Here is a 49,182-nt window from a genome sequence, read left to right as displayed (position 1 = left end):
TGGTGGGGGTGCCGGCGGGGAAATGAACGGGGGTAAATTTCCTTGGTGAACTCCGTTTCGTCCGGAAGGTGATTAGTTTGTGTCCTCTTCTCACCCTATTGTGGGTCGCTGACGTTCCGTACCACGAGAGGACATCGCATGTCTCAGAAAGACGATAACTCGGCTGTGCCGCCCGAATCCGAGGACACCGGCCCCGCCACCGGTGCCGTGACCTTCGAGGACTCCGGCAAGGAGACCCCGGTCGACGCCTCGGACGCCGTGGAAAGCGCCGCAGACGGTGACGAGATCCGCGGTAAGCGGGGCGTGGAGCGTGCCGAGAACCGGAAGAAGTTCATCGGACTGGGTGTCGGCCTCCTCCTCGCGGTGATCATCTACTTCATCTTCCCGTCCAACGGTGCCGACCTCGTCAACGACGCGTCCCCCGACGCCGAGACCCCCTACGAGCTCGACCCGATCCGGATCACCGCCGCGATCATGGTGCTCATGGGTGCCTGGTGGATGACCGGTGCCCTTCCGCTGGCCGCGACCGCCATGGTCCCGCTCGTGGCCTTCCCGATCCTCCAGGTTGCGCCGATCGCCGATGTGTCGTCGCCCTACGCTGAACCGACGATCTTCCTGTTCATGGGTGGATTCATCCTTGCTCTCGGTATCCAGCGCTGGGGCCTGCACCGCCGGCTGGCCCTCATGGTGGTCCTCGCCGTGGGTACGAAGCCGAAGCAGCTGGTGCTCGGCTTCATGATCGCGACCGGCTTCATGTCGATGTGGGTCTCGAACACCGCCACCGCCGTGGTCATGCTGCCGATCGGTATCTCCGTGCTGGCGCTGACCGCGGACAAGGTCGGTGGACACGACAAGCAGAAGAAGTTCGCCACCGCCCTGATGCTGGCCATCGCCTACTCGGCGTCCATCGGCTCCCTGGGCACAATCATCGGTACCCCGCCGAACGCCTTCCTCGCCGCCTACATGTCCGGCACCCACGGCGTCGAGATCGGCTTCGGCAAGTGGATGATGGTCGGCGTCCCGCTCGCCGTGGTCTTCACCGTCATCGCCTGGCTGGTGCTGGTCACCGTCTTCAAGCCGGAGATGAAGGAGATCCCCGGTGGTCGTGAGCTCATCAAGAAGGAGATCGACGACATGGGCAAGATGTCCCGTGCGGAGATCACCGCCGGAATCATCTTCCTCATCACGGCCATCGCCTGGATCACCATCCCGCTGCTCGCCGAGTACACCAGCTGGTGGACGATCAGCATCCCGGATGCGGCGATCGCCATGACCGCAGCACTGCTCATGTACATCGTCCCGGTCAACAATCGCGGCACACGCGTCATGGACTGGGAGCACTCCAAGGCGATCCCGTGGGATGTCCTGATCCTGTTCGGTGGCGGCCTGTCGCTGTCTGCCATGGTCACCGCGTCCGGTCTGTCGTTGTGGATCGGTGAGATGGTCAAGGGCATGGACGCCCTGCCGACCGTACTGCTGGTCTTCGCCATTGCCGCGGTCGTCCTGGCGCTGACCGAGTTCACCTCGAACACCGCCACCGCCGCGACGTTCATCCCGATCATGGGCGGTGTCGCCATCGGTATCGGCCTCACCGGTGACGGCATCATCAACGTCCTCATCCTGGTGATCCCGACCGCCCTGGCCGCCACCTGTGCCTTCATGCTGCCGGTGGCGACCCCGCCGAATGCCATCGCCTACGGCTCCGGTTACGTCAAGGCCGGCGACATGCTCAAGGGTGGTCTGTGGCTCAACCTCGTGGCCGTCTTCCTCATCACGATCACGGTGTTCGCCCTGGCTGTTCCTGTCTTCGGGCTGACGTTCGGCTGATGACGACCATGTGAGACCGGACAATGCCCGGGCTGAAAGTTTGCACCACCTGATGTGCAGCTGAAAGCCCGGGCTTGTTAGCGTCACCCGTGTGCTGAATACGAGATCCCCTGAACCGGAGAAACCCAACCCGGGGAAGGGGACTCCGCAGAGTGACGGCGCCACCGCAGCCGCCGCAGCGCGCACGACCTACGGTCGGCTCGGCTGGGTGGACGCCGCCAAGGGGCTCTGCATCCTCCTCGTCGTCGCCGGTCACGCGATCATCAACCTCAACAACAACGGCTACGCCACCGGCATCTGGGAGGAGATCAACCTCGTCATCGGCCCGGTGCGGATGCCGTTGTTCTTCCTCCTGTCCGGCCTCTTCGCTGCCAAGGCACTGTCCGAGAACTGGCGGGAGTTCGCCGACCGGCGTATCTGGGTGATGCTCTGGCTGCTCGTCCTGTGGGTGCCGATCCGGGAGATCTGGCTTGCGATGATCCCCCGCACCACGCTGGACCACAGCGGCGACATCGCCGCCCCGGCCGGGTTCGACCCGGAGAACTGGGGCCCCATGGTGGGCCGGATGCTCGAGGCTGTCCAAGGTCCGCCGAGCTACCTCTGGTTCCTCTACGCACTGGCACTGTTCGCCGTGCTGTCGAAGGCGACCCGACGCGTCCACCCCGTCATCCAGATCCTCGTCGCCGGTGCGGTCGCGATGTGCACCCCGGAACTCGACCTCGGATGGCCGTGGAACGACATCCTCCACACCTACGTCTTCTACCTGGTGGGCATGTACGCCGCCCCGTGGATCCACCGGCTGGCGCGCCTGCGCTCACTACCGGTCATCCTCGGGGCGACCGCCGTGTACACGGCCGTGGGACTGTGGATCTACAACAACAACGACCATTTCAACCTGGGGCTCAACGGACCGGTGAAGGTCTTCCTGGCGTCCGTCGGCATCATCGCGGTGATCTCCGCGGTGTCGGCGCTGGAAGGGTCGCCGCTGCTGCGTCCGCTCATCGCGGTCGGCTCCCGCACCCTGCCGGTCTTCATCATGCACATCATGGTGCTCGCGACCGTGACTTTCGTCGCCGACCTCGTGCTGTCGGGTGATCCCGGCCTGCCGCTGCAGCCGCTGATCCTGGCCGCCATTGTGGTGACGTTCTGCCTCGGCCTGCACAGACTGCTCACGTCCTGCGGTTTCGCGTGGCTGTTCCGGCGTCCGGCGTGGACGCGTCGGTGGTACCTCCGTTCGCTGGAGAAGAACACCTGATGGCTGACCGGATCATCGTCGCGTCCCCCGGTTGCCCGGAAGCCGTACCGCTGGTCGCCGCGCTCGGCGGGGAGTACGAGACCCGCTACGCCGACTAGGACGGCTTCGACAAGGACCAGGACGCGCATGAGGAGATCGACTTTTCCCTCCTCTCGTCTTCACCGCCCCCACCGGCACACTGCTGCTGGTCCGGCGGGACGGGCAGACCGTCGCCGGCGGTGGATTCTTGTACCTCGATGAGGAGACCGCCGAGATCAAGCGCGTCTGGACCTTCCCGGACCACCGGCGCCAGGGCCTGTCCCGAACCGTCATGACCGCCCTGGAGGACACCGCGTCCTGTCAACGGGCTGCGGTGGCAGCCACCCACCGGTGGCGTGACCCCCGGAGACGCGCTTGACGGGCCTGCACTGAGCAGGTCCGCCGATGGTGCCCCCGGCAGGATTCGAACCCGCGACCAGCCGGGTAGAAACCGGATGCTCTTATCCACTGAGCTACGGAGGCGCGAGACGACATATTAGCGGACGGGCACAGCGATCACCGAAGCAGGCCGACCGAAGTGCCGACGAGCGCTTCCGAATCGGAATCGGCAGATCACGCTAGTAATGTCAGGGATCATGTCCGACACGTCCGACGCTGTCACCACGTCCCCCCGCCGCATCGGGTCCCCGGTCGGCCTCTACATCGGAGCGGCGCTGCTCGCCGGTGTCGTCGCTGCGGTGATCGGGGCTGCTTTCCTGGGCCAGTCACTGGCCGCTCTCGGCCTCCCCGACCCCGGATCGGCCACGACCTGGGGACTGCCGCTGGTCCGCGGTATCGGCACCCTCGCCGCCTGTATCGGTATCGGCGGATTCCTCATGAGTGCGCTCGGTACTCCGCCCCGCAAGGACGGCTACCTGGATGTCGACGGTTTCCGGGCGTCCCGCACCGGCACCTGGGGCATGGCCGCCTGGGCGGTCTGCGCCCTGCTGATGATCCCGCTCTACCTCTCCGACGCCTCTGGCGCGCCTCTGTCCGAGACTCTGAAGCCTGACTTGTGGGGCACCGCGATCGACCAGGTCGCGACTGCCGGAGCGATGCGGTGGATCGCGATCCTCGCCGGTCTCGCCGCCGTACTCTCGCTGTTCAGCCGTAAGTGGATCTGGCAGCCGGTGTTCCTGGCCCTGTCGGTGATCTCCCTGGTCCCCATCGCCCTGGAAGGCCACTCGGCGTCCGGCGGCGACCACGACTACGGTGTGAACTCCCTGCTCTGGCACATCGTCCTCGGCGCCCTGTGGATCGGTGGTCTCGCCGCGCTGGTCGCCCACGCCGCCCGCCGTGGTCCCCACCTGCCTGAGCTGGTGAAGCGCTACTCCTGGCTGGCGATGGTGTGCATCATCGGTGTGACGGCGTCCGGCCTGATCAACGCCGCGATCCGCCTGTCCTTCTCCGAATGGTTCACGACCGACTACGGCCGCGTCATCACGCTCAAGGCCGTGCTCACCGTGATCCTCGCGGTGATCGGCTGGGCGCACCGCCGGTACACCATCCCGCAGCTTGAGGCGTCCACAGGCACGAAGGACGCCTGGTGGAAGCGTCCCTTTGTCCGCCTGGCGATCGTGGAGGTCCTCATCATGGCCGCCACCGTCGGTGTAGCTATCTCGCTGTCCCGTATCCCGCCGCCGGTGGAGTTCACCGCCGACATCTCTCCTGCGGAACTGACCCTCGGGTTCGACCTCACCGAGCCGTTCTCCGCGGCGGCCGTGTTCACCCACTGGCGTTTCGACCTGATCTTCGGTACAGGCGCACTGCTCCTGCAGGCCGTGTACCTGTGGGCGTGGCGCGTCCTGCGCAAGCGTGGTGTGGAGTGGCCGGTCAGCCGCCTGATCTGGTGGACGCTCGGCAACCTCACGCTGCTCTTCGTCACCTGCTCGGGGCTAGGGCTGTACTCCATGGCGATGTTCGCCCCGCACATGCTGCAGCACATGATGCTGACCATGCTGATCCCGGTGTTCTGGGTGCTCGGCGGGCCGATGACGCTGCTGCTGCGCGCGCTGCCGCCGGCCGGGAAGAACGGCATCCAGGGCCCGCGCGAATGGCTGGTCGTGTTCATCAACAACCCGGTCTCGCGGTTCCTCACCAACCCGGTCGTCGCCGCCGTGCAGTTCGTCATCGGGTTCTACGCCCTGTATCTCTCCGACATGTTCGAGTGGATGGCGCAGGAGCATGCCGGCCACGTTTTCATGAACATCCACTTCCTCATCTCCGGCTACCTGTTCTACTGGGTGGCCATCGGGGTGGACGCCGCCCCGCGTCAGCTCAGTCCCTTCATGAAACTGCTGATGACGCTGGCGGCGATGGCCTTCCACGCCTGGTTCGGCATCGCGATGATGCAGATGTCTGAGCCGCTTGCCGAGGCGTACTACCTGTCGCTGCAGCTGCCGTTCCCGGTCGATCTCATGGAGCAGCAGCACACCGGTGGTGCGATCGCCTGGGGACTCTCGGAGATCCCGCTGGTGCTGGTCAGCATCATGCACGGCGCGCAGTGGGCGAAGCAGGACAAGAAGGAGCAGAAGCGGTTCGACCGTAAGGCCGACCGCGACGGGGACGCCGAGCTTGAGGCCTACAATGCGATGCTCGCCGGGCTGAAGACAGGCGAGAACTCCGCCCAGGCGGAGTACTACGGTGCGGAGTACCAGGGTGACGAGGTCCAGGGCTTCATGCACTCCGATAGGGCGAAGCGGGAGTACCGGCAGAAACACCGGGAGTAAGGCGTCCTCCTTTTTGCGGGAAGCCGCAGGTGAGTGGAGGTTGTGGACAACTCTCTTCTGATTCGGGTCGAGTTGTCCACAGATTCTGGACCGGTAATCGACAGATCCTGAGCTGTGGGGGACCATCTGCGGGCACCGGGGGAGACGAGGTGGGGAACACCCTGCCGACCACCGGGAGTCGTCCGGCCGGAGCCGTGGCGCAGGTCCCGGGGCCGCGTCCCCGGGAGAGGGGGCTGATTATGGCCACACAACAGATGTCCGTGACGATGACGGGATTCGCGGCGTCGAACCCGGTCAGGAACTCGTCGATCATGAAGCTCGTGACGTTCCGCATGGCGTCCACCCCGCGGTGGAACACCAACGGCGAGTGGAAGGACGGCGGGACGCTGTTCATCGATGTCCAGTGCTGGGGGCGCCTCGGCGACCACGTGATGTCGTCCGTGGTGAGGGGCGCGCCGCTCGTCATCGCCGGACGCATGACCTCGTATTCCTTCAAGTCGGAGAACGGGCAGAAGCGGGCGGACGGCGAGCCCTTCACCGAGACCCTCTGGCGGGTCACGGCGTCCAACGTCGGGCTGGACCTCAGCCATTCGCCGTCGACGTGGTCGCTGCGAGACAAGGTGAAGGACGCCGCGGACGGCGACGCGAAGAACCCCGCCCCGGGCGAGAGCACGGGTGGGTTCGCCACCGGCCTCTCCGAACTGTCCGGTCCGGCTGCGGGCCCGACCTCCGGGCTCGGGGACGCGCAGGACGCCCGGCCGACTGCTGAGCCTGGTGTGCTGGGGACTCCGACAATCCCGACCCGCCGGCGGACCAGGGCGACGGGGAGCGGGAGCTGTCCTCCGTCGGCCATGAAACCCCGTTCTGACCGTCGCTCATCGAAATATCCGGGCAGGAATCCCGTGAACTGCTGAGTTCGCCGGATCCGTGCTCGGATATTTCGATGGAGTGGCACCCTGCCCCTACCTCGCAACGGAAGAGCCATGAACTCCGGAAGATTCTCCTCACGGGCAGACCTGCTGGCGTCGATGTCGGATGCGCAGGTGAACACAGCGGTGCGGAACGGCCGCCTCCACCGACTGGCCCACAACATCTACAGCATTGCGGAGCCGACCGACGAGCTCCGGCTGCAGGCCCTGCACGACATCCGCGGGTGGGTGTACACGGGCCGGACGGCGATCGACCTCTACCAGGGACGACCGGTGAACTGGCCGGTCGAGGCGCGGCATGCGGGCTCCGGGCGTCGGACCGCTGAGGCACACCTCAGGTCCGGCATCCCGGAACGGCTTCGTACCGGAAACGGACTGTCGCTGGTCAGCCCCCTCCAGGCGGTGATGGACGCGGCGTCCCCCGAAGAGTACGCCGGATTCCTCACCGACGCGTACCAGAGGATCGGCGCGCATGAGGCGCTGGAACGGGACCTGGCGTCGCTGGTCACAGGGCGGTCGGCGGCGCGGGAACTGCTGGCGGTCACGCCGACCGGAACGATGAGCAAGCTGGAGCAGGACGCCTTCCGCATCATCAGTGACGCCCTGACGGACCTGCCGGTCACCGTGCTGACCAACCGGATGGTCGGCAACTACTGCTTTGACGTCGTCATTCCCGAGGCGAAGGTCGCGATCGAGATCGACAGTTTCACCTACCACGCCCTCGGTGGGCAGGGGACGACCGAGCGTAGTTTCGTCAAGCAGGTGTGGAAGGACAACGAGACCGCGGACCTGGGGTGGATGGTCCGGCACTACACGCAGTTCTGCATCCGCGGCGCCGCGGACCGGGTGGCAGAGGACGTCCGAAACTGCGTCCTCCCGCGGATGTGCCGCGTCGGCGTCAGCCTGCCGGACACCACCGACGTCGGGCAGGACGCCGTGTTCACCTGGCACCCGGTCTTCCGACCCGAGCCGTGGTGCCCACCACAACCTGGCAGGGATCCGGCGGACTGACGAGTTCGCGCGATGCGTGCCGGGTTCAGGTGGGGTGGGAGGGGTGGGAGAGGGAGGAAGTTGAGGAGAGGAGAGCGGGACGTGGAGGGACGCCAGCCCCGCAGTGCGACGGCAGGGGTGTCCCCGCACAAGTCCTGTAGGGTGATGGGCTGACTGCAAAACACCCGCGAGATTCACTTGAAGGGGAACAATGGGCGAGTTCATCTACACGATGAAGAACGTACGTAGGGCTCACGGCGACAAGGTTGTCCTGGACAACGTCACCATGAGCTTCTACCCGGGAGCGAAGATCGGCGTCGTCGGACCCAACGGTGCCGGTAAGTCCTCGCTGCTGAAGATCATGGCCGGCCTCGACCACCCGTCGAACGGTGAGGCCTTCCTCGATCCGGGCGCCACCGTCGGCATCCTGCTGCAGGAGCCGCCGCTCAACGAGGAGAAGACCGTCCGCGGCAACGTCGAGGAAGGCCTCGGCGAGATCATGGACGTCAAGCGCCGGTACGAGGAGATCGCCGAGGAGATGGCGACCAACTACACCGACGAGCTCATGGAGGAGATGACCGTCCTCCAGGAGAAGATCGACGCCGCCGACGCCTGGGAGCTGGACTCCAAGATCGAGCAGGCGATGGACGCCCTGCGCTGCCCGCCGTCCGACGAGCAGGTCACCCACCTCTCCGGTGGTGAGCGTCGCCGCGTCGCCATGGCGAAGCTGCTGCTCAGCGAGCCCGACCTGCTGCTCCTCGATGAGCCGACCAACCACCTGGACGCCGAGAGTGTCCTGTGGCTGGAGAACCACCTGAAGAACTACAAGGGTGCCGTCCTCGCCGTGACCCACGACCGCTACTTCCTGGACCACGTGGCCCAGTGGATCTGTGAGGTCGACCGCGGCAAGCTGTTCCCCTACGAGGGCAACTACTCCACCTACCTGGAGACCAAGGCCCAGCGCCTCGAGGTCGCAGGCAAGAAGGACCAGAAGCTCCAGAAGCGCCTCAAGGAGGAGCTCGCCTGGGTCCGTTCCGGCGCCAAGGCCCGCCAGGCCAAGAACAAGGCCCGTCTGCAGCGCTACGAGGAGATGGCCGCCGAGGCCGAGCAGTACAAGAAGCTCGACTTCGAGGAGATCCAGATCCCGACCCCGCCGCGTCTGGGTAACCAGGTCGTGGATGTCAAGAACCTCACCAAGGGCTTCGACGGCCGCGTCCTGATCAAGGACCTGTCGTTCACCCTGCCGCGCAACGGCATCGTCGGCGTCATCGGCCCGAACGGTGTCGGTAAGTCGACGCTGTTCAAGACCATCGTCGGTCTCGAGCAGCCGGACGCCGGTGAGGTGCAGGTCGGCAAGACCGTGCAGCTGAGCTACGTCGACCAGAACCGCGAGAACATCGACCCGGAGAAGACCGTGTGGGAGGTCGTCTCCGACGGCCTCGACTACATCATCGTCGGTCAGAACGAGATGCCCTCGCGTGCGTACCTCTCAGCCTTCGGGTTCAAGGGTGCCGACCAGCAGAAGCCGTCCAAGGTGCTCTCCGGTGGTGAGCGCAACCGCCTGAACCTGGCGCTGACGCTGAAGCAGGGCGGTAATCTGATCCTGCTCGATGAGCCGACCAACGACCTCGACGTCGAGACGCTCGGTTCGCTGGAGAACGCCCTGCAGAAGTTCCCGGGCTGCGCCGTGGTGATCTCCCACGACCGCTGGTTCCTGGACCGCACCTGTACCCACATCCTCGCGTGGGAGGGCAATATCGCCGAGGGGCAGTGGTTCTGGTTCGAGGGCAACTTCGAGGACTACGAGAAGAACAAGGTCGAGCGACTCGGTCCAGATGCCGCCCGACCTGCACGGGTAACGCATCGCCGTCTCTCACGTTAGACTGTTTGTATAAACAAAACAGGCTAAAGGAGATTTGATGCCCTTCGTCGACAATGAGGCGACCGGGACCCGGTTCCACAGCACACGGGTGAACCTCCGGTGGTCGGACTTCGACCAGTTCCAGCACGTGAACAATGCCGCGTACCTGGAGTTCTCGCAGGACGCCCGGATCGACTTTGTCCGGGACGTCCTCACCGAGATGGACATCTCGGTCCCGGCGTTCATCGTCCGGTGGGCGTCCGTCGACTACCGTAAGGCCCTGTCGTCGAGCGAGACGCAGGTCGTCGTCGAGTCCTTCATGTACGAGATCGGCGAGAAGTCCTTCAAGATGCGGCAGAACATCCGCAACGCCCAGCACAGGATCGTCGCAGTGGTGGACACGGTCAATGTCGGCGTGGACATCCTCTCCGGCAAGACCCGGCCGTGGAACGAAGGTGACATCGAGGTCATCAAGATGTTCATGATCCCGGTCGAGGAGGAGGACCATTCTCCGGCCGCCGAAGCGAAGAAGGATGCTGAGGCGGACACGGGTCTCTGATCCCGACCCCGCGTGAGCGGTACGCTGGGATGCTGTGACTTCTTCGCTGTTCTCCCTGTCCGGCGGCTCTCCGGCCCCGGTCACGCTCACGCTGACCCGCCCGGGCCGCACTCAGGCGTCCACCCTGCGGCGCGTTGCCGCAGTGGTGACGCGCGTCCTGCGGATGGATTCCGGTGCGATGGTCCGGCTCGTCTCCCGGGGGGAGGACGCCACGGACCTGCTCATCGCCACCCCGTTGGGGTGCGTGGTCGCCCAGCGTATCCACGCCACCGTCTCGGAGGACGGCGCGGTGGTCTCCGCTGACCCGTTGCCGGCGCTGCTGGGGGACGCCGCGTCCGTCGACGATGAGGCTGCCATCGACCTGTCCGGCCGGATGGACATGCTCTGGGCAGGGACGCCACCCCCGGAATCCGGGTGGTCCCTGGTGGACACGATCCCGGGTGCCGACGTCCGTGAGGTCTTCGAGCAGCTCCAGTCGGAGGCGGAGGCGCACTCCGGTCCGGCGGGTCTGCCGCCGTCACTGCTGGACCAGCCGTTGCTGCGGCTGACGAGCAGGGGGCAGACGGGCATCATCGAGATCCCCGGCAGTGTCGTCGCCGCGATGGGTTCACTGGGGTTGGTGAAGGAGCCACCGGCCCAGTTGACCGACCATGACCTCATCCGGGTGAGCGTGACGGGGTCGTGGATCCGGATCGACGCGATCTTCGGCACCGCGTACCTGCCGCGTCCGGGTGGGCTGGCGCGGATTCCGACGCCCCGCTGACGGGTTCGCTGACCAGATCACTGCTCAGAGCATGTCGGCGATGAGCTTCACCGACATCACGACGATGAGCATCAGCAGGGCGATGCGCACGAAGCCGGTGCCGCGGTCCAGCACGATCTTGGCCCCGACCTGCGCGCCGAGGACATTGAAGACCGCCAGCACGATACCCAGCAGCCACAGGACGTGACCACCGGCGGCGAAGACCAGCAGGCCGCCGATGTTCGTGGCGGTGTTCACCAGCTTCGTCATCGCCAGCGACTGGATGAGCGTCCGGGACATCAGTGCGGTGAACACGATGACCAGGAACATCCCGGTTCCCGGGCCGAAGAAACCGTCGTAGGCGCCGATCAGGGCGATGAGCCCGAGCCCCAGGGCGAGTCGACCACGGGTAAGGCGGGGTGTGGCGTCCTCCCCGGAGGACGCCGTATCGCGTCCGAAGGAGGGACGAAGCGCGACGAAGACACCGACCGCCAGCATGAGGACGACCACCACGGGACGCAGCACGTCGCTGCTCACGGCGGACGCCATGAGGGCGCCAGCGGCGGAACACAGGCCGGCCAGGGGAGCGCAGAGCCGCACGGCCCGCCAGTCGATCCGCACGGTGCGCACCATGCGCAGCCCGGCACTCGCGGTACCGAAGACGGCGGTGAACTTGTTCGTCCCCAGGGCGACCTGGGCGGGCAGGCCCGGGGCGCAGGCGAGGATCAGGGGGATGAGGACCAGTCCGCCGCCACCGATGACGGCGTCCACCCCGCCGGCCAGCACGGCACCGAGCACGAGGATGAGCAGGCCGACAGGGGAGAGGTCGGAGCCTGGTGCGACCAGGTCGAGGAGGTCGGACACCTCAGGCCCGGTTGATGAGCATGTCGGCGACGCGCACCATGTGGTCCCACACGGCCTCGCGGGCCGGACCGGGCAGTTCGGTGTCACTGACGGTGCCCAGGGCGTCCGCCATGATCGTCAGCCAGTGCTCGCGGGCCTCGGGGGTCACCGCGAAGTGCATGTGCCGCATCCGCAGACGGGGGTGTCCGCGCTGCTCGTTGAAGGTCTGCGGCCCTCCCCAGTACTGCACGAGGAACCAGCGCAGCCGGTCCTCGGCGCCCTCGAGATCATCGGCGGGGTACATCGGCCCGAGCACGGGGTCGCCGGGGATGCGCTGGTAGAACTCGTGGACGATCTTCCGGAACGTGTCCTCGCCGACCATGTCGTAGAGACTCTTCGTCGGCTGCACCTGCGGCTGCCCGGCGGACTGCGGAGTCTGTGCAGGCTGCCGGGGCTGGCGGCGGGGTTCGCCGGGGACCGGGGAGATGGGGATCGTCATGACTCCCAGCCTAACCGGCGTCCTGTGTCGCGTCCTACCGGTGTCCTACAGGGCGTCGAAGGCACGGGCCGCGGCGGCCCGCTCGGCGCGGGAGACACCCTCGGCGAGGACGCGGCGCAGCCCCGCAGGGGTTGCACCGTCGTCGGCGAGCGCCTTGACGTCGGCCAGGACTGTGGGTCCGGACCAGGAGGGGAAGAGCCCCTCACAGTTGCGCAGTGCCATCTCGGAGGAGAGCGAGTTCCACATGTCCACGACCCGGTCGACGTACTCGGTGCCGAAGGGGGCGAGCAGGTCGTCCTGGCCGACGTGGCCGAAGCCGGCGATGCGGTAGCGCAGACCGAGGTTGGACTGCTCGGCGCCGTGCTGGGTGAGCACGTCCCAGTTGTCCCGCTTGACGGTGGAGACCGGCAGGGCGGTGCGGGCCCGCAGCGCGTTCATCGCGCCGGAGGAGGTGGGGTCCTCGGACTCCTCGATGGCGATGAGTGCCTCGGACTCCTCCTCATTGAGCACACCGGCGGTGCCGACGAGGGCGGTGAGCAGTCGCCAACGCAGATCGTGGTCGACGGTGAACCCGGGCAGCAGGGAGTCGGCGGAGACGCCGTCCTCCAGGCCCAGCAGGCCGCGGATCCACTCGGTGGACGCCTCGGTCTGCGCGGAGTTGGTGTACGCACGGACGAAGGCGAGGCGCGCCTGGCCGTCGGTTGCCTCGGCGCCGGCGCGGAAGGCGCCGAGCAGGGTGCGGCGTCCTTCCTCCTTCCAGTCGTCGGCGACGTAGTTCTCGACCGCCGAGATCGCCTGGGCGAGGACCTGCTCGAGGACGCCGAGCTGGTCCTCGGCGGCGGCGCCCCGGGCGACGAGGGCCACGAAGTCGCGGGCCTTCATCTGTGCGTTGCGGGTGGCCTGCCAGGCCGCGGACCAGATGAGGACGCGGGCCATCGGGTCGGTGATGCGGGCGATGTTGGACACGGCGAAAGCCAGGGAATCGGCGTCGAGGTCGACGAAGCCGTAGGCGAGGTCGTCGTCATTGACGATGACGAGGTCCGCCACCGGGTCGCCGACGAGGTCGGGCACCTCGGTGCGCTCACCGTCGACATCGAGCTCGACGCGGCGGCGCAGTTCGACGGTGGGGGCGGTGCCGGCGTCGTCGAGCTCTCCGACGAGGTCGTAGAGGCCCACGGCGAGGCGGTGGGTGCGGGTCTCCCCGGCACCGGGCTGTGCACCGGACTGGGTGACGGCGAAGGAGGTGTAGAGCGAGCCCGGGGCACCTTCGCCCTCGGTGGTGAAGTCCGTGCCGAGGGTGTTGATGCCGGTGGTCTTCAGCCACTGGTTCGCCCAGTCGGACAGGTCGCGGCCGGAGGCCTTCTCCAGCGCTCCGAGGAGGTCGTCGAAGGTGGCGTTGGCGAAGGCGTGGTTGACGAAGTGGGCGCGGATGCCGGCGAAGAAGGGCTCCAGGCCGACGTAGGCGGCGAGCTGCTTGAGTACCGAGGCGCCCTTGGCGTAGGTGATGCCGTCGAAGTTGGCGTCCACCTCGACGAGGTCGTTGGCGCCGGAGAACACCGGGTGGGTGCTCGGCAGCTGGTCCTGGCCGTAGGCCCAGGACTTCTCCTTGGAGTTGAAGGTCACCCAGGCGGTGGTGTGCTCGGTGGCGTGGGTCTGGGCCATGGCCGAGGACCAGGTGGCGAAGGACTCGTTGAGCCACAGGTCATCCCACCACTGCATGGTCACCAGGTCGCCGAACCACATGTGGGCGAGTTCGTGGAGGATCGTGTCCGCGCGGCGTTCGTACTCGTAGTGGGACGCGGCGGAGCGGAAGACGTACTCGTCACGGATGGTGACGCAGCCGGCGTTCTCCATTGCACCCATGTTGTACTCGGGGCAGAAGATCTGGTCGTACTTGTGGAACGGGTAGGCGACACCGAAGTTCGCGGCGTAGTAGTCGAAGCCGGACTTGGTGACGTCGAAGATGACGTCGGCGTCGAGGTACTCGGCGAGGGACTTTCGGACGAAGATGCCCAGCGGGATGGTGACGTCCTCGGCGGGGACCAGGCGGGTGTCGGTGACACCCTCGGTCTCCGGGGTGGGCAGAGGACGCCCGGTCCACTCGTCGGTGACGTGCTCCCACGGGCCGACGCAGAAGGCGATGAGGTAGGTCGAGAGCGGGTAGTCGACCGTGGCGGTGTGCACGGCGACGCCGTCGACGTCGGCGCCGAGTTCACCGGAGACGCCGACGGTGTTGTTGGTGACGACGGTCCAGTTGTCCGGGGTCTTCACGGCGACCTCGTAGGTGGCCTTGATGTCCGGCTGGTCGAAGCAGGCGAAGACCCGCTTGGCGTCCGCCGCCTCGAACTGGGTGTACATGTACACCTCGTTGTCGGCGGGGTCGGTGAAGCGGTGGAGGCCTTCGCCGGTGGTGGAGTACACGGCGTCCGCGGTGACGGTGAGGTCGTGGTGGCCGACGGTGAGGTCGAGCTGGAGGCCCTTCTCCTCGTCGTATGCACCGGCGTCCGTGAGTGGGACGGCGGTGGAGGTGATGTCGGTGCCGTCGAGGACCACCGAGGTGACGGTGTCTGCCCGCAGGTCGAGGAAGGTGGAGCCGTCGGCGGAGGCGGCGAAGGTGATCGCCGTCGTCGACGGGAAGGTGCGGTGTGCGGAGTCGCCGCCGGAGGTGAGGTCGAGGTCGATGACGTAGTGGACGTCACTGATCAGTGCCGAGCGCTCAGCGGCCTCGGCGCGGGTGAGGTTGGTTGAACTCATGGAAGCCGAGTCTAACCGTCGGGTGGTACACCCGCGCGGCACTGCCTCGTCCCGCGTAGGATCGGCGCACATGAGCACACCAGTCACCATGTACTTTGATGCGACCTGTCCCTTTGCCTGGGTCACCAGCCGGTGGCTCAAGGAGGTGGAGAAGGTCCGCGACATCGACCTCAGCTACTCGCCGATGAGCCTGGCGGTCCTCAATGAAGGACGCGATGAGCTGCCCGAGGACTACCGCAACGCGATGGAGGCGGCCTGGGGTCCGGCCCTGGTCGCCGCTGCGCTGCAGCTCAAGGACCCGTCGAAGGTGGACGCCTACTACACGGCGATCGGCACGCTGATCCACGACAAGGGCGAGGGCCACAAGCAGGGGGCCGGCGCGTATGACGGGCTGATCGCGTCTGCGCTGTCCGAGGCGGGGGCGGACGCCTCCTACCTGGACTACGCCCACAAGCGTGGTTCTGAGGACGGCTCGGTCGAGGCCGATCTGCGCGCGTTCCAGGACAAGGCGATGGAGAAGGTCGGCAATGACGTCGGCACCCCGGTCGTCGAGCTGGGCGGGCACGCCTTCTTCGGGCCGGTCATCACGCGCGTGCCGAAGGGCGAGGAGGCCGGCGCGCTGTTCGACGCGGCCGTGACCCTCGGCAGCTACGAGCACTTCTTCGAACTCAAGCGCTCCCGCACCGAGGACCCGGACGCCACGGCGTAGGTGGTCGCCGGGGCTCCCGGGGAAGTGGGGGGTACCGGGGCAGTCCATGGCGGCGTCTTTCAGGGGAAAGGGAAGGGGCCCGGCACCGGGGCTCGGTCCGCTGACCTCCCGTGCCAAGGTGTACATGAAGTGAATGAACCTGCAGGTGACAGTGTCGGGTCCGGGAACGAACGCTCCGGGTCGGGGATCGGAAGTTCCGGGAGGCGGTTCCCATAAGTTTCACTGGTGACATGACTTCACTTAGGATACTGTTTGCCGTAGTGCGCCGGAGAGTTCCGGGGAACGCACCACATTTCCTTCATCAGATCCCCAAGGAGAAAACACATGGGCTCTCTCGACAGCATCACTGACTTCACCGACCTCATTCACATCCTCGTTGGCCTGCTCAAGGGTGACGCTTCAGTCCTGAGCACCGATGGATCCATCGCCGGCAGCTTCGGCGGCGAGGGTCTCGGATCCTCGACCGGGGAGTAGCGCCATGGGTGATCTCCTGTCGCTGCTCGGTGAACTCAAGGACATCCTCACAGCCGTCCTGGCCGGAAACGGTGGAGAGGTGCTGAGCACTGAAGGGTCGCTCGCCGGCAGCTCCGGCGCCGGTGAGGTCGCCGGTAGCGGCCTTGGATCGGTGATGGGTTCGCTCGGTATCGACGAAGACACTGTCGGTGAGATCCCCACCAACTGGTGGAACTGATCGCGGCCGGTTCCTGATCAGCGCCGCGGCCCCGGGGTTTCCTCCGGGGTCGTTCTGTATCGGGGGCGGGAACCTGACCACTGCATTGGGTTCCCGCCCTTATGGCATTCCCCCGGAACCTTTCCGATACACTCACTGACATGCGTATCTACCTCGGCGCCGATCACGCCGGATTCGACATGAAGAACCTCATCGCCGACCATCTCAAGGCCAAGGACGGCATCGAGGTCATCGACTGCGGTGCCCACACCTACGACGCCGAGGACGACTACCCCGCCTACTGCATCGAGGCAGCTAAGCGGACCGTCGCCGACGAAGGCTCCCTGGGCATCGTGCTCGGCGGCTCCGGCAACGGCGAGCAGATCGCCGCGAACAAGGTCCCCGGCGCCCGCTGTGCCCTGGCCTGGTCCGTGGAGACCGCCAAGCTCGCCCGTGAGCACAACAACGCCCAGCTCATCGGTCTCGGTGGCCGGATGCACTCCGAAGAGGACGCCCTGGCCATCGTCGATGCCTTCATCGCCCAGGCATGGTCCGAGGCCGAGCGTCACCAGCGCCGCATCGACATCCTCGCCGAGTACGAGAGGACCGGCGTGGCCCCCGCCCTCCCGGAGGCCTGATTCTTCTCTGACTCCCACGACCCCCCCTGTCAGCCTTCGCGGCGACGGGGGTTTCTCTTTTCTGCCCACTCAGACACCTCATCGGCGTCCCACAGCGTCAGGCCGTGGACCTTCGTGACCGGCTCGGGAGCGCGTCCCCGGGTCGCATAGCTCGTGAAAGTTCCCCTGGCGGTTCCGGAGAAGTCGGCGCACTGCTGAGCGGTCCACAGTTCGTGGCCGGTGTCCGCGTCCATTATTTTCGGTCTCATACATTCAGAGTCTACTGAAAATCCGCCGGTCAGCCGCAAGTGCGGTCGGACCTCAATGCGTCTATGGTCGGGTCCATGGCACGTACTTATGCAGAACAGCTCGTCGACGCCCTCGAAGCACAGGGCGTCCGACGCATCTTCGGTCTTGTCGGCGACAGCCTCAACCCCATCGTTGACGCCGTCAAGCGCAGCAGCATCGAATGGTTCCACGTCCGCAACGAGGAAGCCGCCGCCTTCGCCGCGGGTGCGGAGTCTCTCGTCACCGGCCAACTGGCGGTCTGTGCAGGCTCCTGCGGTCCGGGAAACACCCACCTCATCCAGGGTCTCTATGACGCACACCGTAACGGCGGGAAGGTCCTGGCCATCGCCAGCCACATTCCGTCCCAGTTCATCGGCTCCCACTACTTCCAGGAGACCCATCCCGAGGCCATCTTCCAGGAGTGCTCCGGCTACTGCGAGATGGTGAACTCCGCCGCCCAGGGCGCGACCGTCCTCCATCACGCCATCCAGTCGACGATGGCCGGAAACGGCGTCTCCGTCCTCGTCATCCCCGGCGACATCGCCGGCGACCGGGCCGTCGGATCCCCGCAGCTGAACTCGGAGATCTCCGTCGAGAAGCCGGTCGTCCACCCTGCCGCCGGCGAGCTCAAGGCTCTGGCCGAGGCGATCAACAAGGCCGACAAGGTCACCATCTTCGGTGGCGCGGGCTGCGCCGGTGCCCGCGACCAGGTCTTCGCGCTCGCCGGCCACATCAAGGCCCCGGTCGGTCACGCCTACGGGGGCAAGGAGTTCCTCCACTACGACAACCCCTATGACGTCGGCATGTCAGGCCTGCTCGGTTACGGCGCCTGTTCCGAGGCTTTCGAGGACGCCGACCTCCTCATCCTGCTGGGCACGGACTTCCCCTACACGGAGTTCCTGCCCCGGGACACCGACACCGCCCAGATCGACATCAAGGGCCGCAACATCGGACGCCGCACCACCGTGAAGTACCCGGTCACCGGTGACGTCGCCGCCACCATCGACGATCTGCTCCCGCTGCTCGACGAGAAGACCGACGTGTCCTTCCTCGAGCGGATGCTGAAGCGCCAGGCGTCCAACCTGGAACACGTGGTCGCGGCGTACACGAAGAACATCGAGAAGCACACCCCGATCCACCCGGAGTACCTCACCTACGTCCTCGACGAGCTCGCCGACGAGGACGCCGTGTTCACCGCCGACACCGGCATGTGCAACGTGTGGCATGCGCGGTACATCACGCCCAACGGGAAGCGGCAGCTCCAGGCGTCCTTCCGGCACGGGACGATGGCGAACGCCCTGCCGCAGGCGATCGGTGCCTCCGCCGCGAGTGAGGGGAAGCGTCAGGTCGTCGCGATGTGCGGCGACGGCGGGCTCGGCATGCTCATGGGCGAGCTGCTCACCGTCAAACTGCACCAGGTGCCGCTGAAGGCGATCGTCTACAACAATTCCACCCTCGGCATGGTGAAGCTGGAGATGCTGGTCAAGGGTCTGCCGGACTTCGGTACCGACCATGAGAAGGTGAACTACGCCGACATTGCCGAGGCCTGCGGCATCAAGTCCTTCCGCATCGAGGACCCGAAGGATGTCCGTCGCGTCCTGGCTGAGGCGCTGGCCTACGACGGCCCGGTGCTCGTCGACGTGGTCACCGACCCGAACGCGCTGTCCATCCCGCCGGAGATCTCGCTGGAACAGGTCGCCGGATTCACCCGGGCCGCCACCAGGACCGTGCTCGAAGGTGGCGTGGGCAAGATGCTGAACCTGGCGAAGTCCAACCTGCGCAACATTCCGCGTCCCTCCGGCTTCAAGGGCCTGTAGGGCACAACCATGACGCCACAGGTGCCCCGGGTTTGCATCCTGAGGGCACCGGTGGTGTATGGTCAGTGACGGATTCCCGGTAGCCGGGAGACCGCAGGGGAATGTCGTATAGTGGCTAATACCTCAGCCTTCCAAGCTGAAGACGCGGGTTCGATTCCCGTCATTCCCTCCACGTGAGACCCCGACCGGACGGTCGGGGTCCATGTTGTTTCGTGGGTAGGGGAGCGGTATCCACGGTAGTGTTCCGCTGCGTGAATCTCTACCTCCGACTTCTCACCACCGTGCTCCGCGGCCGGTTCCTGCCGCGTCTGAGCCCCTGGGACACCAACGTCAAGCCGATGCGCGTCCTGCCGAACGACCTGGACCTGCTGGGCCACATGAACAACGGCCGCTACCCGACGGTGCTCGACCTCGGACGCATCGAGCAGATGTACCGCAGCCGGATCCGTCAGGAGACGCAGGCACACGGCGCGTACTTCGTCGTTGCCGCACTCACCATCAACTACCGCCGGTCCCTGCTGCCGTGGCAGCGCTACGAGATCCGCACCCGCTTCCTCGGCGCGACGAAGTACGGCACCTTCGTCGAGCAGGTCTTCGTCGGTGTCGGTCAGCACGAGGGCGAGGTCTACGCCCACGCCGTGGTCCAGCTGCGTGCCTTGAAGAAGAAGGGAGGCTCGCTGTCGGACGCCGAACTGGCCGAGATCTTCGGCCCCGCCCCTGACGGCCGCGTCGTGCCCGAGTGGGTCATCCGGTGGGCGGAGGACAACCGCGAGGCGGCGAAGGTCGCACGGTAACAGCACCCCACCGTTGCCCTGCTCATCCGGCACCCCGTAACATCTGGCAGGTGGTACCGCCGGTGTGACCGGGGGTGCCGGAGATCCGGGATATGGCGCAGTTTGGTAGCGCACTCGCTTTGGGAGCGAGGGGTCGTGGGTTCAAATCCCGCTATCCCGACGGATGCCGTCGCGATGGTCGCCGCGTGCACGGCTCACACCGCAGGATCCTGTCAGGAAACTGCGGTGACGGACCCCGGCGACCGCCGTCGACGGTCGCACGATAAAATCGGTCACGACCGATGCCGGTGGCCGTGATGTACAGGCCGACCCGGATGCCGCACAACGGTGCGGCGAGGGTCAGGGAACCGGACGCCACCGCGTCCCCGGATCCCGCCGGACGATGAACAACACCAGACAAGAACACACAGGAGTGTGCACCCGTGAAGAGCTCCGTTGAATCGCTGAGCGCAACCCGCGTCAAGCTCACCGTCGAGGTCCCCTTCGACGAACTGAAGCCCGAGTTCGACAACGCCTTCAAGAACCTGGCGCAGCAGGTTTCGCTGCCCGGTTTCCGAAAGGGCAAGGTCCCCGCGAAGATCCTGGAGGCCCGCCTGGGCCGCCCGGCGATCCTCAACGAGGTGCTCAACGACATGCTGCCGAGCCGTTACGGCGAGGCTGTGCAGGAGCATGACCTCAAGGTCCTCGGCCAGCCGGACATCGACATCGCCGAGCTCGAGGACAACGACCACGTCACCTTCACCGCCGAGGTCGACGTCCGCCCGGAGATCGAGGTCCCCGACTTCGCCGGCATCTCCGTCGAGATCGACGCCGTCGAGGCCGACGCCGAGGCCGTAGACCACGAGCTCGGCCACCTGCAGGCCCGCTTCGGCACCCTGAAGCCGGTCGATCGCGCCGTCGCCGACGGTGACTTCATCTCCATCGACATGGCCGCCACCATCGACGGCGAGGCTGTCGACGAGGCCACCACCGAGGGCCTGTCCTACGAGGTCGGCTCCGGCTCCCTCGTCGAGGGTCTCGACGAGGCCGTCATCGGCCTGTCCGAGGGCGATACCAAGGAGTTCACCTCCAAGCTGGTTGCCGGTGAGCACGCCGACGAGGACGCCGAGGTCTCCGTGACCGTCAAGTCCGTCAAGGAGCGCGAGCTCCCGGAGCTGGACGACGACTTCGCCCAGCTCGCCTCCGAGTTCGACACCGTCGAGGAGCTCCGCGAATCCCTCAAGGGCCAGGTCGAGGAGCAGCTCAAGGGCCAGCAGGCCACCGACATCCGCGACAAGGTCCTCGCCGCCGCTCTCGGGCAGACCGAGGTCCCGCTGCCGGAGTCCGTGGTCCAGGAGCAGGTCGACGGCCAGATGCAGCAGCTGCTGAGCCAGTTCGGTGGTGACGAGAAGGTCCTCGAGCAGATGCTCGCCGCCCAGGACATCACCCGCGACAAGTTCGAGGAGGACGCCCGCGAGGCCGCCGAGGATTCGGTCCGCACCCAGCTCTTCCTCGACTCCCTGGCGGACATCGAGAAGCCGGAGGTCTCCCAGCAGGAGCTCACCGACCACATCATGTTCACCGCGCAGCGCTACGGCATGGACCCGAACCAGTTCGTCATGCAGCTGCAGCAGTCCGGTCAGATCGCCAACCTCTTCGCCGACGTCCGTCGCGGCAAGGCCCTGGCCCTGAACATCTGCAAGGTCACCGTCACCGACTCCAAGGGCACCTCGGTGGACCCGAAGGAGTTCTTCGGTGAGGAGGCCGGCGAGGCTGAGGTCGAGGTCGAGGCCACCGACGCCGAGTAGTACCCGCTGAATCACCCGTACCGGGCGATTCACGCCGGGTGTCCACGCAGAGGACGCCGTACCTGTTGGTGCGGCGTCCTTCTGTATGTCCCTGTATGTCCGGTGGGACGCCGGGGCGGGCCGTGAGGCCGTACACGATCATGACGGATCGGGCGGTTGCGTTGTCTGCTGAGAGGGGATCCGTCACGATCGTGTACGGCGACCCACGGCCCCGGGGCCACCCGTGCGCTGACAGCGAACAGGGCCGGGGGACGCGGGCGCACCTCCGGTGCGTTGACTACTGTGGAGCCCAGTTACTCCACAAATCACACCCCGGTCACCCGTGTGGGCCTCCGGGGTAACACCTTGAGCGAGGAGCCTCAGTGAGCATGAACGATATGTCGGCCGGACAGGCGCTGCGTACCGCGCAGATGAGCGCCGCGTCGGGGATGAACCTCAATGACTCTGTCTTCGAGCGCCTGCTGCGCGAGCGGATCATCTTCCTGGGAACCCAGGTCGACGATGAGATCGCCAACAAGCTCTGCGCGCAGATCCTGCTGCTCAGTGCGGAGGACCCGGAGAAGGACATCAAGCTGTACATCAACTCCCCGGGTGGTTCGGTGACCGCCGGTATGGCCATCTTCGACACGATGCAGTACTCGACCTGCGATGTCGCCACATACGGCATGGGTCTGGCTGCGTCGATGGGACAGTTCCTGCTGTCTGCCGGGGCCCAGGGCAAGCGTTACGCGCTGCCGCACGCCCGGATCATGATGCACCAGCCGTCGGCCGGCGTCGGCGGTACCGCCGCGGACATCGCCATCCAGGCGGAACAGTTCGCGCAGACCAAGAAGGAGATGGCCGAGCTCATCGCCGAGCACACCGGCCAGCCTCTGGAGCAGATCCAGAAGGACTCGGACCGCGACCGCTGGTTCACCGCCCGGCAGGCGCTGGAGTACGGCTTCGTGGACCACGTCATCGGCGCTGCCGCGAAGGAGAAGTAGGAAGATGGGAATCGAGAACATGACAGGTTTCACGCACGCCAGCGAACTGACCGGTGTAGCTTCCGGGGGCCGGCTCCCGCAGTCCCGCTACATCCTCCCCTCCTTCGTCGAGCATTCCTCGTTCGGAGCCAAGGAGTCCAACCCCTACAACAAGCTCTTCGAGGAGCGCATCATCTTCCTGGGCACCCAGGTCGATGACGCCTCCGCGAACGACATCATGGCTCAGCTTCTGGTCCTCGAGGGTCTCGACCCTGACCGGGACATCACCATGTACATCAACTCCCCGGGCGGTTCCTTCACCTCTCTGATGGCGATCTACGACACGATGCAGTACGTCCGCCCGGACATCGTCACCGTCTGTCTCGGTCAGGCCGCGTCCGCCGCCGCCGTGCTGCTCGCCGCCGGTACCCCCGGTAAGCGCGCCGCGTTGCCGAACTCGCGTGTCCTGATCCACCAGCCGGCGACCCAGGGTACCCAGGGGCAGGTCTCCGACCTGGAGATCCAGGCCAACGAGATCGAGCGCATGCGCCGCCTCATGGAGGAGACGCTGTCCCGCCACACCGGTCAGACCGCCGAGCAGGTCCGGATCGACACCGACCGCGACAAGTTCCTCACCGCCGACGAGGCGAAGGAGTACGGCATCATCGACCAGGTCTTCGAGTACCGGAAGCTCTCGGCACAGAAGTAGTATCTCCGGAAATACAATAACCCGTACGCTACCCCCTTTTCCTTGACCCGGATTCACCGGGAAAGAAAAGGTGCAGCGTACGGGTTGTTTTTTTTGATGTAGGAGTTCGCACAACGAACGCTTTGGCGTGGAGCGCACACGATCGTAGAGTGAGAGCCACATCACTTGTCGTCGTCACCTGTAGTCGATCAGCGCAGAGAAGGTACCGGACATGATCCCCATCAGCAACGCCACCGTCGACGGGTCCTTTGCCCCGCTGCATTTCCCGGAGTACCGCACCACGGTGCTGCGGAACCCGAGCAACGACCTGCTCATGGTGCCGCAGCGGCTCGGCGAGCTCAGCGGCCCGGTCTTCGGCGCCGCCGATCTGCGCGGTGAAGACAACGACCTGACCAAGGTCAACGGGGGAGAGGCCATCGGTCAGCGCATCTTCGTCCACGGCCGCGTCACCGGCGAGGACGGTCGCCCCGTCCCCGAAACCCTCATCGAGGTCTGGCAGGCCAACTCCGCCGGCCGCTACCGCCACAAGAACGATTCCTGGCCCGCCCCGCTCGACCCCCACTTCAACGGTGTCGGCCGTACCCTGACGGACAAGGACGGCAACTACAGCTTCTACACCGTCCAGCCCGGCTGCTACCCGTGGGGCAACCACCACAACGCCTGGCGTCCGGCCCACATCCACTTCTCCCTGTTCGGCCGCCAGTTCACCGAGCGTCTCGTCACCCAGATGTACTTCCCCAGTGACCCGATGTTCTTCCAGGACCCCATCTACAACTCGGTCCCCGCCGGCGCCCGCGAGCGCATGATCTCGGTCTTCGACTACGACGAGACCCGTGAGAACTACGCCATGGGCTTCAGGTTCGACATCGCCCTGCGCGGCCGCAACGCCACCCCCTTCGAGTAGAGGAGACAGAACCATGATCGACAGCGACCCCAACGGCCCCTTCCGCTACCCTGTCTCCGACATCCGGGACCAGGATGAGGCGACCCCGGGCATCATGCCCTCCCAGACCGTCGGCCCCTACGTCCACATCGGCCTGACCTGGCCGGGTGCCGAGAACATGGTCGAGGAAGGCACCGACGGCGCGGTCGAGGTGACCTTCCAGGTCACCGACGGTGCCGGGCACCTCATCAAGGACGCCATGATCGAGATCTGGCAGGCCGGATCCGACGGCGTCTACCCCTCGCCGCTGGATCCCCGTGCCGGTGAGGACGCCGGACGTGAGGGCTTCCGGGGCCTCGGCCGCGGCATGTGCGACAGCGAGACCGGTCTGGTCACCTTCCGTACCGTCCGCCCGGGTGCCGTACCTGCCCCGGACGGTGGCACCGAGGCCCCGCATCTGAAGGTCGGCGTCTTCGCCCGCGGCATGCTCGAGCGCCTCTACACCCGGCTGTACTTCCCGGAGCAGTCCGAGGCCAATGACGCCGATCCTGTGCTCAACGCTGTTCCCGTGGAGCGCCGCGACCTGCTCGTGGCGTCCACCGTCGACGGCGATGCCGACAGCTACCGGATGGACATCGTCATGCAGCACGAGGACGCCACCCGCGAAACCCCCTTCTTCGCCCTGTGAGCCGGTCCATGGACCTCAGCCGATCCACCTACGGGGACCACGCGGCCGGGCGCACCGACGCTGCCGTACTGGTCTCCGATGACGCCTTCCTTGCCCGGATGGTCGATGTCGAGGTGGCCCTCACCCTGGCCGCCGGCGACGCCGGTGCGGTCGAGGGGACCACCGCGGCACAGGTCGCCGAGCTCCTCGCCGGTGCCACCATGGACGCCGCGGAGATCGGCGAGGCCGCCGTCTCCGGCGGTAATCCGGCGATCCCGCTGGTCAGGCAGCTCAAGGCCGTGGTCAACGACGCCGGCCTGCCGGTCGCCGCCGTGCACGTCGGCGCCACCAGCCAGGACATCATCGACACCGCCCTGGTGCTCTGCCTGCGAGATGCCCTCGGTGTCACTCTGGCGACCCTCGACGTTCTCACCGGCACCCTCGCCGACCTCGCCGCCCGCGAGCGAAGCACCGCGACCATCGGCCGGACGCTGGGTCAGCAGGCCGTCCCGACGACCTTCGGCCTCACCGCCGCCGGGTGGCTCCAGCAGCTGGACGCAGCGATGACCGACCTCACCCGCGCCGTCGGTCTACTGCCCGTGCAGTACGCCGGGGCGGCGGGCAACCTCGCGGCGTCCTCCCCGGCGGGCCTGCGGATCCACCGGGCGCTCGCAGAGCGGCTGGGCCTGCCCGTGACCCCCGTGGTCTGGCACACCGACCGCACCCCGGTAGCCCGACTCGGCAGCACGCTGGCGCTGGTCGCCGGAACAGTCCGCAAGATCGCCGGTGACGTGGTCTTCCTCTCCGCCACCGAGATCGGGGAACTTCGCGAGGCCGCCCCGGGCGGGTCCTCGGCCATGCCGCACAAGGCCAACCCGGCCGGTGCGGTCGCCGCCGACGGTTACGCCCGCCGCGCCGTCGGCTACGCCGGCACGCTGTTCGAGGCCATGGACGGCCGCATGCAGCGCGCCGCCGGCGCCTGGCACGCCGAATGGCAGACTGTCCGTGATCTCGCCGTCGTCACCGACAACGCGGTCACCCGACTGGCCGCCAGCCTCGACGGCATCACCGTCGACCGGGAAGCCATGGCCCGCAACCTGCAGTTCACCGGGGGAGCGGTGCTCGCCGAGGCACTGTCCGGCATCGTCGGACGCGCCGCGGTGGACTCCGCCGTCGCCGAGGGACGGCTGGGCGGCCTCATCGAGGACGCCCGCCGCGACCACGGTTTCAGCCCCGACCCCGCCGACCACACCGGCCACGCCGCCGAGATGGTCGACCTCATCCTCGCAGACCATTCGCGCAGACCACAGGAGCAGCAATGACCGACGACGCCTACGAGACCGGACGCCGCGCCGCCCACGACACCGGCATGGCGAACCGCCGTGCCGTGCTCGGCGACGCCCACGTCGACCGCTCGATCGCCAAGACCACCCCGGTCACCGCGAAGTTCCAGGACTTCATCACCCGCACCGCCTGGGGTGATGTGTGGGAGCGTCCCGGACTCGACCACACGCAGCGTCGGCTGTTGACGATCGGCGTCCTCACCGCGGTGGGCAACCACGGCGAACTGGACATGCATATCCGCGCGGCCCTGCGCGCCGGTGTCTCCGCGGACACGATCGGCGAAGTCATGCTGCATACCGCCCTGTACGCGGGTGTCCCGAACTCCAACCACGGTTTCGCGCTGCTCGACGCCGCCGTCGCCGAAGCCGCCGAATCCGCCGAATCCGCCGAATCCGCCGAATCCGCTGAAACACAGAAAGAAGGGAAGAAATGATGGCCAGCGTGAACCACACTCCGGTCGCCGTGATCGGTGCCGGCCCCGCCGGACTCATGCTCTCCCACCTGCTGCACCAGCGCGGCGTGGATTCCGTCGTCTTCGAGGCCCGTTCCCGCGAGACCGTCGAGGCCACCGTCCGCGCCGGCGTCCTCGAGCAGGGCACCATGCGACTGATGCGTGAGACCGGCCTCGGTGAACGGATGGACCGTGAGGCCGACATCGACGAGGCGATCGACATCTCCGTCGACGGTAGGCGTATCCGCATCGAGCTGACCGAACTCACCGGGTACAACATGGCCGTCTACCCGCAGCACGAGGTGCTCATCGACCTCATCGCACAGCGGGAGAAGGACAACGGCACCGTCCTGTTCAACACCCGGGTCGACGATGTCACCGGCTACGACGATGACATCGTGACCGTCAGCTACACCGGCCCCGACGGCGCACACGAGACCCTCACCTGCGACTACGTTGTGGTCGCCGACGGTTCCGCCTCGCTGTGGCGCGGTCCGGTGACCGAGGTCGCCGGTGGTGCCCGTTACCGCCACGAGTACCCGTACGCGTGGTTCGGCATCCTGGTCAATGCCCCGCAGACCCAGAAGGAACTGATCTACGCCAACCACGATGACGGCTTCGCCCTGATCTCCACCCGCTCGGAGACAGTCCAGCGCTACTACCTGCAGTGCGACCCGGAGGACACCGTCGAGATGTGGTCGGATGACCGCATCTGGCAGGCTCTGCACACCCGAGTCGACAGCGACGGGCTCACCGTCTCCGGGGGCGAGATCTTCGACAAGGCCGTGCTCCGGTTCCGCTCAGCGGTGACCGCCCCGATGCAGCGCGGCCGCCTCTTCCTCGCCGGCGATGCCGCCCACACCGTCCCGCCGACCGGTGCGAAGGGTCTCAACCTGGCCGTCGCCGATGTCGTCGCCCTGGTCCCGGGCCTGGTCCACGCCCTCGACGGCGATGACAGGCGGCTGCAGGGATACACCGAGCTGGCCCTGCCGCGAGTGTGGAAGGCCCAGCACTTCTCCTTCTGGATGTCCTCGATGCTGCACCACTCGTCGAAGGCCAGTCCCTTCGAGGCGCAGCGCCGCAAGGCCGAGCTGTCCGCCGTTCTCGGTTCGGAGGCAGGACGCCGCTTCCTCGCCCAGCAGTACGTCGGTGCCGACCTGCCTGACTTCCGGATCTGAGGCCGCTGAGGCCACCGCCGCTGCCGGACTGCCCTGCACCACCACCCCATCGATCTCGGCGGGGAGTCCCTGCTGCACGTCATCGAGGGGTTCGGCCACGGTTTCCTCAACCCCGGCGACGTCATGGAGCTGGGCCCGGGGGTGGTGTTTGACGACGGGCGGCTGGAGCGTGAGCCGGACGCCGCCTTCACCAGTGACAACCAGGGGATTTCCGACACCGCCGGCGAGTTCCCGCTGTCCCGTGTCGCCCTGCCGGGTGGCTCACAGAGCCCCTTCCTCACGACGCCGGGCCATTCCTTCCTCCACGTCCTCGGCGGCGAGCTGCGGATCTGGTTCGAGGGTGAGCTGCACCGCGTCGTCGCCGGTGACTCTGTGAACGTTCCCGCGAAAACGCCCTTCTCGATCCGGGCGGACGCCGTGGGGAACTCGTTCTACCGGTACTTCACCGACGAGTGGCTCCACCAGCTCGCCGGGGAACACGTGGTCGGCACCGCCAGCCACATCTTCTCCCGCACCCCGCAGCACACGGTGGGCGACCTGTTCAGCCGCGAGCTGGCGGCGTCCCTCGGCGTGACCGTCACGGACACCGCCTACACCGGTGTCGAGCCGGCCCCGCCCGTCCGGCTCCCCGCCGGCGAGCAGGCCTTCGTCACCAAGGCCGGACGCGGCGACCGCTACGAGACCTACCAGCAGGTCAACTCCTACCCGGTGCGTTCGCGGAACAACGGCGAACAACACCTCCATGATGGGCATCCTCACCCCACCGGTCTTCGAGAAGTTCTTCGGGTACATGAACGACCCGACCGACGCCTACGTGCAGCAGGAGGGCGGCGAGTTCTACTTCCCGGCCGAGGGCTTCGGCCGGGCGCGTGTGGAACTCGATCTCGTCGTCGCCGGCCCGCCGCCCGGAGCTCCGGGTCAGCAGCTGGTCTGGTTCGCAGGCTGCGAGCGGGGGAGCCGGTCGAGGGCCCCGGCGAAGTAGTCCTCGATGACCGGGCGTTCCTGCTCGGCCAGGGTGGCGTCGAGTGCCCGGAACCGGTCACCGGCGATGCCGCCCGGCCAGTCCGTCGGGAGCAGGGCATCGGGCAACTGGGGGTCGGCACGGGTCAGTGTGAGCCATTCGGCGTGCAGCTGCAGCCGGGTGACCAGTGCATCCACCGGGTCGGTCGGTGCAGCGTCCACAGCATCCCCGTCCCACCGGGCGAGGAAGTCGCGGAAGCCGGTGTCGACCCGGTCGAGGTCGAAGGGTTCGACCAGCTGTGCGTCGGTGGTGGGGGCACAGGGGTGGCCGTAGATGACGACCGGGGGAGACGGGGTCGAAGCTGCGTCATCCGGGGCGTCCGGACCGGCCAGGGCGTCCTGCCCGAGGATCTCGGTGACCTCATGCCGGCCCGGTGCGACCCACAGTCCGTCGGAGGTGCGGGCGAACCCGGCCCAGGTCAGCTGTGAGCCGATGCGGTGACGCAGTTTCCGGTGACTCTCCGGCACGGTGAGGTTGACGAAGGTCCAGCGGCCGTCCCAGGCGTCCTCCCGCCAGCGGTGGAACATCTTGGTGCGTCCGCCCTCGAGGACGGCGCGGCCGTGGTCCGTGGGGGAGTAGAAGGTGCGCCGGCCCTCCTTGTGGCGGGCGATGAGGCCGCGGGTGGTGACGCGCTGCAGGACCGAGCGGGCGGCGGGTTCTGCCACTCCGAGTCGTCCCAGGACGTGGACGACGGAGGTGCCGCTCACCGGGCGGTCGGTGTCGAGCTGGTGGAGGCCGACGAGGGACATCAGCAGTGACTGCGGCTGCAGGGAGGCGGGTGCGGGCGGGGCGGCGGTCATGGCACTCAACTCTACGAAATGGTGGGGCTGTGATGCATCCTACACTATTAGGCTGCATCATGTTGACGCAACAGCGAGGTATTGCATAGTATCGGCACAGCAACAGAGCTTCCGTACAGAAAACAGTTCCCGTCCCAGAACAGTGAGGTATCCCATGGCTTCCGTGGACACACCATCCTCCGCCGGGCCCGGCCCGTCCCTGCACCCCAGCCTCGCCCGGCTGTCCGAGGAGCAGGCGGCCAAGTACGGCTCCCGCCCTGCGGTGATCTTCGAGGACCGTGAGTACAGCTACGCCGAGGTCCACCGCCGCGTCCTCGTCCGGGCGGCCCGACTGCGCAGCTGGGGCATCGGCAAGGGTGACCGTGTGGCCTACCTGGGCTCCAACCACCCCGGTCTGGTCTCCGCCCTGCTCGCCTGTCTCCGGACCGGCGCGATCTTCATCCCGCTGAACTGGCGCCTCGCACCGGCCGAGCTCGACCACCAGCTCGCCGCCGCCGACGTGAGCGTCCTCATCGTCGCCCCGGAACACGAGGCCCTGGCGGACGCCACCACCGTGCCGGTAGAACGCCACCCGTTGCAGTGGGAGGCGGTCACCGACGCCGACCTCGCGAACCCTCCGTCTCTCGCCGAGATCGCCGCGGACGCCCCCGAGGGCAGTCACGTCGAGGAGGGCCTCACCGCCGAGGATCCCGCCTTCATCCTCTTCACCTCCGGCACCACCGGCCATGCCAAGGGCGCTGTCCTGCACCACGGCAACATCATCTGGAACGCCTTCAACATCATTCTTGACACGGACATGTCGGCCAAGGACGTCACCCTGGCGTCCGCCCCGCTGTTCCACGTCGCCGCACTCAACCAGCAGGTGATGACCAGCTACATCCGTGGCGCGACCACCGTCTTCCTGCCGAAGTGGCAGGCGGACGAGGTCTTCGACAACGTCGGGAAGTACGGGGTGACCTGGCTCTTCGGCGTCACCACGATGTTCGCCGACCTGGTGGACTCGCCGCGCTGGGAGTCTGCCGACCTGTCCACCCTGCGCTTCGTGAACTCCGGCGGCGCTCCGATCCCGGTGAAGCTCATCAACGACTTCCTGGAGCGCGGCATCGCCTTCTGCCAGGGTTACGGTCTCACCGAGACCGCCCCCGGCGCGACCTTCCTCACCGCAGAGGACGCTCTGCGCAAGCCCGGATCCGCCGGCCGTGCCGTGCCCTTCGCCGACGTGAAGGTCGTCGGTGCCGACGGTGGTCAGCTGCCCCCGGGGGAGCGGGGCGAGATCCTCGTCCGCGGCCCGAACGTCATCAAGTCCTACTGGGACAACGAGACCGCCACCCGCGAGGCCTTCCACGCCGACGGCTGGTTCCGCACCGGTGACATCGGCTACATGGACGACGAGGACTACCTCTACATCGTCGACCGGATCAAGGACATGTACATCTCCGGCGGTGAGAACGTCTATCCCGCCGAGGTCGAGGAGGTGCTCTTCGGCCACCCGGATGTCGGCGAGGTCGCCGTCGTCGCCGACCCTGACCACCGCTGGGGCGAGGTCGGCCACGCCTATGTCGTGGCGAAGCCCGGGTCGGAGCCGATTCCCGAGGACATCATCAGTTACGCCACCCAGCGCCTGGCGAAGTACAAGGTGCCGAAGATCGTCACCTTCCTCGATGACCTGCCCCGCACCGGCTCCGGCAAGGTACACAAGCCGAAACTGCGCGGCTCCGGCCCGCTGGGCGCGCACAGCGCGCACAGCGCACACAGCGCACACGGCACCGACAGCAACGACTGACCGACAGAACCACAGGAGAAACCCCATGACCACGGTCACGCCCCTGCCGTCCGGCCCCCTGCCGGAGACCCTCGAGCTCACCGTCGACGGCACCGTCGCCACGCTCACCCTCAACCGCCCTGAGAAGCGCAACGCCCTCGACGACGGCACCGTCCTCGCCCTCGGCGAGTTCTTCCGCACCCTTCCCACCGGGCACCCGGACGTGAAGGCCGTCGTGCTCACAGCGGCCGGCCCGCACTTCTGCGCCGGCCTGGACCTGTCCGAACTCTCCGAGCGGGACGCTGTGGGCGGGCTCCACCACTCCCGGATGTGGCACGCCGCGATGAACCAGATAGCCGAGTCCGCCGTCCCCGTCGTCGTCGTGCTCACCGGTGCCGTCGTCGGCGGTGGCCTGGAGCTGGCCACCGCCGCCCACCTACGCGTCGCAGACTCGACCACCTTCTTCGCCCTGCCCGAGGGCAGCCGTGGCCTGTTCGTCGGCGGTGGCGCCTCGGTCCGCGTCCCTCGGCTGATCGGGGTGAACCGGATGCAGGACATGATGCTCACCGGCCGCGTCCTCGACGCCGAGGAAGGCGAGCGTGTCGGCCTGGCGAACTACCTCGTCGCCGAGGGCGAGGGGGTGGAGAAGGCCCGCGCACTCGCCGAGCGGATCGCCGAGAACTCCCCGGTCACCAACTACGCGGTGACCCAGGCGCTGCCCCGGATCGTCGAGTCCGGCAAGGACGAGGGATACATGCTCGAATCCCTCATGGCCGCCGTTGCGCAGTCGTCCGCCGAGGCCAAGGAGCGGATGCAGGACTTCCTCTCCGGCTCCGGCCCGAAGGTGAGGAACTAGCCATGGCACAGATCCTCCGCGACGTCCCCGCCGATGCCGTCTCCACCAGCCGCATCGGCCACTACCTGACCTGGCTCAACGCCGAACGGGGCCACAACTTCACCGGCTGGGACGACCTCTACGCCTGGTCGGTCACCGAGATCGAGGACTTCTGGGAGTCCGTCTGGGACTGGTTCGGTATCCAGGCGCACAGCCCGTACACCGCCGTCCTCGAGTCCCGTGCCATGCCGCACGCGAACTGGTTCCCCGGTGCGACCCTCAACTACGCCGAGCACTCCCTAGGCACCGCGGAGCAGGTCGACCGGGTCGCCGTCACCGCCGTCTCCCAGTCCCGCGACGAGTTCACCCTCACCTTCGGTGAACTGCGCGCCGAGGTCGCCCGCGTCGCCGCAGGGCTGAAGGACCTCGGGGTAGGACGCGGCGACCGGGTCGTCGGCTACCTGCCTAACCAGCCCGAAGCGCTCGTCGCCTTCCTCGCCACCGCCAGCCTGGGTGCGATCTGGGCGGCCTGCGCCCCCGAGTTCGGCACCCGCAGCGTGGTCGACCGGTTCTCCCAGGTCGAGCCGAAGGTCCTCTTCGCCGTCGCCGGGTACCGCTACGGCACCAAGGACATCGTCCGCGACGACGAGGTCGCCGAGGTCGTTGACGCCCTGCCGGCCCTTCAGGCCGTCGTCCCGGTGACCTACGGTGACTTCTCGCTGCGCTCCGACCTGCGGGACCGGTTCTCCGACCACCTCACCGTCTCCGACTACACCGACCTCGGCGCCGGTTCCTCCGGAGACACGCCCCTCACCTTCGCCGCCGTTCCCTTCGACGAGCCGCTGGTCATCCTCTTCTCCTCCGGCACCACCGGTAAGCCTAAGGCCATCGTCCACGGCCACGGCGGCATCCTCCTGGAGACCCTCAAGTGCTCCGGGCTGCAGCTCGACCTCGGCCCGGACGACGTCTTCTGCTGGTTCTCCACCACCGCGTGGATGATGTGGAACACCCTGGTCGGTGCGCTGGTCCTCGGTTCCGCCATCGTCATGATCGACGGCAACCCGAACTTCCCCGACGACCGCGAACTCTGGCGCGTCGCCGAGCGCACCCGCGCCACCGTCTTCGGTATGGCGCCCGGCGGGATCATGGCCGCGGTGAAGTCCGGCTTCGATCCGGCGTCCGAACTCGACCTCTCCACCGTCAAGGAGATCTGCTCGGCCGGCGCGCCGCTGCCCGCCGCCGGTTACGGGTGGGTCGTGGACACCTTCGGTCACGGCGTCCTGCTCAATGTGGGCTGCGGCGGCACCGACGTGTGCACCGGCATCCTCCACGCCACCCCGCTGACCCCGGTCTACGGCGGTGAGATGTCCTCGGCCAGCCTCGGCTTCGCCGCCAAGGCCTTCGACAGTGACGGCAATGAAGTCTTCGACGAGACCGGTGAGCTGGTCATCACCGAGCCCGTGCCGTCGATGCCGGTGACCTTCTGGGGCGCCGACGGTGAGCAGCGCTACCGGGACGCCTACTTCGACAAGTTCCCCGGCGTGTGGCGTCACGGCGACTGGGCCCGTTTCGACTCCGCCGGCGGCGTCGTCGTCACCGGACGCTCGGACGCGACCCTCAACCGTGGTGGTGTCCGCCTGGGCACCGCCGACTTCTACACCGTGGTGGACGCGCTGCCCGGGGTGAAGGACTGCCTGGTCATCCACCTGGAGGATCCGGACGGTGGCATGGGGAAGCTGGTGCTGTTCGTCCAAACTGACGACGGTGTGGAGCTCGATGACGCGATGGTCGCCACGATCCGCACCGAACTGCGCACTGAACTGTCCCCGCGTCACATCCCCGACCAGGTCGTCGGCATTTCCGCGGTCCCGCTGGGCCGCACCGGCAAGAAGCTCGAAGTGCCGGTCAAGCGCATCGTGCAGGGCGCAGACCCCGCGTCCGTGGTGACGCCGGGTTCGCTGGCCGAGCCGCACTCCCTCGACGACATCGTCGCCTACGCTGCGGCGTCACAGGAGGTTGACGCATGAGCGCGATGAACACCGCCGTGATCGGCACCGGCGTCATCGGTGCGGCATGGGCCTCGGCATTCCTCACCGCCGGTTATGACGTCACCGCCTGGGACCCCGCCGAGGGAGCCGAGGAGCGGCTGCACGACCAGATCGCGAAGAACCTCGCCGTCACCGACCGGCTGCGGGACGGGACCGTGGAGACGCCGCCCCGCGGCGTCCTGCGCTTCGCGGAGACCCTGGCCGACGCGGTGGCCGGGGCGTCCTTCATCCAGGAGTCCGGCCCCGAGCGCCTCGACCTCAAGCAGGACCTGCTCGCCCAGATCGACGCCGCGGCCCCGGCCGAGGCACTCATCGCCAGCTCCACCTCCGGGTTCGGGCCGTCGTCCCTCGCAGCGTCTGCCACGGCCCACCCCGGGCGGATCGTCGTCGGCCACCCGTTCAATCCCGCACACCTCGTGCCGCTGGTGGAACTCGTGCCCGGACGTGACACCCCGGCCGACGCCGTCGACCGCGGCCTCGCCTTCTACCGGGAGGTCGGCAAGAAGCCGATCCTCGTGCGCGCCGAACTGCCCGGCCACGTCACCAACCGGCTGCAGGCCGCTCTGTGGCAGGAGGCCTACTCCCTGGTGCAGCGTGGGGTGGCGAGTGTGGCGGACATCGACACCGCCATCGCCTACGGCCCCGGCCTGCGCTGGTCGGTGCTCGGGCCCCTGGCACTGCAGCACCTGTCGGGTGGTCCCGGCGGAATGCGTCACCTGCTCGAACACCTCGGCCCGCCGCAGGAGGTGTGGATGCACGACCTGCAGAAAGTGCACCTCGATGACGGGCTCACCGACACCCTGGTCGCCGGGGTAGACGCTGAACTCGACGGCCGTGACCCCGCAGCCATGGCGGAGCAGCGCGACGAGATGCTCGTCCGCCTGCTCGCGCTCAAGGCCGAATTCCCCGATCTCCGATAACGACAGAGGAAGACACGAAGATGACGTACACCCCGGCCATCGACACCGAGAAGATTGTCGCACTCGACGTGCACACCCACGTCGAGGCGGACGGTCATGGAGAGCGCTGCCACACCTCCCTGGACCAGGAACTGCTCGACGCCTCCGCCGACTACTTCCGCGCCCCGGTCCCGCGCACCCCGACGGTCTCCGACCTGGCGTCCCACTACCGGGAACGGAACATGGCTGCGGTGGTCTTCACCGTGGACGCCACCACCGCACTCGGCGGGCACGAAGGTGTCTCCAGCGAGGAGATCGCCGAGCAGTGCGCCGAGAACAATGACGTGCTCATTCCGTTCGGCTCCGTCGACCCGCTGCAGCCCAGGGAGGCGGTGGCGAAGATCCGGACGCTGGCGCGGGACTACGGCGTCCGCGGCCTGAAGTTCCACCCCAGTCTGCAGGGGTTCGACCCCAGTGGCCGGACCTGCTACCCGCTGTACGAGGCAGCGACGGAGGAGGGGCTGGTGTGCCTGTTCCACACCGGTCAGACCGGCATCGGTGCCGGACTGCCGGGTGGACGCGGCATCAAGCTGCGCTACTCCGATCCGATGCTGCTCGATGACGTCGCCGCGGACTTCCCGGACCTCACGATGATCCTCGCGCATCCTTCGGTGCCGTGGGTCGACAGTTCGATCTCCATCGCCACGCACAAGGCGAACGTGTACATCGACCTGTCCGGGTGGTCGCCGACGTACTTCCCACCGCAGCTGACCCGGGTCATCGGGACGGTGCTGCGCGAGAAGACCCTGTTCGGCTCCGACTTCCCGCTGATCACACCGGACCGGTGGATCGACGACTTCGACAAGCTCGGGATCCGCGAGGAGGCCATCCCGCTGATCATGAAGGACAACGCGGTGAAGGTTCTGGGTCTGTAGGCGGCGGTCGTCGGCAGTCGTCGGCAGTCGTCGGCACAGTCACCCCTGGAAACCACCCCCGTCGCCATGGACATGGTGGCGGGGGTGGTTTTCTTCGCTGGTCGAAGGTGAATCAACGGGGCGAAGTCGTTCGTTATGCGAACCCATTTGCGCACAGTGAACGCCCGGTTACGGTGTTCCATGCAACACATCACCGGGATGCCGTGCGCTGCTTCACAGTCCACCGGATCCCTCCGCGAGAGGAGAAGACCATGTCAACGGCGACTCAACGTGATGCGCGGGACGCTGCACCGTCCGGCCGTTCCGGCGGGGCAGGCAGGGACGGTACCGTCCGTCGACGCAGCACCGTCGGCGTCGTCGTCCTGTGCTGGCTGGCTGTCCTGCTCGACGGGTTCGACCTCGTGGTGCTCGGCACGACCGTCCCGTCGATGCTCGACGACACCGACTGGTCCCTCAGCGGGTCTCAGGCCACGATGATCACCACCATCGGTCTGGTTGGAATGACCATCGGCGCACTGACTATCGGCGCGCTGACCGACCGGCTCGGCCGGCGTCGCGTCCTGACCCTCTCGGTCCTCGGGTTCTCCGTCTTCACCCTCGGTCTCGGGGTTCCGATAGGGGTCGCCGGTTTCGCTGTCCTGCGCTTTCTCGGCGGTGTCGCTCTCGGCGGGGCCCTGCCCACCGCGATCTCCCTGGTCACCGAGTTCCGGCCGCACGGTAAGGCGGGCTCGGCATCCACCACGGTGATGACCGGCTACCACGTCGGTGCTGTGCTCACCGCGCTGCTCGCCATGTTCCTCATCGATGCCGCCGGCTGGCACGCCATGTTCATCGCCGGTGCGGTCCCGGGCATCGTTCTCGCGGCAGTCCTGTGGTACTTCCTGCCGGAATCCCCGCACTACCTGCGTCTCGTCGGTCGGACTGACGAGGCTGACCGGATCGCGGAGTCCTACGGCCTGTCTACCGGGGACGCCATCGACGCCACCCTCGGTGAGGAGGCCACCGGGCACAACGCGGTCGCCACGCTGCTGTCGCCGGCCTTCCGTCGCAACTCCCTGGCGATCTGGGGCACCTCCTTCATGGGCCTGCTGCTGGTCTACGGACTGAACACCTGGCTGCCGCAGATCATGCGCGAGGCCGACTACGACCTCGGCAGCTCCCTGAGCTTCCTGCTCGTCGCGAACGTCGGTGCGGTCGTCGGCCTGGTCCTCGCCGGTGCGGTCTCCGACCGCTGGTCTCCACGGAAGACCTCGGTACTGTGGTTCGTGGCCTCTGCGGTGTTCCTCGCCCTGCTCGCCGTGCGGATGCCGCTCGTCGCCATCTACGTCGCCCTGTTCCTCACCGGTGTCTTCGTCTTCAGCTCCCAGGTGCTGGTCTACGCCTTCACCGGTGAGAATCACCCGGCGTCGGTGCGTGCCACCGCGATGGGCTTCTCCGCCGGTATCGGACGCCTCGGTGCGATCACCGGCCCGATCCTCGGCGGGACGCTCTCCTCAGCCGGGGTGGCCTACCCCTGGGGCTTCTTCGCCTTCGCCGCGGTGGGTCTGGCGGGTGCGGTGATCTTCTCCTTCAGTCGGACGCTGAACGAGCGCTAGTCCGTCGCTCTGCGTCAGATGACCCCGGTCGGGAATACCCCGGCCGGGGTTTCGTCATGGACAGGTGGTCGGGAGCGTCTGCCATCAGCACGGAAAGCATCGCAAGTACCCCCGGTTGCCACCCCTTTTTGCATTGCTTTGTGGGGTGGTGGTGGATCTGTGCAGGTCACGGCGATTGATGTTGCAGGGAATGTTCATCAGGAGAACACGTTTCCACATCATGAACCACCTTCTAGCATGAGGTGCACGTCACATTGCCGACGTGTCGTCGATGAACTCACACAGTCCGCCGGCGGCACCCCGAACAGACAGGGACATGACGATGACACTCACAACCGACCACCAGGACAACCAGGACCCCACGGTCCCGACCGGCGGCGCATCCCGCAGTTCCGTCCAGCGTGGACCCACCCGTCGCAGTGCCGGCTGGGTCATCGCCCTGTGCTGGATCGTCGTCATGCTCGACGGCTTCGACCTCGTCGTTCTCGGCGCGGCGCTGCCGGCGATGCTCGATGACACCGCCCTGGGGCTCACCGGCTCACAGGCCACCATGCTCACCACCGTCGGTCTGGTCGGCCTGGCGATCGGTGGACTCACCATCGGCACCTTGACGGACAAGATCGGCCGACGCCGCGTCCTCGTGCTCTCCGTCTTCGGCTTCTCGCTGTTCACCCTGTTCCTCGCGCTGCCGGTCGGTGTCTTCCTCTTCGCCGCCTTCCGGTTCATCTCCGGCATCTTCCTCGGTGGCGCGCTGCCCACCGCGATTTCCATGGTCGGCGAATTCAGCCGACGGGGGAAGACCGGATCGGCTACGACCACGGTCATGACCGGCTACCACATCGGTGCCGTCGCGACCGCCCTGCTGGCCATGTTCCTCATCGACGCCGCCGGCTGGCACGCCATGTTCATCGCCGGCGCCGTGCCGGGCCTCATCCTCGGCGTCGTGCTGCTGAAGGCTCTGCCGGAGTCGCCGCACTTCCTGCGTTCCGTGGACCGCGACGCCGAGGCCGACCGCATCGCCGCCACCTACGACCTCGCCACTGATGACGCCATCGATGCCACCCACGGTCAGGAAGCCACTGACCACAACACCGTCCGCGCTCTGCTCGCCCCGGCGTTCCGCCGCAACACCGCCGCCATCTGGGGTGCTTCCTTTATGGGCCTGCTGCTGGTCTACGGACTGAACACCTGGCTGCCGCAGATCATGCGCGAGGCCGACTATGATCTCGGCAGCTCCCTGAGCTTCCTCCTGGTGCTCAATCTCGGCGCCATCGTCGGCCTGTTCCTGGCCGGACATGTCGCTGACCGCTGGTCCCCGCGCAGGACCTCGGTGCTGTGGTTCACCGTGGGCGCGGTCTTCCTCGCCCTGCTCGCGGTGAAGATGCCGCTCATCGTGATCTACGCCGTCATCTTCCTCACCGGTGTCTTCGTCTTCAGCTCCCAGGTGCTGGTCTACGCCTTCGTCTCCGAGAACCACCCGTCCTCGATCCGGGCGACGGCCATGGGCTTCGCCTCCGGTGTCGGACGCCTGGGCGCGATCGCCGGCCCGCTGGTTTCCGGCACCCTGGTCTCCGCCGGTCTGGCCTACCCCTGGGGCTTCTTTGTCTTCGCCATTGTCGGTCTGGCCGGTGCACTGATCTTCTTCACCAGCCGCACCCTGAACCACAGCAGCCAGGACAAGGTGGTCAGCCAGAGCTGACCCCTCCGTCGGGTACAGAATCCTTCGGGTGCAGAAGTAGTGCCGGGGAGTCGGTCTCAATCAATGAGACCGACTCCCCGGCACTACTTCCGGACATGAGGGTCCGGAGCGTGGGTCTGCCGACGGGAGAGACCGACCCGCCGACCGATCAGTCGAGGGGGACTCCGTCGAGGGCCATGCCGATGTGTTCGGCGAGCAGTCGGGTGACCTCGTCGGGACGTTCGACGGTGGGGACGTGGGCGCCGGGGTCCAGGACCTCTGCCCGGGCCTCGGGCACGGCGTCCGCGATGGACTGCAGGATCTCCGGGGGAGTGGACGGGTCGGTGGACCCGGCGACGGTGAGCGTCGGCACGGCGATCTGTGGCAGTCGGTCGGCGAAGTCCCACCGGCCCAGTGCCTCACTGCACAGGGCGTAGCCCTCGTCGTTGACGCTGCGGATCATCCGGCGGTACGCCTCAGTGGAGGCCGGGTGCGCCTTACGCCAGCCTTCGGTGAACCACTTCTCCACGGTGCCGTCGGCGAGGCTGCCGGTGCCGTTCGCGCGGACCCCGGCGGCCCGGTCGAACCAGGACTGCGGCTCGCCGAACTTCGGGGCGGTGCACAGCAGGGTCAGGGACAGGACACGGTTCTTCGCCCGACCGGCTGCGAGATGCTGGGCGACCGCGCCGCCGAGGGACAGTCCGGCCAGGTGGAAGGACGCCACCCCCAGTCGGTCGAGGGTCTTGAGCAGGTCAGTGGCGATGTCGGCGACGGTGTAGCGCGCGGTGTCGCCGGTGGGCACCGGGGAACCGCCGTGACCGGGGTGGTCCACGGCGATGACGCGGGCGTCGGCGGACAGGGCGTCCATCTGCGGCAACCACATGTCGGTGGTGGAACCGATGGAGCCGGTGAGGACGATGACGGGGGCGTCGGTCCGGCCGGAGCGGGGACCGACGGAGACGGAGTTCAGGATCATGGTCTCTTCCTTACACGTATCTACACGGCGCGGTCGATGACGGCGGCGAGGCCCTGGCCACCGCCGATGCACATGGTGGCCAGACCCAGATCGCCACCGGAGCGGGAGAGCTCGTGGCACAGCGTGACGAGCAGGCGGGCGCCGGTCGCTCCGACCGGGTGGCCCAGGGAGATGCCGGAGCCGGAGGGGTTGAGGCGGGGATCCGAAGGGTCGAGGTCCCACTCGGAGAGCACGGCGAGGACCTGCGCGGCGAAGGCCTCGTTGAGCTCGATGATGTCGAGGTCGTCGAGGGTCAGTCCCAGCCGGGACAGGACCTTGGCGGTCGCCGGTACCGGGCCCACACCCATGGTCTCCGGAGCGACACCGGCCACCGCCCAGCCACGCAGCCGGGCGGCAGGTGTCAGTCCCAGTTCGGCGGCTTTCGCACGGGTGGTGACGATGAGGGCGGCGGCGCCGTCGTTCTGACCGGAGGCGTTACCGGCGGTGACCGTGGCGTCCTCGTCCTGACGGGCCCGGACCGGACGCAGCCCGGCGAGCTTCTCGACGGTGGTGCCGGGGCGCGGGTGCTCGTCGGTGGTGACGGTGATCTCCGGGTCCTTACGGCGACGGCCGGGCACGGTGACCGGCACGATCTCCTCGTCGAAGAGGCCCTGCTCCTGGGCGGCGACGGCGCGCTGCTGGGAGCGGGCGGCCAGGGCGTCCTGCGCCTCACGTGACAGGGAGTACTGCTCACGGAGGTTCTCGGCGGTCTCGATCATGCCGCCGGGGATCGGGTGGTTGCGTCCGCCCGCGGTCTCGCGGCCCTGGGCCAGACGGTCGTGGAGCACCAGGTCGCCGCCCTTGACCCCCCAGCGGATCGAGCCGTCGACGGTGTACTCGGTGGTGGACATGGACTCCGCGCCACCGGCGATGACCAGGTCGGCGGCACCGCAGGCGACGTGGGCGGCGGCGGTGACGACGGCCTGCAGGCCGGAACCGCAGCGACGGTCGAGCTGCATGCCGGGGACCGTCTCGCCGAGGCCGGCGTCCAGGGCGACGACGCGGCCGAGTGCGGGGGCACCACCGGCGGGGGACGCCTGGCCGAGGATGACATCGTCGATGTCCTCAGCAGAGACGCCGGAGCGTTCGACGACCGCCTTGACGACGGTGGACGCCAGGTCCTGGACGGGGATGCCGGAGAAGACTCCGCCGTAGGCGCCGACCGGGGTGCGCAGCGGGGTGCACAGGACGATGTCGGAGTCGGCGGGGGAGGGGACGCGGGAGTCGGTCATCGGGGTGCCTTTCTGGTGGGTGATCAGTGGGTGAGCGCGTAGTCGGTGGAGATGAGGTCCGCGGTGCGCATGACCGCGGGAAGGAAGGTGCGGTGCAGTTCGGCGACATCGTGGACCGAGGTCTGAGTGGAGATGTTCACTGCGGCGACGACGGTGCCGTCGTAGTCGGTCACCGGAGCGGCGACGGAGCGCAGACCGGGTTCGAGTTCCTGGTCGACGATGCACCAGCCCTGGTCACGGACCTTGGCGATCTCCTCGCGCAACCGGTCCTCGTCGACGAGAGTGCCGGGGGCGAGCGCCTCGAGCTGGACCTTCGAGAAGTAGTCGTCAAGGGTGGCGGCGTCCATCCCGGCGAGCAGGACCCGTCCCATGGAGGTCGCCCAGGCGGGGAAGCGGGTACCGACGGTGATGTCGACGCGCATGATCCGGCGGACCGGGACACGCGAGATGTAGACGATGTCCGTGCCGTCGAGGACGGACAGGGAGCTGGATTCATCGACGGACCGGGAGAGGTCGTCGAGACGGGGCCGGGCGACGGAGACCAGCGGCTGGGAGGTGAGGTAGCTGAAGCCGATCTCGAGGACACGCGGGGTGAGCCAGAACTCCCGGCCGTCGGTACCGGCGTAGCCGATCGCCACGAGGGTGTGGAGGAACCTGCGGGCCGTCGCGCGGGCGAGCCCTGAGGCGGTGGCGACCTCGGCGAGGGTCTGGTGGGGCGTCTCGGCGGAGAAGGTGCGGAGGACGTCGAGGCCACGGACGAAGGACTGGACGGCGCCGGTGTCGCCGGACGATGCTGTAGGGCTCACGGGGGTTCTCCCTGCTCGGGGGCGAAAAATGTTCGCACAGCGGACAAATGTGCGTTTTATGAACTCCAGTGTACTGTCATTCCCATGCTTGACAAAACATGTGCATCGGTCGAGGACGCCGTCGCCGACATCTGCGACGGTGCGTCGCTGTCCGTCGGCGGTTTCGGCCTCGTCGGAATCCCCGCCCTGCTCATCGAGGCCGTCCGGCAACTCGGCCCGAAGGATCTCACGGTCATCTCCAACAACTGCGGCACCGACGGCTTCGGCCTCGGCACCCTGCTGGAGGATCGGCTGATCTCCCGGACCATCGGCTCCTACATCGGGTCGAACAGGATCTACGCCGCCCAGTATCTCAGCGGTGAGCTCTCCGTGGAGTTCACGCCGCAGGGGACCCTGGCCGAGCGGATGCGCGCCGGCGGTGCGGGCATCCCTGCCTTCTACACGAAGGCCGGCGTCGGCACGGAGCTGGCCACCGGTGGTCTGCCGGTGCGCTACAACACCGACGGTACCCCCGCCGAGCTGTCCCCACCGAAGGAGTCCCGCGTGTTCGACGGCGAGGAGTACATCCTCGAGAGTGCGATCCGCTCCGACTTCGGGCTGGTCCACGCCCACATCGGTGACCGCAAGGGAAACCTCGTCTTCAAGGAGACCGCCCGCAACTTCAACCCCGAGGCGGCCCAGTGCGCCCGGGTCGCCGTCGCCCAGGTCGAGCAACTCGTCGATGAGCTGGATCCCGACCAGGTCCACCTGCCCGGCATCTATGTCGACCGGGTGGTTGTCGTCGGTCCGCAGGAGACCGGCATCGAGAACCGCACCACCCGCCCCGCGCAGTCCGCCCCGACCGGAACAGAGGAGCTCTCATGACCTGGGACCGCAACCGGATGGCCGCCCGTGTGGCCGCCGAACTGAGTGACGGACAGTACGTCAACCTGGGCATAGGCATGCCGACCCTTGTCCCCGGGCACCTGCCGGAGGGCATCGAGGTCATGCTCCACTCCGAGAACGGCGTCCTCGGCGTCGGCCCGTACCCCACCGAGGACGAGGTCGATCCGGAGCTGATCAACGCCGGCAAGGAGACCATCACCGTCGTGCCAGGGGCGAGCTTTTTCAGTTCCTCGGAATCCTTCGGGATGATCCGGTCGAAGTCCATCGACGTCGCCGTCCTCGGAGCAATGGAGATCTCCCAGTTCGGTGACCTCGCCAACTGGATGGTGCCGGGCAAGATGGTCCGCGGCATGGGCGGTGCGATGGATCTGGTCCACGGTGCGGAGAAGATCATCGTCATGACCGAGCACCTCACCAAGAAGGGGGCGCCGAAGATCGTCGAGCAGTGCTCGCTGCCGCTGACCGGTGCGAAATGCGTGGACCTCATCGTCAGCTCCCACGGCGTCTTCGAGGTTGATCCAGTGACCGGGTTGACCCTCGTCGAGTGCGCTGACGGTGTCACCGTCGACGAGCTCCGCGAGCTCACGGCCGCGCCGTTCGCTCTCGCACCCGCACTCGTCAACGCCTGAGGCTGACCAGGCAGGATCAGAACACGATCGTGTGATTCCCGGTGCGGATCACCCGGTCCTGCGCGTGCCAGGACACGGCACGCGAGAGCACGGAACGCTCAACCTCCGCACCCCGCTGACGCAGGTCGGTGACGGAATCGGCGTGGGTGACGCGCACCGTGTCCTGTTCGATGATCGGGCCCTCGTCGAGGTCCTCGGTGACGTAGTGGGCGGTCGCGCCGATGAGCTTCACGCCACGCTCCCAGGCGCGGCGGTAGGGGTCCGCGCCGACGAACGCCGGCAGGAACGAGTGGTGGATGTTGATCACCGGGACGCCGAGCTTCTCCAGGAAGTCATTCGAGATGATCTGCATGTACCGGGCGAGGACGACGAAATCGACGTTGCCCTTGAGCAGCCGCAGGATCTCCGCCTCCGACTCGCTCTTGTCCGGTCCCTTCTGGGAGGGCACGTGGAAGAAGGGGACGCCGAAGGACCGGACATCCTCGGCCGTGGTGGTGTGGTTGGAGATCACCATGGGGACGGTGACCGGCAGATCACCACGACGATGACGCCACAGCAGGTCCAGCAGGCAGTGGTCACCCGACGAGGTGAGGATCGCCATCCGCTTCGGCACGGAGCGGTCGCTGAGTGACCACTGCATGCCGTAGGGGGCTAGGGTCTCGGCGAGGTCGGCCTGGATGTCCTCCAACGCCGTGACGAGATTGTCGCGGTGGAAGACGATGCGCTGGAAGAAGTCCCCGTCCTGGTCGTTGCTGGAGTACTGGTCCAGGGCGGTGATGTTGCCGCCGTTGCGGGTGATCACGGCGGAGACGTGGGAGACGATGCCGGGCTGGTCAGGGCCGTGGACGATGAGGCAGGCCTGGTCGATCAGGGAGGGGATGGACGGTCCTGTCATGCCGGACGTGCTCACTTCGGGTTCCTAACGGTACGGGGGTTGGTCGTACGTGTCGTACGGGGTGTCCCCTCAGTATGCCGTCCAGTGCTCCCGCAGTGCGTCACCGACCTGCCCCGGCAGCTCGACCGGCAGCAGATGTGCCCCGGGGAGGACCAGATGACGCACCGCTGTGGGGATGACCTCATTCATCTGCGCCAGGGTCGCCGGGGGACAGGTGGGGTCCTGTTCACCGGCCAGCGTGAGGGTGGGTGCCGTGATCTGCCCCAGCAGTTCCTGACCGTTGAAGGTGGACAGGGCGTCGCACGCCCCGGCGTAGCCTTCGATGCTGGTCCGGGTGATCATCTCCTGGACCGCGAGCGCGGTGCCGGGCCGGGTGCGCCGGAAGTCCCCGGTCAGCCAGCGGGGGACCGTACCCACGGACAGTTCCCGCAGCGTGATGATCCCCCGGCTGCGCACTGCGAGAGCCTTGGTCTCCCAGTCCTCGGGGGCCCCGAAGGACGGGGCGGTGCACATCAGGGTCAGGGTGCGGACGCGCTGCGGGGCGTGTGCCGCGATGTGCTGGGCGACAGCGCCGCCGATCGACAGCCCGACGAGATCGACGGCGCCGGTGCCGAGGGTGTCGAGGGTGTCGCAGACGTCCGAGGCCAGATCGGCGATCGTGGTCGGGCCGGCCGGTACCGCCGGCCGACCCCCGGCGTCCTCGTCATCGACGGTCTCCGACCTGCCGGGCAGCGCGTCGGGCAGCGGGGACGCCCCGTGGCCGCGGTGGTCCAGGGCGATGAGACGGAAAGACTCCCCGTCCGGGATGCCGCTGACGGCGTCCTGGAGGGGAGTCCACATGTCCACGGAGGAGCCGAGCGCGCCGAGCAGGACGACGGAGCGGGCGTCCGGACCTTCGTGGCCGGTGATCCGGGAATGCAGGATGGTCATGGCGACCAGCCTACGGAAAAGCGGGGGTGGAGCCGGGCAGACCACCGGACTGACTACCCGGCGGAGGAGGCTGCGGAGGCCTCCGGGGCGGCCGCGGATGAGCAGCGGGAAGATCTCGCCGACGATGACCCAGGTCAGCGGCGCCCAGGTGAAGGTGTAGAAGGCGACGTAGATGCAGAGGAAGCCCACGATCATCATCGGGTCGGCGTCCGACCACAGGCTGTTGATCACGGCGGGCAGCAGGATGGACAGGCCCATGACGGTGCCGTCGAGCAACAGGAGTGTCTTACGGCTGAACTGTCGGCGACCGCGAGATCTGGTGCCCCACCGGCTCCCAGCGCCTCTACGGTCCCCGGGACCCTCGACCAGGTCGCCGAGCAGTCCCGTGTCATCGCCGAGCGGCTTGACGCCTCCGACGACACTCCCGTGAAGATCGTCTGGAAGCCGGTGCTCACAGACTCCGACAACATCCTGTCCGCCATCCTCGAGGCCGGTGCACAGGACAACGTCGTCGGCGTCATCACCTGGATGCACACGTTCTCCCCGGCAAAGATGTGGATCCGCGGCCTCAAGGCCCTGTGCAAGCCGCTGCTGCATCTGCACACCCGGGCCGACGAGCAGATCCCGTGGAGCTCCATCGACATGGACTTCATGAACCTCAACCAGGCCGCCCACGGTGACCGCCACGACTCCCTGTGGTGGAACGCCGTGTAGCAGCGCGTCTCCCAGGGGTTCTGATCCTGAGGGGTACACTCGAGCGGAGCTGACCGGTCCGCTGTGCCCCTCTTCTCCGGGGGAGTACCGCCGGACCGGCCCGACGAGTCAGATGAGCCCCGACGAGATCACAGGAGTGGCCCGAGACCATGGCGTCAATGCAGGAAAGCGGCGAGCTGCTGAAGTGCTCGTTCTGCGGCAAGAGCCAGAAGCAGGTACGGAAGCTGATCGCCGGCCCCGGCGTGTACATCTGCGACGAGTGCATCGAGCTGTGCAACGAGATCATCGACGAGGAGCTCTCCGCCGGCGGCGGTGACGTGGACACCACCGATCTGCCGCACCCGGCCGCCATCACCCGCTTCCTCGACGAGTACGTCATCGGTCAGGATGACGCCAAGCGCACCCTCGCCGTCGCCGTCTACAACCACTACAAGCGGACCCGGGCCGAGTCCTCCGACGCCACCGCCCGCCGCTCCGACGACGAGGTCGAACTCTCCAAGTCGAACATCCTCATGCTGGGCCCCACCGGCTCCGGCAAGACCTACCTCGCCCAGTCCCTGGCCCGGATGCTGGACGTCCCCTTCGCCATCGCGGACGCCACCAGCCTCACCGAGGCCGGCTACGTCGGTGAGGACGTGGAGAACATCCTCCTCAAGCTCCTGCAGGCCGCCGACTTCGATGTCGCCCGCGCCCAGCAGGGCATCATCTACGTCGACGAGCTCGACAAGATCTCCCGGAAATCCGAGAACCCGTCGATCACCCGCGACGTCTCCGGTGAAGGCGTGCAGCAGGCGCTGCTGAAGATCCTCGAGGGCACGGTCGCCGCCGTTCCTCCGCAGGGGGGACGCAAGCACCCGAACCAGGAGTTCATCCAGTTCGACACGAAGAACGTCCTGTTCATCGTGTCCGGCGCCTTCGCCGGCCTGGAGAAGGTCATCTCCGACCGTCGCGGGAAGAAGGGCGTGGGCTTCGGCGCGGAGATCCGCGGCAAGGCCGACGAGGAGAAGGACCCCTTCCGGTTCGTCGAGCCGGAGGACCTGGTGAAGTTCGGTCTCATCCCCGAGCTCATCGGCCGTCTTCCCGTCATCACGCACGTCGGTCACCTCGACTCCGACGCCCTGGTGCAGATCCTCACCGAGCCGAAGAACTCCCTGGTGCGTCAGTACCAGCGCCTCTTCGAGATGGACGGGGTCCGCCTGAGCTTCGAGGAGGACGCCCTCCTCGCCATCGCCGAGAAGGCCCTGGAACGGGGGACCGGTGCCCGTGGTCTGCGGTCGATCGTCGAGTCGATCCTGCTGCCGGTGATGTTCTCCATCCCAGACGACACCGGTACCGGAGAGGTCATCATCACCGGCGACAGCGTGCGTACCGGCGCTGACCCGCAGCTGCTGACCCACGAAGAGGTCGCCGAGCGCGAGCAGCGCTCCGCCTGACGACGGGGCGGGGACTGAGAGGCTCAGTCGTCGTAGAGCGAGCTCAGTCCGTCGTCAGCGGTGTTCACGTCGTCGTCCGCGCCTTCCCGGTAATCCAGGTAGTCGAGGAAGCCGGGTTCAGTGTCCACGGCGACACCGCTCCACGGCGTCACCGGCACCGGACCCGTCTCTTCCCCCTCCTCGGTGGGCGGAGTCGTCGCGGCGTCCTCCTCCCCGGTCGCGGTACTGTCACCGTCCCCGGCGGAGTACAGCGACGCCGAGACAGAACCCGGTGTCATGACTGTGGGGGAGGCGTGGGTGTAGGAACTGCCCTGGTCGGTCGGCATCGACGTGGTGAGGAACGCCAGGACCGTGTCGCAGGCCAGCATCTCCAGCCCGTCGACGGTCGGACCGTAGTCCACGTCGGTGGCGTAGTGGCCGTGGAAGGTCGAACCCTGGGCAGCGGGGAAGGTACACAGTGAGGTGATGAGGACGTAGACGTCCTCGGCGGAGATCCCAGGCCGGAAGGCCCCGAAATCCTGGCCGCGCATCAGCACCCGGTCTATCTGGAGCACCACCGGGGAGGACTCGAGGGTTTCGGGGCGCCCCGTCACGTGGGCGTGGCCCTGGATGTTCTCGGTGAGGATCAGCCGCACGGCGTCCGGGTGGGCGCGGTGGCGCCGGTAGGCGGTGCGTACCAGTGCCCGGACCGCCTCGGCGGGGGAGTAGTCCTCGACGTCCATGTCGGACGGTCGGGGCCACACCAGCCGGAAAGCATAGCGCAGTGCCTCGTCGTAGAGCCCTTCGACATCGGAGAGCAACGGGTGGTCCGCCGGCACCCCGGCGCCGACGGCGATGTCACCGGTGTTCGCCTGCAGGCCGGACCGGACCAGTTCGGGCAGGGCGGTGTCGAGGATCAGCCGGTACTCGTCGATCGAGCAGCCGTAGCGGCGGAAGGTGTCGGGGAGGACCTCGAGGCGTGCGGCGACATCGTTCCAGTCGGAATCGTCGGTGATGACCGGAGTTGCGGGGTGCAGCGTCATGCCGGGCGTTCCTTCCTGGGGTGGGCGATCCGGGCTTTCGGGGGTGAGACGGAAGTTGTTTTCACCCCCGTACTGACTGGCGTCCTGATGAATACGGGCAAATACCAGCCTAGAAGGTCTACTACAGACGGTGGATACACCCGACCCGGTGTCAACCTAACAGGGG

The 49,182-nt window shown here is 67.3% G+C and carries 47 protein-coding genes, 3 tRNA genes and 1 pseudogene; 38 read left to right on the top strand and 13 right to left on the bottom strand.

Annotated features, from left to right (window positions below):
- The first annotated feature begins 138 nt into the window (after positions 1 to 138).
- The 3 genes from Q0A27_RS10780 (at position 139) to Q0A27_RS10770 (ending at position 3,479) form a co-directional block, all read left to right on the top strand.
- A complete protein-coding gene (locus tag Q0A27_RS10780; protein ID WP_291475331.1) occupies positions 139 to 1,827 on the top strand; it encodes a DASS family sodium-coupled anion symporter in 1,689 nt (562 codons plus the stop codon).
- 91 nt (positions 1,828 to 1,918) lie between these two features.
- Positions 1,919 to 3,082 carry an acyltransferase family protein gene (locus tag Q0A27_RS10775; RefSeq protein WP_291475330.1) on the top strand — a complete coding sequence of 388 codons (1,164 nt, stop codon included), beginning with the start codon at positions 1,919 to 1,921 and terminating at the stop codon, positions 3,080 to 3,082.
- Positions 3,083 to 3,260: 178 nt separating this feature from the next.
- The gene (locus Q0A27_RS10770; protein ID WP_367273321.1) at positions 3,261 to 3,479 is read left to right on the top strand and encodes a GNAT family N-acetyltransferase; all 219 of its coding nucleotides are present in this window, start codon (positions 3,261 to 3,263) and stop codon (positions 3,477 to 3,479) included.
- 27 nt (positions 3,480 to 3,506) lie between these two features.
- Here Q0A27_RS10770 and Q0A27_RS10765 read toward each other — a convergent pair.
- Positions 3,507 to 3,583 (bottom strand) — tRNA-Arg (locus tag Q0A27_RS10765).
- A 113-nt stretch (positions 3,584 to 3,696) separates the two neighbouring features.
- On the opposite strand from Q0A27_RS10765, the gene Q0A27_RS10760 reads away from it, so the two are divergent.
- The 6 genes from Q0A27_RS10760 (at position 3,697) to Q0A27_RS10735 (ending at position 10,931) form a co-directional block, all read left to right on the top strand.
- On the top strand, positions 3,697 to 5,829 hold the full coding sequence (locus Q0A27_RS10760) for a cytochrome c oxidase assembly protein (RefSeq protein WP_367273320.1): 2,133 nt from the start codon (positions 3,697 to 3,699) through the stop codon (positions 5,827 to 5,829).
- A gap of 239 nt (positions 5,830 to 6,068) precedes the next feature.
- Positions 6,069 to 6,743, top strand: a complete 675-nt coding sequence (locus tag Q0A27_RS10755) for a single-stranded DNA-binding protein (RefSeq protein ID WP_291475326.1) — start codon at positions 6,069 to 6,071, stop codon at positions 6,741 to 6,743.
- Between the two features lie 69 nt (positions 6,744 to 6,812).
- A complete protein-coding gene (locus Q0A27_RS10750; protein ID WP_291475324.1) occupies positions 6,813 to 7,769 on the top strand; it encodes a hypothetical protein in 957 nt (318 codons plus the stop codon).
- A 190-nt stretch (positions 7,770 to 7,959) separates the two neighbouring features.
- A complete protein-coding gene (gene ettA / locus Q0A27_RS10745) occupies positions 7,960 to 9,630 on the top strand; it encodes an energy-dependent translational throttle protein EttA (protein ID WP_291475322.1) in 1,671 nt (556 codons plus the stop codon).
- A gap of 37 nt (positions 9,631 to 9,667) precedes the next feature.
- Positions 9,668 to 10,168, top strand: coding sequence for a thioesterase family protein (locus Q0A27_RS10740; protein ID WP_291475320.1), 501 nt, complete (start codon positions 9,668 to 9,670; stop codon positions 10,166 to 10,168).
- A gap of 34 nt (positions 10,169 to 10,202) precedes the next feature.
- A complete protein-coding gene (locus tag Q0A27_RS10735; RefSeq protein ID WP_291475319.1) occupies positions 10,203 to 10,931 on the top strand; it encodes a hypothetical protein in 729 nt (242 codons plus the stop codon).
- Between the two features lie 24 nt (positions 10,932 to 10,955).
- Here the strand turns inward: Q0A27_RS10735 and Q0A27_RS10730 are convergent, their stop codons facing one another.
- The 3 genes from Q0A27_RS10730 to pepN all read right to left on the bottom strand — a co-directional run bounded on the left by Q0A27_RS10730 (position 10,956) and on the right by pepN (position 15,006).
- Positions 10,956 to 11,774: a TSUP family transporter gene (locus Q0A27_RS10730; RefSeq protein WP_291475318.1), complete on the bottom strand. Its 819-nt coding sequence runs from the start codon at positions 11,772 to 11,774 to the stop codon at positions 10,956 to 10,958.
- A 1-nt stretch (position 11,775) separates the two neighbouring features.
- The gene (locus Q0A27_RS10725) at positions 11,776 to 12,162 is read right to left on the bottom strand and encodes a globin (protein WP_291475343.1); all 387 of its coding nucleotides are present in this window, start codon (positions 12,160 to 12,162) and stop codon (positions 11,776 to 11,778) included.
- Between the two features lie 135 nt (positions 12,163 to 12,297).
- Positions 12,298 to 15,006 carry an aminopeptidase N gene (gene pepN, locus Q0A27_RS10720; protein WP_291475316.1) on the bottom strand — a complete coding sequence of 903 codons (2,709 nt, stop codon included), beginning with the start codon at positions 15,004 to 15,006 and terminating at the stop codon, positions 12,298 to 12,300.
- A gap of 70 nt (positions 15,007 to 15,076) precedes the next feature.
- Between pepN and Q0A27_RS10715 the strand changes: the two genes are divergently transcribed.
- From Q0A27_RS10715 to Q0A27_RS10700, 4 genes are all read left to right on the top strand, one after another.
- Positions 15,077 to 15,715, top strand: a complete 639-nt coding sequence (locus Q0A27_RS10715) for a disulfide bond formation protein DsbA (protein ID WP_291475314.1) — start codon at positions 15,077 to 15,079, stop codon at positions 15,713 to 15,715.
- A gap of 324 nt (positions 15,716 to 16,039) precedes the next feature.
- Entirely contained in the window at positions 16,040 to 16,189 is a 150-nt protein-coding gene (locus tag Q0A27_RS10710) for a hypothetical protein (RefSeq protein ID WP_291475313.1), read from the top strand.
- A gap of 4 nt (positions 16,190 to 16,193) precedes the next feature.
- Complete coding sequence (locus tag Q0A27_RS10705) at positions 16,194 to 16,406, top strand: hypothetical protein (RefSeq protein ID WP_291475312.1); 213 nt, start codon at positions 16,194 to 16,196, stop codon at positions 16,404 to 16,406.
- Positions 16,407 to 16,546: 140 nt separating this feature from the next.
- Entirely contained in the window at positions 16,547 to 17,023 is a 477-nt protein-coding gene (locus Q0A27_RS10700; protein ID WP_291475310.1) for a ribose-5-phosphate isomerase, read from the top strand.
- Between the two features lie 29 nt (positions 17,024 to 17,052).
- On the opposite strand, the gene Q0A27_RS10695 is transcribed toward Q0A27_RS10700, so the two are convergent.
- Positions 17,053 to 17,271 (bottom strand): hypothetical protein, encoded by a 219-nt coding sequence (locus Q0A27_RS10695; protein WP_291475308.1) that lies wholly within the window; start codon positions 17,269 to 17,271, stop codon positions 17,053 to 17,055.
- 75 nt (positions 17,272 to 17,346) lie between these two features.
- Between Q0A27_RS10695 and Q0A27_RS10690 the strand changes: the two genes are divergently transcribed.
- From Q0A27_RS10690 to Q0A27_RS15060, 13 genes and pseudogenes are all read left to right on the top strand, one after another.
- Complete coding sequence (locus tag Q0A27_RS10690) at positions 17,347 to 19,107, top strand: pyruvate dehydrogenase (protein ID WP_291475306.1); 1,761 nt, start codon at positions 17,347 to 17,349, stop codon at positions 19,105 to 19,107.
- Positions 19,108 to 19,204: 97 nt separating this feature from the next.
- A tRNA-Gly gene (locus tag Q0A27_RS10685) sits at positions 19,205 to 19,279 on the top strand.
- Between the two features lie 79 nt (positions 19,280 to 19,358).
- Positions 19,359 to 19,901 (top strand): acyl-CoA thioesterase, encoded by a 543-nt coding sequence (locus tag Q0A27_RS10680; protein WP_291475304.1) that lies wholly within the window; start codon positions 19,359 to 19,361, stop codon positions 19,899 to 19,901.
- A gap of 86 nt (positions 19,902 to 19,987) precedes the next feature.
- Positions 19,988 to 20,061, top strand: a tRNA-Pro gene (locus tag Q0A27_RS10675).
- Positions 20,062 to 20,323: 262 nt separating this feature from the next.
- Positions 20,324 to 21,688, top strand: coding sequence for a trigger factor (tig, locus tag Q0A27_RS10670; RefSeq protein WP_291475302.1), 1,365 nt, complete (start codon positions 20,324 to 20,326; stop codon positions 21,686 to 21,688).
- A 368-nt stretch (positions 21,689 to 22,056) separates the two neighbouring features.
- Positions 22,057 to 22,671 (top strand): ATP-dependent Clp protease proteolytic subunit, encoded by a 615-nt coding sequence (locus tag Q0A27_RS10665; RefSeq protein WP_291475296.1) that lies wholly within the window; start codon positions 22,057 to 22,059, stop codon positions 22,669 to 22,671.
- A gap of 19 nt (positions 22,672 to 22,690) precedes the next feature.
- Positions 22,691 to 23,359 (top strand): ATP-dependent Clp protease proteolytic subunit, encoded by a 669-nt coding sequence (locus tag Q0A27_RS10660; RefSeq protein ID WP_291475341.1) that lies wholly within the window; start codon positions 22,691 to 22,693, stop codon positions 23,357 to 23,359.
- Positions 23,360 to 23,570: 211 nt separating this feature from the next.
- Entirely contained in the window at positions 23,571 to 24,263 is a 693-nt protein-coding gene (gene pcaH, locus Q0A27_RS10655; protein ID WP_291475294.1) for a protocatechuate 3,4-dioxygenase subunit beta, read from the top strand.
- Positions 24,264 to 24,276: 13 nt separating this feature from the next.
- A complete protein-coding gene (gene pcaG, locus Q0A27_RS10650; protein WP_291475292.1) occupies positions 24,277 to 24,930 on the top strand; it encodes a protocatechuate 3,4-dioxygenase subunit alpha in 654 nt (217 codons plus the stop codon).
- A gap of 8 nt (positions 24,931 to 24,938) precedes the next feature.
- Positions 24,939 to 26,231: a lyase family protein gene (locus Q0A27_RS10645; RefSeq protein WP_291475290.1), complete on the top strand. Its 1,293-nt coding sequence runs from the start codon at positions 24,939 to 24,941 to the stop codon at positions 26,229 to 26,231.
- Positions 26,228 to 26,686 (top strand): 4-carboxymuconolactone decarboxylase, encoded by a 459-nt coding sequence (gene pcaC / locus Q0A27_RS10640; RefSeq protein WP_291475288.1) that lies wholly within the window; start codon positions 26,228 to 26,230, stop codon positions 26,684 to 26,686. Before Q0A27_RS10645 ends, pcaC begins: the two co-directional genes overlap by 4 nt.
- An 8-nt stretch (positions 26,687 to 26,694) precedes the next feature.
- Complete coding sequence (locus Q0A27_RS10635; RefSeq protein WP_291475285.1) at positions 26,695 to 27,882, top strand: 4-hydroxybenzoate 3-monooxygenase; 1,188 nt, start codon at positions 26,695 to 26,697, stop codon at positions 27,880 to 27,882.
- 123 nt (positions 27,883 to 28,005) lie between these two features.
- A pseudogene (locus Q0A27_RS15060) lies at positions 28,006 to 28,233 on the top strand (hypothetical protein); the annotation flags it as partial.
- Here Q0A27_RS15060 and Q0A27_RS10630 read toward each other — a convergent pair.
- Positions 28,144 to 28,674 (bottom strand): hypothetical protein, encoded by a 531-nt coding sequence (locus Q0A27_RS10630; protein ID WP_291475284.1) that lies wholly within the window; start codon positions 28,672 to 28,674, stop codon positions 28,144 to 28,146. The pseudogene Q0A27_RS15060 and the gene Q0A27_RS10630 overlap by 90 nt on opposite strands.
- On the opposite strand from Q0A27_RS10630, the gene Q0A27_RS10625 reads away from it, so the two are divergent.
- Complete coding sequence (locus tag Q0A27_RS10625; protein WP_291475282.1) at positions 28,673 to 28,864, top strand: hypothetical protein; 192 nt, start codon at positions 28,673 to 28,675, stop codon at positions 28,862 to 28,864. The two genes, Q0A27_RS10630 and Q0A27_RS10625, sit on opposite strands and share 2 nt — an antisense overlap.
- Here the strand turns inward: Q0A27_RS10625 and Q0A27_RS10620 are convergent.
- Positions 28,801 to 29,703, bottom strand: coding sequence for a PaaX family transcriptional regulator C-terminal domain-containing protein (locus tag Q0A27_RS10620; protein WP_291475280.1), 903 nt, complete (start codon positions 29,701 to 29,703; stop codon positions 28,801 to 28,803). The two genes, Q0A27_RS10625 and Q0A27_RS10620, sit on opposite strands and share 64 nt — an antisense overlap.
- A 163-nt stretch (positions 29,704 to 29,866) precedes the next feature.
- Between Q0A27_RS10620 and Q0A27_RS10615 the strand changes: the two genes are divergently transcribed.
- From Q0A27_RS10615 to Q0A27_RS10585, 7 genes are all read left to right on the top strand, one after another.
- The gene (locus Q0A27_RS10615; RefSeq protein WP_291475278.1) at positions 29,867 to 31,486 is read left to right on the top strand and encodes a class I adenylate-forming enzyme family protein; all 1,620 of its coding nucleotides are present in this window, start codon (positions 29,867 to 29,869) and stop codon (positions 31,484 to 31,486) included.
- 25 nt (positions 31,487 to 31,511) lie between these two features.
- Positions 31,512 to 32,321 carry a crotonase/enoyl-CoA hydratase family protein gene (locus Q0A27_RS10610; RefSeq protein ID WP_291475276.1) on the top strand — a complete coding sequence of 270 codons (810 nt, stop codon included), beginning with the start codon at positions 31,512 to 31,514 and terminating at the stop codon, positions 32,319 to 32,321.
- Between the two features lie 2 nt (positions 32,322 to 32,323).
- Complete coding sequence (locus tag Q0A27_RS10605; RefSeq protein ID WP_291475274.1) at positions 32,324 to 34,327, top strand: acetoacetate--CoA ligase; 2,004 nt, start codon at positions 32,324 to 32,326, stop codon at positions 34,325 to 34,327.
- Positions 34,324 to 35,268, top strand: coding sequence for a 3-hydroxyacyl-CoA dehydrogenase NAD-binding domain-containing protein (locus Q0A27_RS10600; protein WP_291475272.1), 945 nt, complete (start codon positions 34,324 to 34,326; stop codon positions 35,266 to 35,268). The genes Q0A27_RS10605 and Q0A27_RS10600 overlap by 4 nt, the downstream gene beginning before the upstream one ends.
- A gap of 20 nt (positions 35,269 to 35,288) precedes the next feature.
- Positions 35,289 to 36,182: an amidohydrolase family protein gene (locus tag Q0A27_RS10595; protein WP_291475271.1), complete on the top strand. Its 894-nt coding sequence runs from the start codon at positions 35,289 to 35,291 to the stop codon at positions 36,180 to 36,182.
- A gap of 251 nt (positions 36,183 to 36,433) precedes the next feature.
- Entirely contained in the window at positions 36,434 to 37,777 is a 1,344-nt protein-coding gene (locus Q0A27_RS10590) for an aromatic acid/H+ symport family MFS transporter (RefSeq protein ID WP_291475269.1), read from the top strand.
- Between the two features lie 457 nt (positions 37,778 to 38,234).
- Positions 38,235 to 39,476, top strand: coding sequence for an aromatic acid/H+ symport family MFS transporter (locus Q0A27_RS10585; RefSeq protein ID WP_291475339.1), 1,242 nt, complete (start codon positions 38,235 to 38,237; stop codon positions 39,474 to 39,476).
- A 148-nt stretch (positions 39,477 to 39,624) separates the two neighbouring features.
- Here Q0A27_RS10585 and pcaD read toward each other — a convergent pair whose 3' ends face one another.
- From pcaD to Q0A27_RS10570, 3 genes are read right to left on the bottom strand one after another with little or no spacing between them, the layout of a single operon-like run.
- The gene (gene pcaD, locus Q0A27_RS10580; RefSeq protein ID WP_291475267.1) at positions 39,625 to 40,431 is read right to left on the bottom strand and encodes a 3-oxoadipate enol-lactonase; all 807 of its coding nucleotides are present in this window, start codon (positions 40,429 to 40,431) and stop codon (positions 39,625 to 39,627) included.
- Positions 40,432 to 40,451: 20 nt separating this feature from the next.
- Positions 40,452 to 41,702: an acetyl-CoA C-acetyltransferase gene (locus Q0A27_RS10575; RefSeq protein WP_291475266.1), complete on the bottom strand. Its 1,251-nt coding sequence runs from the start codon at positions 41,700 to 41,702 to the stop codon at positions 40,452 to 40,454.
- Positions 41,703 to 41,725: 23 nt separating this feature from the next.
- Entirely contained in the window at positions 41,726 to 42,508 is a 783-nt protein-coding gene (locus Q0A27_RS10570; protein WP_291475265.1) for an IclR family transcriptional regulator C-terminal domain-containing protein, read from the bottom strand.
- Between the two features lie 84 nt (positions 42,509 to 42,592).
- Between Q0A27_RS10570 and Q0A27_RS10565 the strand changes: the two genes are divergently transcribed.
- On the top strand, positions 42,593 to 43,372 hold the full coding sequence (locus tag Q0A27_RS10565) for a CoA transferase subunit A (RefSeq protein ID WP_291475263.1): 780 nt from the start codon (positions 42,593 to 42,595) through the stop codon (positions 43,370 to 43,372).
- On the top strand, positions 43,369 to 44,022 hold the full coding sequence (locus tag Q0A27_RS10560) for a 3-oxoacid CoA-transferase subunit B (protein ID WP_291475262.1): 654 nt from the start codon (positions 43,369 to 43,371) through the stop codon (positions 44,020 to 44,022). Before Q0A27_RS10565 ends, Q0A27_RS10560 begins: the two co-directional genes overlap by 4 nt.
- A 16-nt stretch (positions 44,023 to 44,038) precedes the next feature.
- Here Q0A27_RS10560 and purU read toward each other — a convergent pair whose 3' ends face one another.
- Complete coding sequence (gene purU / locus Q0A27_RS10555; RefSeq protein WP_291475261.1) at positions 44,039 to 44,917, bottom strand: formyltetrahydrofolate deformylase; 879 nt, start codon at positions 44,915 to 44,917, stop codon at positions 44,039 to 44,041.
- A 69-nt stretch (positions 44,918 to 44,986) separates the two neighbouring features.
- Positions 44,987 to 46,216 carry an alpha/beta fold hydrolase gene (locus Q0A27_RS10550; protein WP_291475337.1) on the bottom strand — a complete coding sequence of 410 codons (1,230 nt, stop codon included), beginning with the start codon at positions 46,214 to 46,216 and terminating at the stop codon, positions 44,987 to 44,989.
- On the opposite strand from Q0A27_RS10550, the gene Q0A27_RS10545 reads away from it, so the two are divergent.
- Both Q0A27_RS10545 and clpX read left to right on the top strand, forming a co-directional pair.
- Positions 46,145 to 46,561 carry a hypothetical protein gene (locus Q0A27_RS10545; RefSeq protein ID WP_291475335.1) on the top strand — a complete coding sequence of 139 codons (417 nt, stop codon included), beginning with the start codon at positions 46,145 to 46,147 and terminating at the stop codon, positions 46,559 to 46,561. The genes Q0A27_RS10550 and Q0A27_RS10545 overlap by 72 nt on opposite strands.
- A gap of 158 nt (positions 46,562 to 46,719) precedes the next feature.
- Positions 46,720 to 47,994 carry an ATP-dependent Clp protease ATP-binding subunit ClpX gene (clpX, locus tag Q0A27_RS10540; RefSeq protein ID WP_291475334.1) on the top strand — a complete coding sequence of 425 codons (1,275 nt, stop codon included), beginning with the start codon at positions 46,720 to 46,722 and terminating at the stop codon, positions 47,992 to 47,994.
- A 23-nt stretch (positions 47,995 to 48,017) separates the two neighbouring features.
- Here clpX and Q0A27_RS10535 read toward each other — a convergent pair whose 3' ends face one another.
- Positions 48,018 to 49,016, bottom strand: a complete 999-nt coding sequence (locus Q0A27_RS10535) for a TetR family transcriptional regulator (protein ID WP_291475260.1) — start codon at positions 49,014 to 49,016, stop codon at positions 48,018 to 48,020.
- Positions 49,017 to 49,182 lie beyond the last annotated feature (166 nt).

Origin of the sequence: Corynebacterium sp. (assembly GCF_022712275.1) — a bacterium.
Taxonomy (GTDB): Bacteria; Actinomycetota; Actinomycetes; order Mycobacteriales; family Mycobacteriaceae; genus Corynebacterium.
This window is presented reverse-complemented; position numbering and strand designations above follow the sequence as displayed.

What these genes read in the sequence shown, in the direction of transcription:
- Q0A27_RS10690 (WP_291475306.1), top strand. Translation starts at nt 17,347, where the DNA reads ATGGCACGTACTTATGCAGAACAGCTCGTCGACGCCCTCGAAGCACAG.
- Q0A27_RS10590 (WP_291475269.1), top strand. Translation starts at nt 36,434, where the DNA reads ATGTCAACGGCGACTCAACGTGATGCGCGGGACGCTGCACCGTCCGGC.
- Q0A27_RS10535 (WP_291475260.1), bottom strand. Translation starts at nt 49,016, where the DNA reads ATGACGCTGCACCCCGCAACTCCGGTCATCACCGACGATTCCGACTGG.
- Q0A27_RS10630 (WP_291475284.1), bottom strand. Translation starts at nt 28,674, where the DNA reads ATGTACCCGAAGAACTTCTCGAAGACCGGTGGGGTGAGGATGCCCATC.
- Q0A27_RS10705 (WP_291475312.1), top strand. Translation starts at nt 16,194, where the DNA reads ATGGGTGATCTCCTGTCGCTGCTCGGTGAACTCAAGGACATCCTCACA.
- Q0A27_RS10605 (WP_291475274.1), top strand. Translation starts at nt 32,324, where the DNA reads ATGGCACAGATCCTCCGCGACGTCCCCGCCGATGCCGTCTCCACCAGC.
- purU (WP_291475261.1), bottom strand. Translation starts at nt 44,917, where the DNA reads ATGACAGGACCGTCCATCCCCTCCCTGATCGACCAGGCCTGCCTCATC.
- Q0A27_RS10610 (WP_291475276.1), top strand. Translation starts at nt 31,512, where the DNA reads ATGACCACGGTCACGCCCCTGCCGTCCGGCCCCCTGCCGGAGACCCTC.
- pcaD (WP_291475267.1), bottom strand. Translation starts at nt 40,431, where the DNA reads ATGATCCTGAACTCCGTCTCCGTCGGTCCCCGCTCCGGCCGGACCGAC.
- pcaH (WP_291475294.1), top strand. Translation starts at nt 23,571, where the DNA reads ATGATCCCCATCAGCAACGCCACCGTCGACGGGTCCTTTGCCCCGCTG.
- ettA (WP_291475322.1), top strand. Translation starts at nt 7,960, where the DNA reads ATGGGCGAGTTCATCTACACGATGAAGAACGTACGTAGGGCTCACGGC.
- Q0A27_RS10665 (WP_291475296.1), top strand. Translation starts at nt 22,057, where the DNA reads ATGAACGATATGTCGGCCGGACAGGCGCTGCGTACCGCGCAGATGAGC.
- Q0A27_RS10695 (WP_291475308.1), bottom strand. Translation starts at nt 17,271, where the DNA reads ATGAGACCGAAAATAATGGACGCGGACACCGGCCACGAACTGTGGACC.
- Q0A27_RS10780 (WP_291475331.1), top strand. Translation starts at nt 139, where the DNA reads ATGTCTCAGAAAGACGATAACTCGGCTGTGCCGCCCGAATCCGAGGAC.
- Q0A27_RS10625 (WP_291475282.1), top strand. Translation starts at nt 28,673, where the DNA reads ATGAACGACCCGACCGACGCCTACGTGCAGCAGGAGGGCGGCGAGTTC.
- Q0A27_RS10760 (WP_367273320.1), top strand. Translation starts at nt 3,697, where the DNA reads ATGTCCGACACGTCCGACGCTGTCACCACGTCCCCCCGCCGCATCGGG.
- Q0A27_RS10595 (WP_291475271.1), top strand. Translation starts at nt 35,289, where the DNA reads ATGACGTACACCCCGGCCATCGACACCGAGAAGATTGTCGCACTCGAC.
- clpX (WP_291475334.1), top strand. Translation starts at nt 46,720, where the DNA reads ATGCAGGAAAGCGGCGAGCTGCTGAAGTGCTCGTTCTGCGGCAAGAGC.
- Q0A27_RS10660 (WP_291475341.1), top strand. Translation starts at nt 22,691, where the DNA reads ATGACAGGTTTCACGCACGCCAGCGAACTGACCGGTGTAGCTTCCGGG.
- Q0A27_RS10715 (WP_291475314.1), top strand. Translation starts at nt 15,077, where the DNA reads ATGAGCACACCAGTCACCATGTACTTTGATGCGACCTGTCCCTTTGCC.
- Q0A27_RS10710 (WP_291475313.1), top strand. Translation starts at nt 16,040, where the DNA reads ATGGGCTCTCTCGACAGCATCACTGACTTCACCGACCTCATTCACATC.
- Q0A27_RS10750 (WP_291475324.1), top strand. Translation starts at nt 6,813, where the DNA reads ATGAACTCCGGAAGATTCTCCTCACGGGCAGACCTGCTGGCGTCGATG.
- Q0A27_RS10620 (WP_291475280.1), bottom strand. Translation starts at nt 29,703, where the DNA reads ATGACCGCCGCCCCGCCCGCACCCGCCTCCCTGCAGCCGCAGTCACTG.
- Q0A27_RS10565 (WP_291475263.1), top strand. Translation starts at nt 42,593, where the DNA reads ATGCTTGACAAAACATGTGCATCGGTCGAGGACGCCGTCGCCGACATC.
- Q0A27_RS10740 (WP_291475320.1), top strand. Translation starts at nt 9,668, where the DNA reads ATGCCCTTCGTCGACAATGAGGCGACCGGGACCCGGTTCCACAGCACA.
- pcaC (WP_291475288.1), top strand. Translation starts at nt 26,228, where the DNA reads ATGACCGACGACGCCTACGAGACCGGACGCCGCGCCGCCCACGACACC.
- pcaG (WP_291475292.1), top strand. Translation starts at nt 24,277, where the DNA reads ATGATCGACAGCGACCCCAACGGCCCCTTCCGCTACCCTGTCTCCGAC.
- Q0A27_RS10585 (WP_291475339.1), top strand. Translation starts at nt 38,235, where the DNA reads ATGCTCGACGGCTTCGACCTCGTCGTTCTCGGCGCGGCGCTGCCGGCG.
- Q0A27_RS10645 (WP_291475290.1), top strand. Translation starts at nt 24,939, where the DNA reads ATGGACCTCAGCCGATCCACCTACGGGGACCACGCGGCCGGGCGCACC.
- Q0A27_RS10600 (WP_291475272.1), top strand. Translation starts at nt 34,324, where the DNA reads ATGAGCGCGATGAACACCGCCGTGATCGGCACCGGCGTCATCGGTGCG.
- Q0A27_RS10755 (WP_291475326.1), top strand. Translation starts at nt 6,069, where the DNA reads ATGGCCACACAACAGATGTCCGTGACGATGACGGGATTCGCGGCGTCG.
- Q0A27_RS10700 (WP_291475310.1), top strand. Translation starts at nt 16,547, where the DNA reads ATGCGTATCTACCTCGGCGCCGATCACGCCGGATTCGACATGAAGAAC.
- pepN (WP_291475316.1), bottom strand. Translation starts at nt 15,006, where the DNA reads ATGAGTTCAACCAACCTCACCCGCGCCGAGGCCGCTGAGCGCTCGGCA.
- Q0A27_RS10560 (WP_291475262.1), top strand. Translation starts at nt 43,369, where the DNA reads ATGACCTGGGACCGCAACCGGATGGCCGCCCGTGTGGCCGCCGAACTG.
- Q0A27_RS10575 (WP_291475266.1), bottom strand. Translation starts at nt 41,702, where the DNA reads ATGACCGACTCCCGCGTCCCCTCCCCCGCCGACTCCGACATCGTCCTG.